Origin of the sequence: Pseudomonas sp. 21LCFQ010 (genome assembly GCF_024129905.1) — a bacterium.
In the GTDB taxonomy this organism is placed as follows: domain Bacteria; phylum Pseudomonadota; class Gammaproteobacteria; order Pseudomonadales; family Pseudomonadaceae; genus Aquipseudomonas.
Genome location: NZ_JAMYDZ010000006.1, coordinates 114,513 through 170,488, shown reverse-complemented (window position 1 = coordinate 170,488; position 55,976 = coordinate 114,513). Strand labels below are relative to the sequence as shown.

General features: G+C 61.5%; 55 protein-coding genes (1 of these 55 only partly in view). 23 read left to right on the top strand and 32 right to left on the bottom strand.

What is annotated here, in order from left to right; translation table 11 throughout:
- The 6 genes from NJC38_RS10025 to NJC38_RS10000 all read right to left on the bottom strand — a co-directional run.
- Window positions 1-717 carry the 5' portion of a hypothetical protein gene (locus NJC38_RS10025; RefSeq protein WP_253113972.1) on the bottom strand. 21 nt of this gene lie to the left of the window's left edge, so only the first 717 of its 738 coding nucleotides appear in the window; its start codon is at window positions 715-717; its stop codon lies off the left edge, out of view.
- A 58-nt stretch (window positions 718-775) separates the two neighbouring features.
- Window positions 776-1,156, bottom strand: coding sequence for a RidA family protein (locus tag NJC38_RS10020; RefSeq protein WP_045485023.1), 381 nt, complete (start codon window positions 1,154-1,156; stop codon window positions 776-778).
- A 22-nt stretch (window positions 1,157-1,178) separates the two neighbouring features.
- On the bottom strand, window positions 1,179-3,284 hold the full coding sequence (gene spoT, locus NJC38_RS10015) for a bifunctional GTP diphosphokinase/guanosine-3',5'-bis pyrophosphate 3'-pyrophosphohydrolase (RefSeq protein ID WP_045485025.1): 2,106 nt from the start codon (window positions 3,282-3,284) through the stop codon (window positions 1,179-1,181).
- A 60-nt stretch (window positions 3,285-3,344) separates the two neighbouring features.
- A complete protein-coding gene (rpoZ, locus tag NJC38_RS10010) occupies window positions 3,345-3,608 on the bottom strand; it encodes a DNA-directed RNA polymerase subunit omega (RefSeq protein ID WP_045485028.1) in 264 nt (87 codons plus the stop codon).
- Between the two features lie 111 nt (window positions 3,609-3,719).
- Complete coding sequence (gmk, locus tag NJC38_RS10005; RefSeq protein ID WP_045485031.1) at window positions 3,720-4,340, bottom strand: guanylate kinase; 621 nt, start codon at window positions 4,338-4,340, stop codon at window positions 3,720-3,722.
- 13 nt (window positions 4,341-4,353) lie between these two features.
- Window positions 4,354-5,217, bottom strand: a complete 864-nt coding sequence (locus tag NJC38_RS10000; RefSeq protein ID WP_045485034.1) for a YicC/YloC family endoribonuclease — start codon at window positions 5,215-5,217, stop codon at window positions 4,354-4,356.
- Window positions 5,218-5,475: 258 nt separating this feature from the next.
- Here NJC38_RS10000 and rph point away from each other — a divergent pair, with 258 nt between their 5' ends.
- Together rph and NJC38_RS09990 are read left to right on the top strand one after the other, a co-directional pair.
- The gene (gene rph, locus NJC38_RS09995; protein WP_045485038.1) at window positions 5,476-6,198 is read left to right on the top strand and encodes a ribonuclease PH; all 723 of its coding nucleotides are present in this window, start codon (window positions 5,476-5,478) and stop codon (window positions 6,196-6,198) included.
- 22 nt (window positions 6,199-6,220) lie between these two features.
- Window positions 6,221-6,589 (top strand): DUF4870 domain-containing protein, encoded by a 369-nt coding sequence (locus NJC38_RS09990; RefSeq protein ID WP_253113969.1) that lies wholly within the window; start codon window positions 6,221-6,223, stop codon window positions 6,587-6,589.
- 121 nt (window positions 6,590-6,710) lie between these two features.
- Here NJC38_RS09990 and NJC38_RS09985 read toward each other — a convergent pair whose 3' ends face one another.
- Complete coding sequence (locus tag NJC38_RS09985) at window positions 6,711-7,490, bottom strand: exodeoxyribonuclease III (protein ID WP_045485044.1); 780 nt, start codon at window positions 7,488-7,490, stop codon at window positions 6,711-6,713.
- A gap of 80 nt (window positions 7,491-7,570) precedes the next feature.
- On the opposite strand from NJC38_RS09985, the gene pyrE reads away from it, so the two are divergent.
- Both pyrE and NJC38_RS09975 read left to right on the top strand, forming a co-directional pair.
- Window positions 7,571-8,212 (top strand): orotate phosphoribosyltransferase, encoded by a 642-nt coding sequence (gene pyrE, locus NJC38_RS09980; protein WP_045485047.1) that lies wholly within the window; start codon window positions 7,571-7,573, stop codon window positions 8,210-8,212.
- Between the two features lie 123 nt (window positions 8,213-8,335).
- Window positions 8,336-8,872, top strand: a complete 537-nt coding sequence (locus tag NJC38_RS09975) for a DUF4124 domain-containing protein (RefSeq protein WP_253114226.1) — start codon at window positions 8,336-8,338, stop codon at window positions 8,870-8,872.
- Between the two features lie 63 nt (window positions 8,873-8,935).
- Here the strand turns inward: NJC38_RS09975 and argB are convergent, their stop codons facing one another.
- The 4 genes from argB to coaBC are packed head-to-tail and all read right to left on the bottom strand — an operon-like array spanning window position 8,936 to window position 14,178.
- Window positions 8,936-9,841 (bottom strand): acetylglutamate kinase, encoded by a 906-nt coding sequence (gene argB / locus NJC38_RS09970; protein WP_045485049.1) that lies wholly within the window; start codon window positions 9,839-9,841, stop codon window positions 8,936-8,938.
- Between the two features lie 27 nt (window positions 9,842-9,868).
- Window positions 9,869-12,454, bottom strand: coding sequence for a phosphomannomutase/phosphoglucomutase (locus tag NJC38_RS29165; RefSeq protein ID WP_366855744.1), 2,586 nt, complete (start codon window positions 12,452-12,454; stop codon window positions 9,869-9,871).
- A 53-nt stretch (window positions 12,455-12,507) separates the two neighbouring features.
- Complete coding sequence (gene dut, locus NJC38_RS09960) at window positions 12,508-12,963, bottom strand: dUTP diphosphatase (protein ID WP_045485054.1); 456 nt, start codon at window positions 12,961-12,963, stop codon at window positions 12,508-12,510.
- A gap of 6 nt (window positions 12,964-12,969) precedes the next feature.
- Window positions 12,970-14,178, bottom strand: coding sequence for a bifunctional phosphopantothenoylcysteine decarboxylase/phosphopantothenate--cysteine ligase CoaBC (gene coaBC, locus NJC38_RS09955; protein ID WP_253113967.1), 1,209 nt, complete (start codon window positions 14,176-14,178; stop codon window positions 12,970-12,972).
- Window positions 14,179-14,427: 249 nt separating this feature from the next.
- On the opposite strand from coaBC, the gene radC reads away from it, so the two are divergent.
- Window positions 14,428-15,102 (top strand): DNA repair protein RadC, encoded by a 675-nt coding sequence (radC, locus tag NJC38_RS09950; protein ID WP_253113954.1) that lies wholly within the window; start codon window positions 14,428-14,430, stop codon window positions 15,100-15,102.
- Here the strand turns inward: radC and NJC38_RS09945 are convergent.
- Window positions 15,076-16,476: an ATP-binding protein gene (locus NJC38_RS09945; protein ID WP_253113952.1), complete on the bottom strand. Its 1,401-nt coding sequence runs from the start codon at window positions 16,474-16,476 to the stop codon at window positions 15,076-15,078. The genes radC and NJC38_RS09945 overlap by 27 nt on opposite strands.
- 205 nt (window positions 16,477-16,681) lie before the next feature.
- On the opposite strand from NJC38_RS09945, the gene NJC38_RS09940 reads away from it, so the two are divergent.
- Together NJC38_RS09940 and NJC38_RS09935 are read left to right on the top strand one after the other, a co-directional pair.
- The gene (locus NJC38_RS09940) at window positions 16,682-17,389 is read left to right on the top strand and encodes a DUF3800 domain-containing protein (protein ID WP_253113948.1); all 708 of its coding nucleotides are present in this window, start codon (window positions 16,682-16,684) and stop codon (window positions 17,387-17,389) included.
- Window positions 17,386-17,871 carry a hypothetical protein gene (locus tag NJC38_RS09935; RefSeq protein WP_253113946.1) on the top strand — a complete coding sequence of 162 codons (486 nt, stop codon included), beginning with the start codon at window positions 17,386-17,388 and terminating at the stop codon, window positions 17,869-17,871. Before NJC38_RS09940 ends, NJC38_RS09935 begins: the two co-directional genes overlap by 4 nt.
- Window positions 17,872-18,050: 179 nt before the next feature.
- Here the strand turns inward: NJC38_RS09935 and NJC38_RS09930 are convergent, their stop codons facing one another.
- Window positions 18,051-18,812, bottom strand: coding sequence for a response regulator (locus NJC38_RS09930; protein ID WP_045485070.1), 762 nt, complete (start codon window positions 18,810-18,812; stop codon window positions 18,051-18,053).
- A gap of 89 nt (window positions 18,813-18,901) precedes the next feature.
- On the opposite strand from NJC38_RS09930, the gene NJC38_RS09925 reads away from it, so the two are divergent.
- Entirely contained in the window at window positions 18,902-21,220 is a 2,319-nt protein-coding gene (locus tag NJC38_RS09925) for a TonB-dependent siderophore receptor (protein ID WP_253113944.1), read from the top strand.
- A 76-nt stretch (window positions 21,221-21,296) separates the two neighbouring features.
- Here the strand turns inward: NJC38_RS09925 and ycaC are convergent, their stop codons facing one another.
- Window positions 21,297-21,923 carry an isochorismate family cysteine hydrolase YcaC gene (ycaC, locus tag NJC38_RS09920; protein WP_045485072.1) on the bottom strand — a complete coding sequence of 209 codons (627 nt, stop codon included), beginning with the start codon at window positions 21,921-21,923 and terminating at the stop codon, window positions 21,297-21,299.
- Window positions 21,924-22,126: 203 nt separating this feature from the next.
- Window positions 22,127-23,713, bottom strand: coding sequence for an ABC transporter substrate-binding protein (locus tag NJC38_RS09915; RefSeq protein WP_253113941.1), 1,587 nt, complete (start codon window positions 23,711-23,713; stop codon window positions 22,127-22,129).
- 352 nt (window positions 23,714-24,065) lie between these two features.
- Here NJC38_RS09915 and rpmB point away from each other — a divergent pair, with 352 nt between their 5' ends.
- Window positions 24,066-24,299, top strand: a complete 234-nt coding sequence (rpmB, locus tag NJC38_RS09910; RefSeq protein WP_045485076.1) for a 50S ribosomal protein L28 — start codon at window positions 24,066-24,068, stop codon at window positions 24,297-24,299.
- Window positions 24,300-24,310: 11 nt separating this feature from the next.
- Complete coding sequence (gene rpmG, locus NJC38_RS09905) at window positions 24,311-24,466, top strand: 50S ribosomal protein L33 (protein WP_003177274.1); 156 nt, start codon at window positions 24,311-24,313, stop codon at window positions 24,464-24,466.
- A gap of 70 nt (window positions 24,467-24,536) precedes the next feature.
- Here rpmG and NJC38_RS09900 read toward each other — a convergent pair whose 3' ends face one another.
- Together NJC38_RS09900 and NJC38_RS09895 are read right to left on the bottom strand one after the other, a co-directional pair.
- Entirely contained in the window at window positions 24,537-24,740 is a 204-nt protein-coding gene (locus tag NJC38_RS09900) for a hypothetical protein (protein WP_045485082.1), read from the bottom strand.
- 129 nt (window positions 24,741-24,869) lie between these two features.
- Window positions 24,870-25,232 (bottom strand): cupin domain-containing protein, encoded by a 363-nt coding sequence (locus tag NJC38_RS09895; RefSeq protein WP_045485084.1) that lies wholly within the window; start codon window positions 25,230-25,232, stop codon window positions 24,870-24,872.
- Between the two features lie 211 nt (window positions 25,233-25,443).
- Between NJC38_RS09895 and NJC38_RS09890 the strand changes: the two genes are divergently transcribed.
- A complete protein-coding gene (locus tag NJC38_RS09890) occupies window positions 25,444-26,937 on the top strand; it encodes an aldehyde dehydrogenase (protein WP_253113939.1) in 1,494 nt (497 codons plus the stop codon).
- Window positions 26,938-27,088: 151 nt separating this feature from the next.
- Window positions 27,089-28,234, top strand: coding sequence for an MFS transporter (locus NJC38_RS09885; protein WP_253113937.1), 1,146 nt, complete (start codon window positions 27,089-27,091; stop codon window positions 28,232-28,234).
- A gap of 143 nt (window positions 28,235-28,377) precedes the next feature.
- Here the strand turns inward: NJC38_RS09885 and NJC38_RS09880 are convergent, their stop codons facing one another.
- Both NJC38_RS09880 and NJC38_RS09875 read right to left on the bottom strand, forming a co-directional pair.
- Complete coding sequence (locus NJC38_RS09880) at window positions 28,378-29,955, bottom strand: phospholipase D family protein (RefSeq protein ID WP_253113934.1); 1,578 nt, start codon at window positions 29,953-29,955, stop codon at window positions 28,378-28,380.
- A 54-nt stretch (window positions 29,956-30,009) separates the two neighbouring features.
- On the bottom strand, window positions 30,010-31,431 hold the full coding sequence (locus NJC38_RS09875) for a PLP-dependent aminotransferase family protein (protein ID WP_253113932.1): 1,422 nt from the start codon (window positions 31,429-31,431) through the stop codon (window positions 30,010-30,012).
- A gap of 174 nt (window positions 31,432-31,605) precedes the next feature.
- On the opposite strand from NJC38_RS09875, the gene NJC38_RS09870 reads away from it, so the two are divergent.
- Window positions 31,606-31,857 (top strand): DUF1127 domain-containing protein, encoded by a 252-nt coding sequence (locus tag NJC38_RS09870; RefSeq protein ID WP_253113930.1) that lies wholly within the window; start codon window positions 31,606-31,608, stop codon window positions 31,855-31,857.
- A 7-nt stretch (window positions 31,858-31,864) separates the two neighbouring features.
- Here NJC38_RS09870 and NJC38_RS09865 read toward each other — a convergent pair whose 3' ends face one another.
- Window positions 31,865-33,148, bottom strand: a complete 1,284-nt coding sequence (locus tag NJC38_RS09865) for an FAD-binding oxidoreductase (protein ID WP_253113928.1) — start codon at window positions 33,146-33,148, stop codon at window positions 31,865-31,867.
- A gap of 101 nt (window positions 33,149-33,249) precedes the next feature.
- Between NJC38_RS09865 and NJC38_RS09860 the strand changes: the two genes are divergently transcribed.
- Window positions 33,250-33,603 carry a YkgJ family cysteine cluster protein gene (locus tag NJC38_RS09860; protein WP_045485095.1) on the top strand — a complete coding sequence of 118 codons (354 nt, stop codon included), beginning with the start codon at window positions 33,250-33,252 and terminating at the stop codon, window positions 33,601-33,603.
- A gap of 117 nt (window positions 33,604-33,720) precedes the next feature.
- Here the strand turns inward: NJC38_RS09860 and NJC38_RS09855 are convergent, their stop codons facing one another.
- Window positions 33,721-34,209, bottom strand: a complete 489-nt coding sequence (locus tag NJC38_RS09855; RefSeq protein ID WP_045485096.1) for an Lrp/AsnC ligand binding domain-containing protein — start codon at window positions 34,207-34,209, stop codon at window positions 33,721-33,723.
- Between the two features lie 156 nt (window positions 34,210-34,365).
- Here NJC38_RS09855 and dadA point away from each other — a divergent pair, with 156 nt between their 5' ends.
- From dadA to NJC38_RS09835, 4 genes are all read left to right on the top strand, one after another.
- Window positions 34,366-35,667: a D-amino acid dehydrogenase gene (gene dadA, locus NJC38_RS09850; protein ID WP_045485097.1), complete on the top strand. Its 1,302-nt coding sequence runs from the start codon at window positions 34,366-34,368 to the stop codon at window positions 35,665-35,667.
- A 48-nt stretch (window positions 35,668-35,715) separates the two neighbouring features.
- Window positions 35,716-36,789 carry an alanine racemase gene (alr, locus tag NJC38_RS09845; protein ID WP_253113926.1) on the top strand — a complete coding sequence of 358 codons (1,074 nt, stop codon included), beginning with the start codon at window positions 35,716-35,718 and terminating at the stop codon, window positions 36,787-36,789.
- A gap of 264 nt (window positions 36,790-37,053) precedes the next feature.
- Window positions 37,054-37,602: a cupin domain-containing protein gene (locus NJC38_RS09840; RefSeq protein ID WP_253113916.1), complete on the top strand. Its 549-nt coding sequence runs from the start codon at window positions 37,054-37,056 to the stop codon at window positions 37,600-37,602.
- 145 nt (window positions 37,603-37,747) lie between these two features.
- Window positions 37,748-38,203, top strand: a complete 456-nt coding sequence (locus NJC38_RS09835) for a c-type cytochrome (protein ID WP_253113914.1) — start codon at window positions 37,748-37,750, stop codon at window positions 38,201-38,203.
- 104 nt (window positions 38,204-38,307) lie between these two features.
- Here NJC38_RS09835 and NJC38_RS09830 read toward each other — a convergent pair whose 3' ends face one another.
- The 5 genes from NJC38_RS09830 to NJC38_RS09810 all read right to left on the bottom strand — a co-directional run bounded on the left by NJC38_RS09830 (window position 38,308) and on the right by NJC38_RS09810 (window position 43,382).
- Window positions 38,308-40,236, bottom strand: coding sequence for an acetyl-CoA hydrolase/transferase C-terminal domain-containing protein (locus NJC38_RS09830; RefSeq protein ID WP_253113912.1), 1,929 nt, complete (start codon window positions 40,234-40,236; stop codon window positions 38,308-38,310).
- 224 nt (window positions 40,237-40,460) lie between these two features.
- A complete protein-coding gene (locus NJC38_RS09825; protein ID WP_253113909.1) occupies window positions 40,461-40,712 on the bottom strand; it encodes a DUF3077 domain-containing protein in 252 nt (83 codons plus the stop codon).
- Between the two features lie 338 nt (window positions 40,713-41,050).
- Entirely contained in the window at window positions 41,051-42,007 is a 957-nt protein-coding gene (locus NJC38_RS09820; protein WP_253113906.1) for a PDR/VanB family oxidoreductase, read from the bottom strand.
- An 18-nt stretch (window positions 42,008-42,025) separates the two neighbouring features.
- Window positions 42,026-43,084 (bottom strand): aromatic ring-hydroxylating dioxygenase subunit alpha, encoded by a 1,059-nt coding sequence (locus NJC38_RS09815; RefSeq protein WP_253113903.1) that lies wholly within the window; start codon window positions 43,082-43,084, stop codon window positions 42,026-42,028.
- Window positions 43,085-43,187: 103 nt separating this feature from the next.
- Complete coding sequence (locus NJC38_RS09810; RefSeq protein ID WP_253113900.1) at window positions 43,188-43,382, bottom strand: hypothetical protein; 195 nt, start codon at window positions 43,380-43,382, stop codon at window positions 43,188-43,190.
- A 120-nt stretch (window positions 43,383-43,502) separates the two neighbouring features.
- Here NJC38_RS09810 and NJC38_RS09805 point away from each other — a divergent pair, with 120 nt between their 5' ends.
- The 5 genes from NJC38_RS09805 to NJC38_RS09785 all read left to right on the top strand — a co-directional run bounded on the left by NJC38_RS09805 (window position 43,503) and on the right by NJC38_RS09785 (window position 50,446).
- Window positions 43,503-44,810 (top strand): CitMHS family transporter, encoded by a 1,308-nt coding sequence (locus NJC38_RS09805; protein ID WP_045485107.1) that lies wholly within the window; start codon window positions 43,503-43,505, stop codon window positions 44,808-44,810.
- A gap of 75 nt (window positions 44,811-44,885) precedes the next feature.
- Entirely contained in the window at window positions 44,886-45,632 is a 747-nt protein-coding gene (locus NJC38_RS09800; RefSeq protein WP_045485109.1) for a TerC family protein, read from the top strand.
- A 248-nt stretch (window positions 45,633-45,880) separates the two neighbouring features.
- On the top strand, window positions 45,881-47,554 hold the full coding sequence (locus tag NJC38_RS09795; protein ID WP_253113897.1) for a Na/Pi cotransporter family protein: 1,674 nt from the start codon (window positions 45,881-45,883) through the stop codon (window positions 47,552-47,554).
- Window positions 47,555-47,757: 203 nt separating this feature from the next.
- Entirely contained in the window at window positions 47,758-49,143 is a 1,386-nt protein-coding gene (locus NJC38_RS09790) for a pitrilysin family protein (RefSeq protein WP_253113894.1), read from the top strand.
- A gap of 61 nt (window positions 49,144-49,204) precedes the next feature.
- On the top strand, window positions 49,205-50,446 hold the full coding sequence (locus NJC38_RS09785) for a DUF5924 family protein (RefSeq protein WP_253113892.1): 1,242 nt from the start codon (window positions 49,205-49,207) through the stop codon (window positions 50,444-50,446).
- A 3-nt stretch (window positions 50,447-50,449) separates the two neighbouring features.
- On the opposite strand, the gene NJC38_RS09780 is transcribed toward NJC38_RS09785, so the two are convergent.
- The 6 genes from NJC38_RS09780 to NJC38_RS09755 form a co-directional block, all read right to left on the bottom strand.
- Window positions 50,450-51,691 carry a spore maturation protein gene (locus NJC38_RS09780; RefSeq protein ID WP_253113890.1) on the bottom strand — a complete coding sequence of 414 codons (1,242 nt, stop codon included), beginning with the start codon at window positions 51,689-51,691 and terminating at the stop codon, window positions 50,450-50,452.
- 178 nt (window positions 51,692-51,869) lie between these two features.
- Window positions 51,870-53,201, bottom strand: a complete 1,332-nt coding sequence (gene gltP / locus NJC38_RS09775; RefSeq protein WP_253113886.1) for a glutamate/aspartate:proton symporter GltP — start codon at window positions 53,199-53,201, stop codon at window positions 51,870-51,872.
- A 645-nt stretch (window positions 53,202-53,846) separates the two neighbouring features.
- On the bottom strand, window positions 53,847-54,311 hold the full coding sequence (locus NJC38_RS09770) for an inhibitor of vertebrate lysozyme family protein (RefSeq protein ID WP_253113883.1): 465 nt from the start codon (window positions 54,309-54,311) through the stop codon (window positions 53,847-53,849).
- Between the two features lies 1 nt (window position 54,312).
- Window positions 54,313-54,477: a DUF1328 domain-containing protein gene (locus tag NJC38_RS09765; RefSeq protein ID WP_025257796.1), complete on the bottom strand. Its 165-nt coding sequence runs from the start codon at window positions 54,475-54,477 to the stop codon at window positions 54,313-54,315.
- Window positions 54,478-54,513: 36 nt separating this feature from the next.
- Entirely contained in the window at window positions 54,514-54,819 is a 306-nt protein-coding gene (locus NJC38_RS09760; protein WP_045485125.1) for a hypothetical protein, read from the bottom strand.
- Window positions 54,820-55,026: 207 nt separating this feature from the next.
- Complete coding sequence (locus NJC38_RS09755) at window positions 55,027-55,872, bottom strand: BON domain-containing protein (protein ID WP_045485128.1); 846 nt, start codon at window positions 55,870-55,872, stop codon at window positions 55,027-55,029.
- Window positions 55,873-55,976: the final 104 nt, after the last annotated feature.

Sequence of the window (55,976 nt, the reverse complement as noted above, 5' to 3'; positions counted from 1 at the left end):
GCGGCGCTGGCCGGGACGCAGCTGAGGCATTTCATCGGCTTCAGCGGTGTTGATGGCCTGGAAAATCTCCAGCTGCCGGCCTTTGCGGGCAAAGATCCACGGTGCACCCTGTTCGGCGCGCTCCAGCCACATGCTGTCGTACTCGCCGCTCATGGCTGCACAGTCACCTGCCAGGCACAGCGCATAGCGATCGTTGCCGCCCAGCCCCTGCACTCGGCCATCGGGCGAGAACTGAACGCTGCTGCCCTGGCCGTCGCCACTGACAATGGTCCATTTGCCGCCCAGATAAGCCGAGTACAGCGCATGCTCAAAGCTGCTGCCCGGTGGCGCATCGGCAGCGAGGCTGACCTTGGGTTTGACGAAGCGCTGCTCAGGACCTGACTCGCTGGCCGCCTGGGTCAGCTGGCTGCCATCAATGCTCAGGTCTTCGAAGAAGTTGCCATAGAACTCGATACGCAGCTTGCCGGCCTTGGACTCGATGATCTTGCCTTCGCCGAGCTCAAAGCCATTGGAAAAAGATGCCTGGCCGGCCTTGGTGTCGACCTGCCATTCCAGATTCGGGCCGCTGGACAACATGGCTTCACGCATGTTGCTGCCTTTGACGGCGGCATCAATGGCATTCTGATTGATCCAGATACCATCGGGGTTGACGTCGGTATGGCTGGCACAGCCACTGACGAGTGCGGCCAACAGCGTAAGGGCAAGCGCACGACGCATAAGGGAATCCTTTCTTTGCACAGGATGACGCAGCGCCTGGACGCTGCGCCGGGGCGGTTTACTCAAGGACCAGAATGGCGTCCATTTCGACCTGCGAGCCGCGTGGCAGTGCGGCAACGCCGATGGCGGCGCGGGCCGGGTAAGGCTGCTCGAAGTACTTGCCCATGATCTCGTTGACCTTGGCGAAGTGGCCCAGGTCAGTGAGAAAGATGTTCAGTTTGACGATGTCTTTGAACGAGCCGCCAGCCGCTTCGGCGACGGACTTCAGGTTTTCGAAGACCTGGGTGATCTGGGCTTCGATGCCGTCGACCAGCTCCATGGTGTTCGGGTCCAGCGGGATCTGCCCGGACATGTAAACGGTGTTGCCCGCCTTGATGGCCTGGGAATAGGTGCCGATGGCGGCAGGTGCCTTGTCGCTGTTGATGACAGTCTTGGACATGAGAACTCCTGTTAAAGGGGTGTCAGGCGCGCATGCGGGTGATGCGGGTTACCCCGGCCAGGGCGCGCAGCTTTTTGATGACGCGGGCCAGGTGTACGCGATCGTGCACGCTGACCACCAGTTGGACCACGCTGATGCGACCATCGCGCTCATCCATGCTGATCTTCTCGATGTTGCCGTCGGCGGCATTGACGCTGCTGGCCAGCAGCGCGATCAGGCCACGCTGGTGCTCAAGCTCGACGCGCAACTCGACGTTGAATTCGCCAGTGACATCCTTGGCCCAGGACAGATGCAGGCATTTTTCCGGGTTATGGCGGATCTCACTGATATTGCGGCAGTTTTCCAGGTGCACGACCATGCCCTTGCCCGCCGACAGGTGGCCGACGATCGGGTCGCCCGGAATCGGCGTGCAGCACTTGGCATAACTGAGCACCAGGCCTTCGGTGCCGCGGATCGCCAGCGGGCCTTCAGGGCTGGGCAGTTGCTCGCCGTCACCCAGCAAGCGGCGTGCGACCACATAGGCCATGCGATTGCCCAGGCCGATGTCTTCGAGCAGATCTTCCAGGACTTCGGCGCGGTACTCGATCAGTGCGGCCTGGACGCGCTCGGCGCTGACTTTGTCCAGGCTGGTCTCGAAGCCGTTGAGTACCTTGTTGAGCAAGCGCTCGCCGAGGCTGATGGACTCGGAACGGCGCTGCAGCTTCAGGGCGTGGCGAATATGGGTACGGGCCTTGCCGGTGACCACAAAATTGAGCCAGGCCGGGTTCGGCCGGGCACCCGGCGCGCTGACGATCTCGACGGTCGAGCCGCTTTGCAGCGGCTCGGAGAGCGGAGCCAGGCGGCGGTTGATGCGGCAGGCGATGCAACTGTTGCCGACGTCAGTGTGCACGGCGTAGGCAAAATCCACCGCCGTGGAGCCTTTTGGCAGCTCCATGATCCGCCCCTTGGGGGTGAACACGTAGACTTCGTCGGGGAACAGGTCGATCTTGACGCTTTCGATGAATTCCAGCGAGTTGCCGGCGCGCTGCTGCATTTCCAGCACGCCCTTGACCCATTGCCGGGCGCGGGCATGGGAGCCCTTGGGCTGCTCGTCATCACTGGACTTGTAAAGCCAGTGCGCGGCGATGCCGTTATTGGCCATTTCTTCCATTTCGCGGGTGCGAATCTGGATTTCGATGGGCACCCCGTGCATACCGAACAGCGTGGTATGCAGCGACTGGTAGCCGTTGGCCTTGGGGATCGCAATGTAATCCTTGAAACGCCCAGGCAGTGGCTTGTAGAGGTTGTGTACGGCGCCCAGTACCCGGTAGCAGGTATCGACCTTGTCGACGATGATGCGAAACGCATACACGTCCATGATTTCGTTGAAGGCCCGGCGCTTGCCGCGCATCTTCTTGTAGATGCCGTACAGGTGTTTCTGGCGGCCGCTGACATCGCCTTCGATGCCGTCCACTGCCAGACAGTGGCTCAACGACTCTTCGATCTTGTTGACCAGTTCCTTGCGGTTGCCACGGGCGCGCTTGACCGCCTGGTGAATGCGCGAGGAGCGCATCGGGTACATGGCCTTGAAGCCCAGGTCTTCGAACTCGATGCGTACACTGTGCATGCCCAGCCGGTTGGCGATGGGGGCATAGATCTCGAGGGTTTCCTTGGCGATTCGCCGGCGTTTTTCGCCGGACAGCACCTCAAGGGTACGCATGTTATGCAGGCGGTCGGCAAGCTTGACCAGGATCACGCGAATATCGCGGGCCATGGCCATGGCCATTTTCTGGAAGTTTTCCGCCTGGGCCTCGGCCTTGGTCTCGAAGTTCATCTGGGTCAGCTTGCTGACCCCGTCGACCAGGTCTGCGACGGTCTCACCGAACTGCGCACTGAGCGCTTCCTTGGCGATGCCGGTGTCTTCGATGACGTCATGCAGCATCGCAGCCATCAGGCTCTGATGGTCCATGTGCATGTCAGCGAGGATATTGGCGACGGCCAAAGGGTGGGTGACGTAGGCTTCGCCGCTGCGACGGCGCTGGCCGTCGTGGGCTTGCTCGGCGTAGAAATACGCGCGACGGACCAGGTTGACCTGATCCTTGCCTAAATAGGCCGAAATGCGTTCGGCGAGGGCGTCTATGCTCGGCAAGGCGCTACCCCCTGCCGATGGCTCTTACCCTGCGCCGTACCACATCGACCCGGCATAGGCTTAAACGGCCTCGCTGGACTCGTCCTCGAAGGCGGCAAACAATGGCTCGTCTTCGACGATTTCAGCTTCGGCGATCACTGCATTGTCGATCAGGCCGGCGGCGATTTCGCGCAGGGCAAGTACGGTAGGCTTGTCGTTTTCCCAAGCCAGCTTGGGCTCTTTGCCGCCAGTGGCGAGCTGACGCGAACGCTTGGTAGCGAGCATGACCAGCTCGAAGCGGTTATCGACGTGTTCCAGGCAGTCTTCAACAGTCACGCGGGCCATGGTATTCCTCGTAGCAAATGCGTATGCGCGGTGCCCGGATGGGCGAGCGGACTCGGTAGTGTACAAGCGGTCGGTGGCAAGCTTCAAGCGGCAAGCCACAAGCGGGCCGATTCAGGCCAGCAATTGGCTGAGCAGCTCCTGGTGCTGACGCGCCTGATGCGCCTGACTCAAACGGTTGGCACGGAAAATGGCTTTCAGATCCTGCAACGCGACGTCAAAATTGTCGTTGATCACCAGGTAGTCATAAGCGGCGTAATGACTCATCTCGCTGACCGCTTCGCGCATCCGCCCTTCGATGATCTCGTCGCTGTCCTGGCCACGGTTGTTCAAGCGCTGGCGCAGCGCTTCGCGGCTGGGCGGCAAAATGAAGATCGAGCGTGCGTCGGGCATCAGGTTGCGCACTTGTTCAGCGCCCTGCCAGTCGATTTCCAGAATCAGGTCGTGACCGGCATCGAGCACTTGCTGCAGGCTGCTCTGCGAGGTGCCATAGAGGTTGCCGAACACTTCAGCCTGCTCCAGGAAATCGCCCTGCTCGATCATGCGCAGAAACTCGGCGCGCTCGACGAAGTGGTAGTTCACCCCGTTGGTTTCGCCCGGGCGCATGGCGCGCGTGGTGTGCGAGACGGAAACGCGAATTTGCGGCTCGTCGGCGATCAGCGCCGTGACCAGGCTGGTCTTGCCTGCCCCGGACGGGGCGGAAACGATATACAGGGTGCCGGTACTATGGGTCATGTGGGGTTCAGCCTTACTCAATATTCTGCACTTGTTCGCGCATCTGCTCGATCAACACCTTGAGGTTGACCGCGGCCTGGGTGCTGCGAGGATCGAACGCCTTGGAGCCCAGCGTGTTGGCCTCGCGGTTGAGCTCCTGCATCAGGAAGTCCAGGCGCCGCCCGGCCTGCCCGCCGGTCTTGAGCACCCGGCGCACTTCCGTGACATGGGTGTTGAGACGGTCGAGCTCTTCGGCAACGTCGCTTTTCTGGGCGAGCAGGACCATTTCCTGCTCCAGGCGCTGCGGGTCCAGCTCGGCCTTCATGTCATTGAAGCGGTCGAGGATCTTCTGCCGCTGCGCAGCCAGCATCTGCGGCACCAGAGCGCGCAGGGTGGTGACTTCCTGGCTGATGGCGTCCAGTCGCTCGCTGAGCAGCGCTGCCAGGCCCGCGCCTTCACGCGCCCGACCGTTTTTCAGCTCCTCGAGCGCTTGGCTGAACAGCGCCAGCGCAGCGCTGTTCAGTGCCTGGGGATCAGCCGCGTCGCCGACCAACACCCCAGGCCAGGCCAGTACTTCCAGCGGGTTGAGCGGGGCCGGTTGCTGGATCAGCGCGGCAACCTGCTCGGCGGCGGCGACCAGTTGCGCCGCACGCTCGCGGTCAACCTGGAGCGGTTTGCCGGCCGTTTCTTCGACAAAGCGCAAGGTGCACTCGACCTTGCCCCGTGACAGCCCTTGACGCAGCGCTTCACGAATCGCACCTTCCAGGTCGCGGAACGCTTCAGGCAAGCGCAGGTGGGGTTCGAGGTAGCGGTGGTTGACCGAGCGCAGCTCCCAGCTCAGGGTGCCTTGGGTTCCGGCCTGTTCGGCGCGGGCAAAGGCGGTCATGCTGTGCACCATGGGGTGTACCTCTATTGAGTCCCACGCGCAGCCCGGTCGCAGGCGGCGTGGAAGTCGTGAAAGTCGACAGGCTGCAAAAGCGCAGGATTGTAACGCAGGCGAGGCTGGCGCCCAAACGGCTGATGCATACAGATGCCGGCCGCTGGTCAGGGTTCCGGTATTTATGGATCGCGACCGGTCAGGCAAAGCAATTCGCGATTGAAGCTCGACAGCCCCTATAATGCTCGGCAGTTTTCCGTCCTGTACAGGTATTGCCAGATGAAACGTCCAAGTGGTCGCGCTGCCGATCAACTGCGCCCGATCCGTATCACCCGCAACTACACCAAACACGCCGAGGGCTCTGTACTGGTCGAGTTCGGGGACACCAAGGTCATCTGCACGGTCAGCGTCGAAAACGGCGTACCGCGTTTCCTCAAAGGCCAGGGCCAGGGCTGGCTGACCGCCGAATACGGCATGCTGCCGCGCGCCACCGGCGAGCGTAACCAGCGCGAAGCCAGTCGTGGCAAGCAGGGCGGCCGGACCCTCGAAATCCAGCGCCTGATCGGCCGTTCGTTGCGCGCGGCACTGGACATGTCCAAGCTGGGCGACATCACCCTGTACGTCGACTGCGACGTGATCCAGGCCGATGGCGGCACCCGAACCGCGTCGATCACCGGTTCCATGGTCGCGCTGATCGACGCCCTCAAAGTGGTCAAGAAACGCGGCGGCCTGAAGGCGGGCGATCCGCTCAAGCAGATGGTCGGCGCCGTGTCGGTCGGTATCTATCAGGGCGAGCCGGTACTTGACCTGGATTACCCCGAAGACTCCGCCGCCGAAACCGACCTTAACGTGGTGATGACCAGTGCCGGCGGCTTCATCGAAGTCCAGGGCACCGCCGAAGGAGCGCCGTTCCAGCCCGAAGAACTCAACGCGATGCTGGAACTGGCACGCAAAGGCATGGCCGAAATATTCGAACTGCAGCGCGCCGCGCTGGCTGACTGAGACACCGACCCGGGGACCTGAAATGACTGACAGCCAACAACCCTCGCTGCACAAGCCAGGCCCGCAAGCGCGGCAGTGGGCGATGCTTTGTCATCTGTCGGCGTTTTTCGGGCTGGTCTTTCCGTTCGGCAACCTGCTGGGGCCGCTGGTGCTCTGGCAGCTCAAGAAAGAGTCCGACCCGTTTATCGACGCTCAGGGCCGTGAAGCGCTGAACTTCCAGATCACCGTCAGCATTGCCGCGACCATCAGCTTCATGCTGGTGTTCGTGGTGATCGGCATACCCCTGTTGATGCTGGTCGGCCTGGGCGCCTTGGTGCTGACCATCATTGGCGGCGTAAAAGCCAATGACGGCCTGAACTACCGCTACCCGTTCACCTGGCGCCCGGTGTAGGAGCAGCTTTAGCTGCGAAGGCTTCGCGGCTAAAGCCGCTCCTACGGCGTAGACCCAAGCCTTCGCCCAATAAAAAGCCGACATCATGTCGGCTTTTTGTCGTCTGGTGGCTGACCCTCAATCAGGTGGTCAGTGTCCAGTCGTAGTCCACGATCAGCGGCGCGTGCTGCGAGAAGCGCGGCTGGCGAGGCAGGCGTGCGCTGCGTACGAAACGGCGCAGGCCCGGTGTCAGAATCTGATAGTCGAAGCGCCAGCCCAGATTGAGCATCTCGGCCTGTTCGCTGTCCGGCCACCAGCTGTACTGATCGCCTTCACGATTGACTTCACGCAGTGCATCCACATAACCCATATTGCCGACGATCTCGTCCATCCAGGCGCGCTCCGGCGCAAGGAAGCCTGGCGACTGCTGACTGTCGCGCCAGTTCTTGATGTCGAGCTTCTGCTGGGCAACATACAGCGAACCGCAGTAAATGTACTCGCGGCGCTTGCGACGCTGCTTGTCCAGATACTTGCCGAAGTCATCCATAAGCTTGAATTTCTGATTCAGGTCTTCATCGCCGTTCATGCCCGAAGGCAACAACAGGGTGGCAATGCTGACTTTGTCGAAATCTGCCTGCAGGTAACGCCCGTAGCGGTCAGCGGTCTCGAAACCCAGACCGCTGATGACCGCCTTTGGCTGCAACCGCGAGTAAAGCGCCACGCCGCCCTGGGCAGGCACCTCGGCTTCGCATGCATACAGGAAGTAACCATCCAGCTGGTAGGCTGGATCATCCAGTTCAAAGGCGGAGGCGCGGGTGTCCTGAAGGCAGATGACGTCGGCATTCTGAGCTTGCAGCCAGCTGAGCAAACCACGCTCGACTGCAGCCTGAATGCCATTTACGTTCACACTGATGATCCGCATAAATGGCCCCAAAAATCACGTGCGTGTATGATACCCGAGGTCTAATCAATTAGCTAAATCCGTGCTTTCAGGGCTTTTTCATGCAAGCGTATCAACGCGATTTCATTCGTTTTGCCATCGATCGCGGCGTGCTGCGCTTCGGTGAGTTCACTCTCAAGTCAGGGCGCACCAGCCCTTACTTCTTCAATGCCGGCCTGTTCAACAGCGGCGCCGCACTGGCGCAACTGGGGCGGTTCTACGCCTCGGCGATCGTTGACAGCGGGATCGACTTCGACGTGCTGTTCGGCCCGGCCTACAAGGGCATTCCGCTGGCGGCCGCTACCGCCGTGTCGCTGGCCGAGCATCACGACCGGGACCTGCCCTGGTGCTTCAACCGCAAGGAAGCCAAGGCCCACGGCGAGGGCGGCAGCCTGGTCGGCGCACCTTTGACCGGCAATGTGCTGATCATTGATGACGTGATTACCGCCGGTACCGCGATTCGTGAGGTCATGCAGATCATCCAGGCCCAGGACGCTACGGCGGCCGGCGTGCTGATCGCGATGAACCGCCAGGAGCGTGGCAACGGCGAGTTGTCGGCGATTCAGGAAGTCGAGCGCGACTTCGGCATTCCGGTCGTGAGCATCGTCTCGCTCAACCAGGTGCTGGAATTTCTCGCCGACGACCCACAACTCAAGCAACACCTGCCTGCAGTTCAAGCGTACAGGGCGCAATACGGCGTCTGAGGGAAACCTATGACCGGCTGGGCAAAGCACCGCAGTGATCGAAACCTGAGCAGCACGTCGCGGCGCGTCGTGCAGGCTACCGGGCTGGTGTTGCTGCTGGGCAGCTTGGGCCAGAGCGCGGCAATGGCTGCCGAGCCCCCTGAGGTGCTGCTCTATCGCTATGTCGACAGCCGTGGCATAACCGTCATGGATCGCCAGGGCGTGCCGCCGGAGTACGCAGGCAAAGGCTATCAGGTACTCAACGCCCAGGGGCGAGTGGTACAGGTAGTCCCGCCGGCCCCCAGTGCCGAGCAGATTCGTCAGGCCGAGGCGGCCAAGGCCCAGGCCGGTGCCGATGCGCAGTTATTGCGCCAGTATCGCAGTGTCGATGATGTCGAGCGCGCCAAGGCTCGCAAGCTGGCAGAGATCGACGCCCTGATCGGCGTGGCCCTAGGCAATACCCAGGGCCTGGCTGCCCAGCAGGCCAGCCTGCAGGGCCAGGCCGCCGATCTGGAACGGGCAGGGCGCCCGGTGCCGCAGAACCTGATTGACCAGATGAACGACCTGCGCGATCAGCACAATGCGCTCAAGGCCGAGATCAGTCGTTATCAGCAGGCGCGTCAGCAGGCAGAGTCAGACTTCGCCCAGTTGCGGGCGCGGGTCTCCAGCCTGCTGCAGTAACGCAGTAAAAAGGCCCCGTCAGTTCGCACTGACGGGGCCTTTTTATTATCGCAATGACCGCAATCAGTGACGCTTGCGGTTGGTGATCAGCGTACCCACGCCGCTGTCGGTGAAGATTTCCAGCAGTACGGCATTGGGCACACGGCCATCGATGATGTGCGAGCTGTGTACGCCGCCCTGCACCGCTTCCAGCGCGCAACGGATCTTCGGCAGCATGCCGCCGTAGATGGTGCCGTCAGCGATCAGGCCATCGACCTGTTCGGTGGTCAGGCCGGTCAGGACTTCACCTTGCTTGTCCATCAGGCCGGCAATGTTGGTCAGCAGCATCAGTTTCTCGGCCTTGAGGGCTTCGGCAACCTTGCCGGCGACCAGATCGGCATTGATGTTGTACGACTCACCGTTCGGGCCGACACCGATCGGCGCGATCACCGGGATGAAGTCGCCCTTGACCAGCATGTTCAGCAGGTCGGTATTGACCCCGACCACTTCGCCAACGTGACCGATGTCGATGATTTCGGCCTTGGTCATTTCCGGCGTCTGGCGGGTAACGGTGAGCTTCTTCGCACGAATCAGCTCGGCGTCCTTGCCGGTCAGGCCGATGGCGCTGCCGCCATGACGGTTGATCAGGTTGACGATGTCTTTGTTGACCTGGCCGCCGAGGACCATTTCCACCACATCCATGGTCTGCGAGTCGGTCACCCGCATGCCGTCGATGAAGTGGCTTTCAATGGACAGGCGCTTGAGCAGGTCACCGATCTGCGGACCGCCGCCGTGAACGACCACCGGGTTGATACCGACCGCTTTCATCAGCACGATATCGCGCGCAAAGCCGGTTTTCAGCTCTTCGCTTTCCATGGCGTTGCCGCCGTACTTGATTACCAGCGTCTTGCCAACGAAACGGCGGATGTATGGCAGTGCTTCGGACAATACCTTGGCGACGTTAGAAGCGGCATCACGTTCGAGGGTCATTCGGGGCTCCAGTCAAAGATCAAACTATCAGAACGGCAAGTCGAGGTCCGGCGCAACTTTCTTGAGCTCGGTATGGAAAACGTTCTGGATGCGCTGCAATTCAGCCTCGGTTTCGGCTTCGAAGCGCAGCACCAGCACCGGCGTGGTGTTGGACGCACGCACCAGACCCCAGCCTTTCGGATAATCGACACGGACACCGTCGATGCTGGTCAGTTTGGCGTCGCCCCACTGGGCCTGTTTCTCCAGAGCCTCAATGATGCTGAACTTGGTGACATCGGTCACCTTAATATTGATCTCTGGGGTGGAAACGTCATCCGGGAAAGAGGCGAACAGCTGTTCGGCGGTTTCGGTTTTCTGGCTGAGGATTTCCAGCAGCCGTGCAGCGCTGTAGATACCGTCATCGAAACCGAACCAACGCTCCTTGAAGAAGATGTGGCCGCTCATCTCGCCCGCCAGCAACGCGCCGCTTTTCTTCATTTGTTTCTTGATCAGCGAGTGGCCGGTTTTCCACATCACCGGACGACCGCCGTGCTCACTGATCAACGGGGTCAGGCGGCGGGTGCACTTGACGTCGAAGATGATGTCGGCGCCCGGATTGCGCTCCAGCACGTCCAGCGCGAACAGCATCAGCAGGCGGTCAGGGAAGACCACATTGCCCTCGTTGGTCACCACCCCCACGCGGTCGCCGTCGCCGTCGAAGGCAAGGCCCAGGTCGGCGCCGGTTTCCTTGACCTTGGCAATCAGGTCCTGAAGGTTTTCCAGCTTGCCCGGATCGGGGTGGTGGTTAGGGAAATTGCCGTCGACTTCCTCGAACAGGGAAATCACTTCACAGCCCAGCGCTTCAATCAGCCGCGGCGCGATGACCCCGGCAGCGCCGTTGCCGCAGTCGACCACCACCTTGAGGCGGCGGGCCAGGGCGATGTCCTGGGTGATCTGCTGGTAGTAGCGCTCGAGGATGTCGACCTTGGTGATGCTGCCTTTTTGCTCGGTCAGGTTGTTGGTTTTGATGCGCTCAAGCAGGGCCTGGATCTGTTCGTTGGCCAGGGTGTCGCCTGCGATGACGATCTTGAAACCGTTGTAGTCCTTGGGGTTGTGGCTGCCGGTGAGCATCACGCCAGTCTTGCCGGCCAGCACGTTGGCGGCGTAGTACAGCGCCGGAGTCGGGACCAGGCCGACATCGCTGACATGACAACCGGCGTCATGCAGCCCCTGAATCAGTTGTTGTGACAGTTCCGGGCCAGACAGACGGCCATCGCGACCCACGCTGACGTTGGGTTCGTTCTCGGCCAGGCTCTGGGCGCCGATGGCCCGACCGATCCAGTAGGCGGTTTCAGCGTGCAGGGTATCGCCGACCACACCGCGAATGTCATAGGCGCGGAAGATCGACTCGGGAAGCTGGGGTGCCACGGATGCTGGGCTGTTCATAAAGAGGGTGTGCTCCGATCTCGGGAGATCCTGGTTGTCGTCGAGAATGTCGATATCAAGGATATCGGTGTTCTGGAACAGCGGATCGCTCCAGGCGGTGCCAGGCTTGGCGGCCGGGGGCGATACTGCAACGCTGCCTTCAGAGGTGTCGGGTTTTGCGCCGCTTCTGTCGCCAGTAGCCGCGTGAGGCGCGGTGTACAGCGAAAGACGGGCAAGGGCCTGAGCCAGTCCTTGCAGGGCAGGGAGGCTCAAACCGAAGGGTTTGACGGTTTTTCCGCGAGAGAGTTCTTGCACCAATTGATCCAGTTGCCGGGTGTCGTCGACGATCAGCCTTTGCAGGCGGCGCTCGTTTAGGTACAGCCCCAGCACGCTGCCCGCCAGGGCGACCAGCAAAGCCAGGCCGAGCAATAGCCAGGGGATCGGGTTGTGCAAGGCCGGACCCGGGGTGAATTCAAGCCGCCAGCCCGGATAGCCGGTCTCGAAAACCTGCGGCTTGCCGGCACCGGCCAGCCCGCGCTGCAGGAAAACCTGCTCCGGACCGTTGCCGAACTGCTGGCTTAACACCACTTGCCCGGCGTCTTCGGGAATGCCTGGAATGGCGTTGAGCAGACGCTTGGGGTCGAAGGCCAGCAACAAGGTGCCGCTGGCCGGCTGGCTCGGGTCGCTGCGCAGCGCTGCCACGCTGTAAATGACCCAGCGCTCGCCGATCTTGCGTGCCTCCGGCACCGGTGCCTGACCCTGAATCGCCTTGTTGAGCAGGTCCAGGGTCGAGTAGCTGACCGGCAAGCTGCTCTGGGTGTCGATGTCGGCCAGGCCTTTGGCATCGATCCGTGCGCCGATCAGGCCGTCCCAGTAACGCAGCCGCTCCTGCACAACGCTGCGGGCCTGCTCATCATGACTCTGCAGGGCCTGCAACAGGGCGGGATTGTTGGCGGCCGCCTGGGTGTCGGCACCGATCTGGCGCAAGGCCAGATTGATCGCCAGCGCCTGGCTGTTACCCCAGGCCTGGATCTGCTGGTCATGCTGTTGCGGGCTGCTGGCCAGGCCGACGGTGATCAGTACCAGCGCCGCCGCCAGGCCGGCAAACGCCGGAATCAGACCGGGCAGCAAGGCGTGCAAGGCAGATGCAGAAGGCTTTTGCCCTTCGGCAGACGAATGCTGGTTGATGCTGCGCTGACTGCCTTCCACCCGACTGCTCTCCGATTATTCGTCCTGAATCCGGGGTTGCCTGTGCAAATCTGTCAATGACTGCCTGAGTGACCGAAGCCGCCGGCACCGCGCTGGGTCTGCTGGAACTCCTCGACCAGCTCGAAACGGGCCTGCACCACCGGCACCAGCACCAACTGCGCGATGCGCTCGCCAACCGCGATGGTGAACGGAGTCTGGCCGCGGTTCCAGCACGAGACCATCAGTTCGCCCTGATAGTCCGAGTCGATCAGGCCGACCAGGTTGCCCAGCACGATGCCGTGCTTATGGCCCAGCCCCGAACGCGGCAGAATCAGCGCGGCCAGGCCCGGGTCCTCGACGTAGATCGACAGGCCAGTGGGAATCAGCAGGGTCTGGCCGGGCTCCAGCACGGTGTCCTGCTGCAGCATGGCGCGCAGGTCAAGGCCGGCCGAGCCGCTGGTGGCGTAGGCCGGAAGAGGGAAGTCGCTGCCAATGCGGGGGTCGAGGATCTTGGCTTGTAGAGCGTGCATTCGTAGTTAAACCTGATTCATGCGTTCGGCGATAAAAGAGATCAGCTGGCGGGCAATCTTGCCTTTGCTGGTCTGGGCAAAGAGCGTTGCATGCAACGCCCGGTCGATCACGCTGCAGGCGTTTTCTTCACTATTGAAGCCGATGCTGGGGTTGGCGACATCGTTGGCGACAATCAGATCGAGATTCTTGTCCTTGAGCTTGCGTGCAGCATAGTCGAGCAAATGCTCGGTCTCGGCGGCAAAACCGACACTGAACGGACGATCCGGGCGGGTCGCGATGGTCGCCAGGATGTCGGGGTTACGGACCATCTGCAGCAACAGGCCGTCGCCGGTGCTGGGGTCTTTCTTGAGTTTGTGCGGGGCGACCACTTCCGGGCGGTAGTCGGCCACGGCGGCCGAGGCAATGAACAGATCGCACGGAATCGCTGCTTCGCAGGCGGCCAGCATGTCGCGGGCGCTGACCACGTCAATGCGCGTGACCCGGTCCGGCGTCGGCAGGCTGACGGGACCTGTGATCAGTGTCACCCGCGCGCCGGCTTCCACGGCCGCTTCGGCCAGGGCAAAGCCCATCTTGCCGGAGCTGTGGTTGGTGATGTAACGCACCGGGTCGATATTTTCCTGAGTGGGCCCGGCAGTGATCACCACGTGCTGGCCGGTCAGGCTCAGGCGCTGGAAGCACTCGGCGGCGCACATCGCCAGCTCGCCGGGCTCGAGCATCCGGCCAAACCCCACGTCGCCGCAGGCCTGGCTGCCCGATGCCGGGCCGAACACTTTCCAGCCGCGCTCTTCGAGCTGCCGTGTGTTGGCCTGCACCGAGCTGTCGCGCCACATGGCCTGGTTCATCGCCGGCGCAATCGCCACGGTGGCGTCGGTGGCCAGCACAATAGTGGTCAACAGGTCATTGGCGATGCCCTGGGCCAGGCGGGCGATCAGGTCAGCGGTTGCCGGGGCGATGAGAATCAGGTCCGCCCAGCGGGCCAGCTCGATATGCCCCATCGCGGCTTCTGCCGCCGGGTCGAGCAGCTCCAGATGGACGGGGTGTCCCGAGAGCGCCTGCATGGTCAGAGGGGTGATGAACTCCGCCCCGCCCTTGGTCATGACGACCCGCACTTCGGCCCCCTGGTCGCGCAAGCGGCGGACCAGTTCGGCGCTTTTGTAGGCCGCGATGCCGCCGCCGACGCCCAGAACGATGCGTTTTCGATACAGCCGCTGCATAGGCCTGCCTTGTCTTGATCAATGTTGCGCAATCGCAGCAGCCCCGGTGCCGGGTAGCCGCAGAAAAATCCGGGCTAAGATAGCACAGCGTCCGCAGTGGAGCAGCGGCGCCCACAGCTCTGTAGGAAAAGTCAGCGCGTGAGGCTCTGGCCCGGCAAAAGCTGGCGAGCCGTTGCGATCTGCGGTACTAGCTGGTGGGACGTGCGCGGCCCTTTGTTTGCGCCGCGCCTGAACACAAGGAGGTGGTGCATGAGTATCCGAGACTGGCCTGCTGCGGAGCGTCCGCGCGAGCGCCTGCTTGGCATGGGCGCGCAGAGCCTTTCCGATGCAGAACTGCTGGCCATTTTTCTGCGTACCGGTGTATCGGGCAAAAGTGCTGTCGATCTGGCCCGGCATCTGTTGAATGAATTCGGCAGCCTGCGCGCGTTGCTGGAGGCCGACCTCGATGCATTCAGTTCACACCTGGGGCTTGGCCCGGCGAAGTTCTCCCAGCTCCAGGCGGTGCTGGAAATGGCCCGTCGGCACCTGGCTGAAAGCGTGCGCCATGCGTCGGCGCTGGAAAACCCGCAGCAGGTTCGCACCTATCTGAAATCACAGCTGCGCCATGAGCCTCACGAAGTGTTCGCCTGCCTGTTTCTCGACAGCAAGCATCGGGTACTGGCGTTCGAGGTGCTGTTCCATGGAACGATCAATGCGGCCTATGTTCACCCGCGCCAAGTGGTCAAACGCGCCCTGGCACACAATTCGGCCAGCCTGATCCTGTGCCATAACCACCCCTCCGGAGTCAGCGATCCGAGCCGGGCCGACATCGAGCTGACCAAGCGCCTTATGGAGTCACTGGCGCTGGTGGATGTGGTGGTGCTCGACCATGTGATCGTCGGCGAGGGCGAGCCGTTGTCACTGGTTGAGCGCGGCCTCATGTAGCGGCAGGAGCACACTGACCGACAGCCCGCCAGCCTGGCGGTTACGCAGCATCAGACGGCCGCCATGCAGCATGGCGATGCGTTTGGCGATGCTCAGGCCCAGACCGTAGCCGCCGGAACGCTGGTTGCGAGAGGCTTCACCGCGTACGAACGGGTCGGTGATGGTTGGCAGTTGTTGCTCGGCAATGCCGGGGCCGCGGTCGAGGATCTCGATGTGCAGGTGCTGGTCGTCCGATTGCACGTTGAGACTGACCTGCCGGGCGTAGCGCAAGGCATTGCTCAGCAGGTTTTGCAGGCAGCGTTGCAGCAACAGCTCATTGACCTGCACCACGCCGCCACGTCCGCTGACAGGCAAGGGTTCCTCAGCGCTGCACAGCTCATCGCACAAGCGAGCGAGCAGCTCGTCGATATCGACAGGCTGCACGGTGTGCTTATCGGCGCTCTGCAAATAATCGAGCACCTGGGCGATCATGCGCTCCATTTCGACAATATTGTGCCGCAGCCGCTCGCGAGGACGCTCTTCGCTGACCCGCTCGATCAGCAGACGCATGCGGGTCAGCGGGGTACGCAAATCGTGGGATACGGCCGCCAGGAAATAGGCCTGGTCATCGAGCATGGCTTTGAGGCGCTGCTGCATGCTGTTGAAGGCCAAAGCGGCCTGGCGAACCTCTTGCGAACCTTCGATGGTCAAGGGTGGCTGTTCGAGATTGTCGCCCAGCGCCATGGCAGCCTCGCCCAGACGCTTGAGCGGGCGCAGGCACAGACGCACCGCCACCAGACAGATCACCAGCACGGCCAGAATGCGCAGGGCATACACCCGCAACAGATAATCGGCAATCAGCACCCATGCCGACTCGCCGCTCCAGCCCTGCATTTCCTGCGCCTCGACGTGCAGCCAGCGCTGGTCCGGCAGTTGGAGCGCAAAGCGCAAGTGCGCCTGGGCGGTGCGCAGGCCGAACAGGCTATGCCAGACGATCGGCTGACCCTGCGTATCGGTCAGGGTCGCGCTGAGCAGGCGCAGCGGGTAATCGCGTCCGGTTTCAATGCGCAACGCCTGACCGAGCAGTAATTCAATGCGCCGCTGGGCGCGGCTGGGTTCACCGCCGGGCACACGGGGCGGTGCATCTGACAGGCAGCGCAACTGGTAATGGGTGCGAACCTGAAGCTGTTCGGGCGCACGGCAGTCAATCTGCTCGATGATCGCCGCAGTGTCACGCGCCATAAGCCGTACGGGCGCTTCCAGAACCTGCGCAAAACGCACATCGAACCAGATACTGCTCGATGCCAGCTGAATGCCCAGCACCCCAAAAACCATGATCACCAGCAACTGGGCGAACAGGGTTTTGGGCCATAGCCTTTGCAGAAAGCGCCGCATCTCAGGACGCGGGACCGGTGATGCTCAACAGATAGCCTTCATTGCGGATGACAGAAAGTCTGCACCTTGCCGTTCGGACGGCTCTGAGTCAATAAACACTGGAGCAGGCGAGCCAGGAAAACGATGACTGAAGCCTGATCGCTCTGGCCCATGGCTATGAGCAAACAGAGTACATTCGGCAACCCTAACGGCCAGCAGTACAGCAATGAACGAAACCTTCAATATCTATTGTGACGAATCCTGCCACCTGGAGAATGACGGTCAGCGCGCCATGGTGCTGGGCGCTGTCTGGTGTCCAGAGGCAAAACGCCTGGAGATCGCCCGGCGTCTACGTGAAATCAAATCAAGACATAAACTGCCCCGCGATTTCGAAATCAAGTGGACCAAGGTGGGCTCCGCCAAACTGCAGTTCTACCTGGACTGTATCGACTATTTTTTTGACGATGACGATCTGCACTTTCGTGCGTTGGTTGTTGCCGACAAGGCTTGTCTCAACCACCGGCAGTACCGGCAAAGCCATGACGACTGGTACTACAAGATTTACTTCTCGATGCTCAAGACCATCTTCGACCCAGACGCTGGATACCATGTCTACATCGATATCAAAGACACATTAGGGCATGAGAAGGTCACCAGACTCCACGAGGCGCTGGCCCACAACGCCTATGACTTTTCTCGCAAGGTAATCCGCCGTGTACAGCGCATTCACTCTCATGAGGCAGAACAATTGCAGTTGGCCGACTTGCTCATTGGCGCGCTGTCCTACCTGCATCGCGGACTGTGTGGCAGCGAAGCCAAGCAGCGACTGATTGCGCGAATTCGCGAGCGTAGCCGCTATAACCTGGAGCAGAACACGTTGCTGCGTGAGTCCAAGTTCAACCTGTTCTTCTGGAGCGGGAGCCAAGACTTATGAGCCTGCCGGGATGGCTGCCTGAACTGGAAGAACTGAAAACTTATGGTGGCGATTTTTCTCGTTATCTGGATGCGATCTACGAGATATTTTGTGCCGACTTTGTGGTTTCGAAACCCGTATTCGCTGGTAAGCGTCTTGGCTTGAAGCGTCATCCGGTTATTCAGGGCAAGGAGGCTACGTTTTGGCACATGATTTCAGAGGGGCACGACGAAGCGGAGCGCCTGCCTGATTTGCGGCGTTGCGAGCGTATTCGCTGGCCCAGACCAATAATAGAAAATGCTGCCGATACAAGGCTAAAGATCTGGCGTGAACCGAAAGGCTCAACTACTCGTGTATTGATATGGTTTGCCGAAGCCCAATACTTGGTGGTGCTGGAAGAGCGCAAGGACTACACCCTGCCTTGGACGGCCTATCCAGTCGAACGAGAGCATCAGCAGAAGAAACTGGAGCAGCGTTGGGAGCGCTACAGTCAAGAGAGTTAGGCTGGCCGCGCCCTCCACAGGAGGACGGGGCCGTTACTCCTTCTACACTGACACCCTAAGGCTGGTAGATGAGCTGGTGCCAACGGTAGGCCTTACCTGTCTGGATTTCAAGCTACACGCTGTTTTTTTCTGACGATATGCCTGCTTTTCGTCACAGTCATTGCAAAAAACGCCGCATCTCAGGACGCGGGACCGGTGATGCTCAACAGATAGCCTTCATTGCGAATGGTGACAATCTGCACGCTGGCACGCTCATCGCTTTTGAATGACTGACGCAGCCGGCTGATGCACATGTCCACCGAGCGGTCGTCGGGCTGATAGGCGCGGCCGAAGGCGCTGCGGGTGAGCTGCTCACGGGTCAGCACTTCTTCATGGGCATTGAGCAACTCGCTGAGCACCCGGTAATCGGAGCGTGGCAACGGCAACTGGCGCTGGTCCGGCAGGGTCAGTTCGCGGCGGGCGTGGTCGAGCCGGTAGCCGGCAAAGTGCTGAGTCTTGTCCGGGCGGGCAGGGGACTCGGGGGCCAGGCGCGTCGCGCGCCGCAGCACGGCCTTGATTCGCGCCAGCAACTCGCGGGGCTCGAACGGCTTGGCCAGGTAGTCGTCGGCACCGACCTCCAGGCCGATCACCCGGTCCAGCGCTGCGCCCCGGGCCGATAGCATGATCACGCCCATGCTCGAATCGCGTGGCAACTGGCGGCACAGGCTCAGGCCGTCCTCGCCGGGCAGCATCAGGTCCAGGATCAACAGGTCTACGGTTTGCTCGCGCAGGCACTGCCACATCTGCTGGCCGTCGGCGGCCGCCAACACACGATAACCGGCCTCGCTGAGGTAGTCGCAGAGCAGCTCGCGGATCTCGTCATCATCATCGACCACCAGCAAGGTTTCGCCTGATTGTGGTGGCAATCCGGGTGGCGAGGTGTCGCGCTCATTACATTCCATTACAAGCCCATACATACGCGCGGTACAGCGAAGTGAGGTGGTTGATAAAAATCGTATCAAAACCTAACTGCAAACACGAAGCGATTACAATGACTCACTTGGGCAGCACCTCTTCTACCACCCTCCATCCTCCTGCCAACCCTACCGACATTTTCACCCTCAAGCGCTCTAACGTGCTGATCGGCCTGGGCCTGAGCGCACTGATTGCCAGTCACAGTGTCAACGCGGCCGACGCTGTCGAACTCAACGCCATTGATGTCCGCGACAGCGCCTACACCGAACAGGATGCCACCGGCCAGGCCGGTTACACGGTTAAAAGCACCAGCAGTTCCACCGGCCTTAAGCTGACCCCACGGCAGACCCCGCAGTCGGTGACCACCATCACTCAGGAGCAGATGACCGACCGCAATATCACCAATATGGAGCAGGCACTGGACGCCGCGCCGGGGGTAAGCATGAGCAAGCTGGAGGTCGGCGGGCGTACCGAATACCGCGCCCGTGGCTACGCCATCAGCAACTGGAAGGTCGATGGCCTGCAGTATCCGGGGGGGTCGGATTTCAGCGGCGCCGGTTCGTCGCTGAACATGGACATGTACGAGCGCATGGACGTGGTCCGCGGCGCCAACGGCCTGCTGGGCGGCACCGGAGATCCGTCAGCCACCGTCAACCTGATCCGCAAGCGTCCGACCCGCGAGTTCGGCGGCAGCGCCTACGTGACCTACGGCAGTTGGGACAAGGCCCGCCTGGGCGCCGACCTGAACCTGCCGCTGTCGGAAGATGGTCGTCTGCGTTCGCGCTTTGTGGTTTCCCAGCAGGAGGCCAACTCGTTCCGCGACGAGCAGTCCGACCGTTCGCGGGCAGCGCTGGCCAATGTCGAGTTCGATCTGGATGACGCCACCACCCTTGGCGCCGGCTTTCAGTATGAGTATTACAAGATTGTCGGCGGCGGCTGGGGTGCCAATATCCCGATCTGGTACGGTGACGGCAGCAAGACCGACCTGCCGCGCAGCACCAACGTGGTGCCGAGCTGGAGCTTTGGCGAGTACACCACCCGTACCGCGTTCGGCTCGCTGACCCATCGCTTCGACAATGACTGGACCCTGAACGTCAATCTGGCGCAGACCACCACCGACGCCCTTAACCACCGCGGCCTGGCCAAGGTCAACTCGTCGTCGGGCGGCAATTATGTCGGTTACTTCAACCGCGATGGCAGCGGTGCGGTACTCAATGGCCTGCACAGCTCGACTGACACCACTCAACAGTCCGGCCAGATTGATCTGAGCGGCCCGTTCCAGCTGTTCGGCCGTACCCATCAGGCGATGTTCGGCTACAACGACAGCCGCACCGTGGCCTGGTCGCCGCAATACAGCTGCACCATGTCCAGCGCCCTGCGCACCAGTGCGCCAGCGCTGGGCTGCCAGTTCCGTGGCAACAACGGTTTTGCGCTCAGCGATTGGCGCAACGGTGTGAATGACGATTACTACATCGATGCCCGCCAGACCGGCCTGCACAGCAAGACCACCACGCGCCTGCAGGGTATGTATGCGGCAACCCGGATCAGCATCACCGACCCGCTGTCGGTGATTGCCGGGGCGCGCACCAGCAACTACGACGCAGTGACCATCGCCACCTCCGGGGCACGCAGCAGCCAGAGCGAGAACGGCATCGTCACCCCATACCTGGGCGCGGTGTACGACCTCAACGACAACTACTCGCTGTATGCCAGCTATACCGACATTTTCACCCCGCAGACTCAGGAAGACGCCGGCGGCAGCAAGATCGAGCCGATTCGTGGCAAGAGCTACGAAACCGGGATCAAGGGTGAGTGGTTCGACGGTCGCCTGAATGCCCAGGCTGCATATTTCCGCACCCAGCAGGACAACAAGGCCGTTACCGATGGCGCCAGCCTGACCCCGACCGGCGCGCAGGCCTACAAGGCCGGCTCCGGGGTGGAAACCGACGGTATCGATCTGGAAGTGGCCGGGGCGATCACGCCGAACTGGAACGTCTACGGCGGCTACACCTGGCTGCACTTTCGGCGCCTCGATTCCGACGGCCGCAGTGACCCTTCGCACCTGTTCAAACTGTCGACCACCTACCACCTGTCTGGCGCGCTGGATCGTCTGACCGTGGGTACCGGTGTGACTGCACAGACCAACATCCGCGCACTGTCGACCCCGGCCGGCCAGCCCACCAACGGCGTGAGCCGCAGCGCCAGCGACGTCAACTGGTCCGGTTATGCGATCTGGAATGCCATGGCCCGCTATGACATCACGGACGACACCGCACTGACCCTGAACGCCAACAACCTGTTCGACAAGCACTACTTCACCCGCTATGGCTTCTATGCCGGGGCGATCTACGGTGATCCTCGCAGCCTGTCGCTGACCTTGCGGACCCAGTTCTGACCGCTCTCGCGCGTCAGACAAACAAAGCGGCGCCCATCTGAATGGGCGCCGCTTTTTGTTGGATGGTTGTTCGGACTCAGCGCGCACTCAGCGCCGAGTAGCTGTTCATCAGGTTGCGGTAGTTGGGAATACGCTGGCTCAGCAGGTTGCCCAAGCCTTCGATATCGTTGCGCCAGTCGCGGTGCAGCTCACACGCCACCGAGAACCAGTTCATCAGTTGGGCGCCAGCCTGGCTCATGCGGTTCCACGCGGCCTGTTGCACGGTTTCATTGAAGGTGCCGGAAGCATCGGTCACCACGAACACTTCAAAACCTTCTTCCAGGGCCGACAGCACCGGGAAGGTCACGCACACGTCGGTGACGACACCGGCGATGATCAGTTGCTTGCGGCCGGTGGCCTTGATCGCCTTGACGAAGTCTTCGTTGTCCCAGGCGTTTATCTGGCCAGGGCGGGCGATGTACGGCGCATCCGGGAACTGCTCTTTGAGCTCCGGCACCAGCGGGCCGTTGGGGCCTTGCTCGAAGCTGGTGGTGAGGATGGTTGGCAGCTCGAAGAATTTGGCCAGGTCACCCAGCGCCAGCACGTTGTTCTTGAACTCGTTGGGCGAGAAGTCCTGCACCAGCGAAATGAGGCCGGTCTGGTGGTCGATCAGCAGTACAGCGGCGTCGTCTTTGTTCAGGCGGTTGTAGGTGAAGTTGGCCATGGGGTAGATCCTTTATCTGAGAAGTTGTGGGGTAAGTGGCGTTGCGTTCAACTTGGACACAGATTAAGGATTTACCTGGATGGGATAAATCGGCTGAAAAGCGTTTGACTGTCACCCTGGAGGAGACAATGGCAGGATTGTGCCTTTGATGGGCCGGGCGGGGCAGCGCTTGCCGGTGCAGGCAAGCGCTGTGGGGTGGCCGGTTACTTCACTTGTACCTTGTAGAAGTCCTGACGACCAAACGGGTTGACCTGATAGCCGCTGACCTCCCTACGGGTCAGTACGGCGGCGGTAGGGTGCGCCAAGGGCAACCACAAGGCTTGCTGCTGGATCTGCGCCTGCGCCTGCTCATAGAGCTTGCTGCGCGCAGCCTGGTCGCTGGTGGCCTTGCCATCGCTGATCAGCTTGTCGAGGGTCTTGTCGCAGTAGCGGGCGAAGTTGGTGCCCGACTGCACCGCAGCGCAAGAGAATTGCGGGGTCAGGAAGTTGTCCGGGTCGCCATTATCGCCCGCCCAGCCCATGAACAGCAGGTCATGCTCACCGGCCTTGGCGCGGCGGATCAGCTCGCCCCATTCAATGATCTTGATCTCGGCATCAATACCGATCTGCTTCAGGTCTGCCTGCAGCAGTTGGGCGCCCAGCGACGGGTTAGGGTTGAGCAGGCTGCCCGATGGCCGGGTCCAGATCGTGGTTTTGGTGCCTTCTTTCACGCCGGCCTTGGCCACCAGTGCCTTGGCTTTGGCGATATCGTGGGCGTAGCCGGGCAGATCCTTGGCATAGCTCCAGGTATTGGGTGGGTAAGGGCCGGCGGCGCTCTCGGCGGTGCCTTCAAACACCGCCTTGAGGTAGTTGGCCTTGTCGAAGGCCAGATTCACGGCCTGGCGTACCTCGGCTTTGTCAAAAGGCGGATGCTGGCTGTTGATCGCCACGAAGGCCGTCATGAAGGCTTCAGTTTTCTCGACCTTGAGGTTCTTGTCTTCGTTGGCTGCCTGGATATCCAGCGGCTTGGGCGACAGGGCGATCTGGCACTCGTTGCGCCGTACCTTCTGCAGGCGCACATTGGCGTCGGTAGTGATCGCATAGACCAAGGTGTCGATGGCCGGCTTGCCGGCGAAGTAGTCCGGGTTGCCGGCATAGCGCACCACGGCATCTTTCTGGAAGCGTTTGAACACGAACGGGCCGGTACCGACCGGCTGGGTGTTGAGCTTCTCCGGAGTACCGGCCTTGAGCAGTTGCGCGGTGTATTCAGCCGAGTAGATCGAAGCGAAGCCCATGCTCAAGGTGGCCAGGAAGGTGGCGTCGGCGCGGTTCAGCACAAAGCGTACGGTATGCGGGTCGGGCGCTTCGATCTTCTTGATCAGTGCAGGCAACTGCATCGATTGGGCATGCGGAAAGCCACTTTGGGCGATCTTGTGCCATGGGTTCTGCGCATCGAGCATCCGGTTGAAACTGAACAGCACGTCATCGGCATTGAGCTCCCGGCTCGGCTTGAAGTATTCGGTGCTGTGAAACTTGACCCCGTTGCGCAGTTTGAAGTCATAAGTCAGGCCATCGGCCGAGACGCTCCAGCTTTCAGCCAGGCTCGGGACCAGCCTGGCGCTTTGGGCGTCGAAATCCACCAGGCGGTTCATCAGCACATCAGCCGAGGCATTGGTGGTGGTCAACGAGTTGTATTGCACGACATCGAAGCCCTCGGGGCTGGCTTCGGTGCAAACGACGAGGTTGGCGGCCTGGGCCATGGCCGGCATCAACAGCGGGGCGAACAACAACGGGAGTGCAGCTAGGCGCATGCTTGGATTCCTTATCAGATTGGGCCCCATCTGCCGGTGCAGTCTGGTGAGGCCTTTACCCTAGACGATGTACCTGCACAGAACAATCGCGGCGCGGCGACGAATGGTCAGCCGCTGTTGCCCTAGCCAGGGCGCGACGAAGCCTGGGTAAATCCACGGCGAACTGCTTTGCTTGTTGTTGCTCTTGTGGGTTTCTGGTATAAAGCAGCGCTCTTTTCTAGGGCCCGGTTTCTTGCTCATCTGCTGTAGCCGGTAAGACCCTTGAAGAAACGCGGCGCCCAGGCGCCAAATGACTGAGAGATAAGCGGCCAACCCATGCCGGGTTGGGCATGTGGTTTTAGAGGGCTGAGGCATGTCGAGAGTCTGTCAAGTTACCGGTAAGGGTCCGGTAACCGGGAATAACATTTCCCACGCAAACAACAAAACCCGTCGTCGTTTCCTGCCAAACCTGCAGCATCACCGCTTCTGGGTTGAAAGCGAGAAGCGTTTTGTCCGTCTGCGCGTTTCCGCCAAGGGCATGCGTATCATCGACAAGCGTGGCATTGAGGCCGTTCTGGCTGATCTGCGCCGCGATGGCAAGGTTTAAGGAGACTGATCATGCGTGAATTGATTCGTTTGATTTCGAGCGCCGGTACTGGTCACTTTTACACTACCGACAAAAACAAGCGTACTACTCCCGACAAGATCGAGATCAAGAAGTACGATCCTGTTGTGCGCAAGCACGTGATCTACAAGGAAGGCAAGATCAAGTAATTGATCCGGCTTCCAAGAAAAAGGCCCGTATCGCGAGATACGGGCCTTTTTCGTTTTCGTGACCGGGGTATCAGCCGAAGCTGAAGCCGCTGACCCGGTGCGCATGATCGATGACGATGGTGATGCGGCCCAGGTCGAATTCGCGGGTGGTGATGTCGTTCGGCCCGTGCACGCGGCCGCGGTCGGTCAGTTCGCTGACATAGGCGCACAGCGCTGGCACATAGCGCGTGCCGATGAGGTAGTGCAGTTCACGGGGGATTTCTTCGTTGGTCATCTCATCGTCCTTTGCGAGATTGGCTGGGTGCACCACCAGCCGGCCTGCCGAGGGAGAGGGGGCATATCGGCCGGCTGGCGATGCAGGTGACAGCATCGTTCGCAGAGGGTCGGGCGTGGCGTTACATAATTATATTTTCGCCTCGAAGATCACATAAATCTTGCGGCAGCTTTCCAGCACCTCCCAGGTGCCCTTGAAGCCCGCCGGAATCACGAAGCGATCACCGGCGCGCAAAGTCTTGCCCTGCCCTTGCTCATCGCGCAGCACAGACACGCCGTGGACGATCTCGCAGTATTCATGCTCGGTGTAGCTCACCGCCCATTGGCCCGGCTCGCCTTCCCAGACCCCGGCGCTGAACTGGCTGCACGGGCTGTCGTAATGGTTGTAGACCGTCTGTTGCGGGTCGCCCTTGAGGATCTTTGGCGGCGCGGGGCGGTAGCGCTCAGGCTGGGTGCCAGCTTCGCTGAAGTCGACGATGCTTTGAATGTCCATGCAAGTCCCCTGTGATGAAAGATGATACCGGTTTGAGCCAGTACAGCCTGAGCGGTTCTGGCTGTCGAGAGTCGTTCAATAAATTCAACATAACTCACAGCCAGAGCGCAGTTTGTCAAATATATTGGTTTTGTCTGATGGCTGGTTTAGGGTGATGGGTATTTTCGGCTATCCCTAGCTGACCATCATCGACCATGAAGAGGACATGCGTATGACCACCCTGACTCTTGCTGACTGGCAACAACGTGCCCGCGACCTGAAGATCGAAGGCCGGGCCTTTATCCAGGGCCAGTACACCGATGCCGCTGGCGGCGCCACGTTCAACTGTATCAGCCCGGTCGATGGACGGCTGCTGGCCAAGGTTGCCAGTTGTGACGAGGCTGACGCCCAAAAGGCCGTCGACAGCGCGCGCAAGGTGTTTGAAGCCGGCACCTGGTCGCGCATGGCACCGGCCAAGCGCAAGGCCACCATGATCCGTTTCGCCGGCCTGCTGCGCCAGAATGTCGAAGAGCTGGCACTGCTCGAAACCCTCGACATGGGCAAGCCGATCACCGACTCATTGAAAATCGACGTACCCGGCGCTGCCCAGGCACTGAGCTGGAGCGGCGAGGCGATCGACAAACTGTATGACGAGGTTGCGGCCACCCCGCATGACCAGCTGGGCCTGGTGACCCGCGAAGCGGTGGGCGTGGTGGCGGCCATCGTACCGTGGAATTTCCCGTTGATGATGGCCTGCTGGAAACTGGGGCCTGCGCTGTCCACCGGTAACTCGGTGGTACTCAAACCATCGGAAAAATCGCCGCTGACGGCCATTCGCATCGCGCAACTGGCGGTCGAGGCCGGTATCCCGGCGGGCGTGCTCAACGTCCTGCCAGGCTATGGGCACACCGTGGGCAAGGCATTGGCGCTGCACATGGACGTCGACACCGTGGTGTTTACCGGCTCGACCAAGATTGCCAAGCAGTTGATGGTCTATGCCGGCGAGTCGAACATGAAGCGGGTCTGGCTGGAAGCCGGCGGCAAGAGCCCGAACATCGTGTTTGCCGACGCGCCGAACCTGCAGGCCGCTGCCGAAGCCGCCGCCAGCGCCATCGCCTTCAACCAGGGCGAGGTCTGCACGGCCGGTTCACGCTTGCTGGTCGAGCGTTCGATCAAGGACCAGTTCCTGCCGCTGGTGATAGAAGCGCTCAAAGGCTGGAAACCGGGCAACCCGCTGGACCCGGCCACCACGATCGGCGCGCTGGTCGATACCCAGCAGCTGAACACCGTGCTGTCCTACATCGAGGCAGGGCATGCCGATGGCGCCAAACTGGTCACCGGCGGCAAACGTATTCTGGAAGAAACCGGCGGCACTTACGTGGAGCCGACCATCTTCGACGGCGTGAACAACGCCATGAAGATCGCCCAGGAAGAAATCTTCGGTCCGGTGCTGTCGGTGCTGACCTTCGACAGCGCCGAGGAGGCAATCGGCATTGCCAACGACACCCAGTACGGCCTGGCTGCTGCGGTGTGGACCGCCGACCTGTCCAAGGCCCACCTGACCGCCAAGGCGTTGCGCGCCGGTAGCGTGTGGGTCAACCAGTACGACGGCGGCGACATGACCGCACCGTTCGGTGGCTTCAAGCAATCGGGTAACGGCCGCGACAAGTCGCTGCATGCGTTCGACAAGTACACCGAGCTGAAATCGACCTGGATCAAGCTGTAAATACAGTGCCTGTTGCTGGCGTCCAGCACGCACAGGGCATTGCAGGAGCTGCTTTAGCTGCGAAGTCCTTGTGGTCTTCGCGGATAAATCCGCTCCTGCGGGCCCGTATCATGTGATCATTCGCGCCGCTGAATGATCTGGAGTCTTTGCAATGCCTTGGGGTACCTATTTCGCCGTACTGGCCTCAGTGCTGAGTGTCGGTCTGGCGGTGGGCGTCAGCATGCCGCTGGTGTCGCTGCGCCTGGAGAGCTGGGGCTATGGCAGCTTCGCCATTGGCGTCATGGCCGCGATGCCGGCCATCGGCGTGCTGGTGGGTGCGGGACTGGCCAGCCGCCTGGCCGCCCGCCTGGGCACGCCACAGTTGATGCGGGCGTGCCTGTGGGCCGGGGCCTTGTCGGTCGGCCTGCTGGCGCTGTTGCCGTATTACCCGGTGTGGCTGCTGCTGCGCCTGATGATCGGCATGATCCTGACCATTGTCTTCGTACTGGGCGAGAGCTGGATCAACCAGTTGGTGATCGAGCGCTTGCGTGGGCGGCTGGTGGCCCTGTATGGCTGTACCTACGCGCTCAGCCAGCTAAGCGGACCGTTACTGCTTGGCTGGATCGGCACCGAGGCCGACTACGGCTTCTGGATCGGCGTGGTGTTGCTGCTTGGCTCGCCGCTGCTGTTGCTGGGCCGCGGCGGCGCCCCCAGTACCGAGGCATGCCATGTCGGCTTCAAGGACCTGATCGGCTTCTGCCGCAAACTGCCGGCGATTGCCTGGGCGGTGTCGCTGTTCGCCGCCTTCGAGGCAATGATCCTGACCCTGCTGCCGGTGTACTGCCTGCGTCAGGGCTTCACGGCCGAAGTGGCGCTGATGATGGTCAGCGTCGTGGTCGTGGGCGATGCCTTGCTGCAACTGCCGATCGGCATGCTCGCCGACCGCCTGTCCCGCCGCGGCCTGTTCACCGGCTGCGCGTTGATGTTGCTGGTGTCGAGCCTGCTGGTGCCGGTATTTATCCATACGGTGTTTATCTGGCCGCTGTGGGTGTTGTTCGGGGCCAGCGCCGGCGGGTTGTTCACCCTGTCGCTGATTCTGATCGGCGAGCGCTTTCGCGACGATGCACTGGTGCGCGCCAATGCCCACGTGGCACAGCTGTGGGGCATTGGCTGCCTGCTCGGGCCGCTGGCGGCCGGTGCTGGCAGCCAGTGGGTCAGCGGGCACTCATTGCCGTGGCTGATGGCCGCTGGCGCGTTCGGGCTGGTGGTGTTGCTGCTGCGTCAGGGCGCGTTTGGTGCAGCGCCAGCGAAAGCTTGAAACCGCGCCGCTATTGCACGGCAAACACGTAACCCATAGGACCAATGCCGATCAGTTAAGGCGGATTACACAAATTTCTCGCCTTGGGCTGAACCTGTGGGAGGGAGTTCTACTCGCGACAGGGCAAGTAAAACCGGTCGCTCCTACAGCATCCGCTCCAGGCCGATGGCCTTGCTCATCCAGGCATTGAAGCGCCGCCACCAGTCGCCCGGTTCCTTGTCCAGAGTGTGGATCTGGCCGTTGTCTTCGGTTACCCACACCAGTTCGTCGTTTTGCAGCCTGACCTGGTAGCTGCGCTGCGGCGACATCCCTTCCAGGGTCAGCTCACGCAGTTGTTCGGCCAGCGGCGGGCTGTCGACCAGGATGCCGATTTCGGTGTTCCACAACACCGAGCGCGGGTCGAAGTTGAATGAGCCGACGAACAGCTTCTGCCGGTCGAAAATCATCGCTTTGCTGTGCAGGCTGGAGTCTGAGCCGCTGGTCAGCAGCGACGGCCTGGCGAACAGCCGTGACTGGCTGTAGGTCGACGGGTCGCCGGGCTGGCGACGCATTTCAAACAACTTCACCCCGTGCTGCAGCAAAGCCTTGCGATACGGCGCGTAGCCGCCGTGTACGGCGGGCACATCGGTCGCTTGCAGCGAGTTGGTCAACAGGCTGACCGCCACGCCGGCGTCCGAGCGCCCGGTGAGGTAGACCAGCCCGGCCTGGCCGGGAACGAAATAGGCCGAGATCAGCATCAACTCCTGTTTGACGTTGCGCAACTCAGGCGCGAGCTGGGTGGTGAGCAGCAGGTGCGGGTCGGGTTCGCCCTGGGCCAGGACTTTGGTCGGTGCGTCCCACAACACCTGGTTGTGCGCCCAGGTCAGTTGCTTGAGCCAGGTGGGCAGCATGGGTTGTTGCCGGTAGCTCATCAGCCGCTCATAGAGCGCCTTGTGCTGCTGGTGCGCCTGCTCCAGAGAACTGGCCAGACGGCGCCGGGCCTTGCTCAGGTCATGGTGGCCGGGCAGGAAGTACATGAAATGGTTGATCGGCTTGCTCAGGGTGCTGTTCCAGTACTGGTCGAAGCTGTGCCCGAGCTGCTGCGCCACCGGTCCTGCGGCCAGCAGGTCGATGTCGGTGAAGTTCAGGTTCGGCTCGGCGTCGAAGTACTCGTCACCCAGATTGCGCCCGCCAACGATGCCCACGCTGTTGTCGGCCAGCCACAGTTTGTTGTGCATGCGCCGGTGCTGACGCGACAGGTTCATAAGCCGGCCGACGCTGCGGGTCACGCCGGTTTCGCGGCCCAGCGCTTGCGGGTTGAACAGGCGGATCTGGATGTGCGGGTGGGCGGCCAGGGTGGCGATGGCCTGGTCCTGACCGTCGCTGGTGGTGTCGTCGAGCAGGATGCGAATGCGCACGCCGCGGTCGGCGGCCTGCAGCAGTTCCTCGACCAGCGCACGGGTGCTCAGGCCGTCGTGGACGATGTAGTACTGCAGGTCCAGGCTGGTGCGGGCCATGCGAATCAGCTCGGCACGGGCGCTGAACGCCTCTGTGCTGTTGGACAGCAGCCGAAAGCCCGAACGCCCTTCGTGGGGCTGGGCCAGGGCCTGAATGCGGCGGCCGAAGCTCGACTGTTCAGCAGGCAACGCCTGGCTGGGTTCGTCGTGCACGGTGCGCTGCGCGCAGCCGCCCAGGCCCAGCGCCGCTGCCAGCAAAAAAGGCACAAACCATGATTTGTTCAAGATGCGCTGCCCGCAGGATCGATTTGGCGATATGACCGCACCACGCCGCTAAAATTAGCAGGCCTGCGCCAGTAATTGCTTGATCACCTCACCCACCGTGCGCACCGCCGCCTCAATACGCGGCGTCGGGCGCACGGCGAAGTTCAGGCGCAGGCAATTGCGGTACTTGCCGGAGGCAGAAAAGATACTGCCCACGGCGATCTGGACCTTGTGCTCCAGCAGGGCGCGGTTCAAGCGCACCGTATCGAAGTCCTCGGCCAGTTCGACCCACAGCATGAAACCGCCCTGTGGACGGCTGGCACGGGTGCCTTCGGGGAAGTAGCGCAGCACCCAGTCGAGCATCTGGTCGCGGTTGCGCTGATACTGGCTGCGCATGCGCCGCAGGTGCGGTTCAAAGTGCCCGCCCTGCAGGAATTCGCTGATCGCCAGTTGCGGCTGCGGCGCGGTGGAGCCAGTGCCGATGTACTTCATGTGCAGCACCCGCTCCAGATAACGCCCCGGCGCGACCCAGCCAATCCGCAGGCCGGGCGCCAGGGTTTTGGAGAATGAGCTGCACAGCAGCACGCGGCCGTCTTCGTCGAATGACTTGATGGTGCGCGGGCGTGGATAGCTGAAGGCCAGGTCGCCGTACACGTCATCCTCGATGATCGGCACGTCGAAGCGCTGGGCCAGGCGCAGCAACGCGCGCTTGCGCTCCTCGGGCATCACGTAGCCCAGCGGGTTATTGCAACTGGGCGTTAACTGGATGGCCTTGATCGGCCATTGCTCCAGGGCCAGCTCCAGGGCTTCGAGGCTGATGCCGGTCAATGGATCAGTGGGGATCTCCAGCGCCTTCATGCCCAGCCCCTTGAGGGTCTGCATGACACCGAAAAAGCTCGGCGAGTCCACCGCGACGATATCACCGGGCGCGCACAACGCACGGATGCAGGCGCTCAGCGCTTCATGGCAGCCACTGGTGATCAGCAGGTCACTGGCATTCAACTGGCAGCCGGAGTCGAGCAACAGCCGGGCAATCTGCTCGCGCAGCGCCTGCACACCGAGGATGTTGTCGTAGTACAGACCGGGCATGTCCTGATGGCGGCTGAGCTGGCCCATGGCGCGCAGCAACGGCTTGAGGGTCGGGCTGTTGACGTCCGGCATGCCACGCCCCAGCTGGGTCAAGCCCTCGGCGGGCGACACCCGGATCATGTCCAGCACCTGCTCCCACTGGGAGATATCCACAGGCCGCTGCACCGGCCGCCCCACCACCGGCAGCGCCGGAGCCTTGCGGCTGATGGGCACGAAATAGCCAGACTTGGGCTTCGGCGTCGCCAGACCGCTGTCTTCCAGCACCCGATAAGCCTGCTGCACGGTGCTCAGGCTCACCCCGTGCTCGATGCTCAAGGCGCGCACCGAAGGCAGTCGGTCGCCGGGGCGATAGAAGCCGTTTTCGATGCGCGTCCCCAACAACTCGGCAAGGTTGACGTACAGGGTCATGGCGTACTCCCGGCAGAACGAAAGGCGATAGCAATACAGATAGGCCGAAAATAAACCATTCAGTGACTAATACAAGGACTCTGTATGGAAAATATAAGCTTTTTTTGAATCTGTATCGTCCTGCGAATTGCGCTCATCATTCGCTTACGGCAATCCACCAGGGAGCGAGCGAAGATGAACAGCTTCACAGATGTGCAATCGGCTTTACCAGGCAGCCAGCGGCAAACGCAGCCGCAGGTCAATAGCGGCTCGCGCACTGTCACCCATACAGAGGCAAGTGCGGCGGTCAGCCGCTGGGCACTGTATCGTCATCGCCGGACCTCACGCCGCGCGCTGCTGGAACTCACCGATGACGAACTGCGCGACATCGGTCTGGACTATTCCCAGGCGCGTATCGAAGCCGGCAAACCGTTCTGGCGCGCCTGACTGCCCGTCAGACCAACTCTTTGAGCCGATGCCAGAGCATGCCCAGCGCCAGCAGCGGCGAACGCAAGTGTTTGCCGCCAGGGAAGGTGATATGCGGCACTTTGGCGAACAGTTCAAAGCCCGCACTGTGCTGGCCGGCGATGGCTTCGGCCAATAGCCGGCCGGCCAGGTGCGTGGCGTTGAGGCCGTGACCGGAATAGGCCTGGGCATAAAACACATTGGGCTGCTGTTTGAGGCGGCCGATCTGCGGCAGGCGGTTGGCGCCGATGCCGATCATCCCGCCCCATTGATAATCAATGCGGACATCGGCCAGTTGCGGGAACACCTTGAGCATCTTGGGGCGCATGTAGCCCGCGATGTCCTGCGGGTCACGGCCGGAGTAATGACAGGCGCCGCCGAACAGCAGGCGGCGGTCGGCGGACAGCCGGTAATAGTCCAGCGCCACCCGCTGGTCACACACCGCCATGTCTTGCGGCAGCAACTGACGAGCCTGTTCTTCGCTCAGCGGTTCGGTGGCGATGATGTAGCTGCCGGCAGGTAACACCTTGCCGCCCAGCTCCGGGTTCAGGTCATTGAGGTAGGCGTTGCAGCCCAGCACCAGAAACTGTGCCTGCACCTGACCCTGAGCGGTATGGACCTTGACCTGCGGGCCGTAGTCGATACGCGTGACCTGTGACTGCTCGAACAGCTGCACGCCCAGAGACTGCGCCACAGCGGCTTCACCCAGCGCCAGATTGAGCGGGTGCAGGTGCCCCGAGCCCATGTCGATCAAACCACCCACGTACTGATCAGAACCCACCACGCTGCGCATCTGCCCCGGTTGCAGCAGTTGCAGTTCATGGCGGTAACCCAGGCTGCGCAACTCTTCGAGGTCCTCGGCAAAGCCTTGCAGGTCGGCGGGCTTGTTGGCCAGGTCGCAATAGCCCCATTTCAGATCGCACTGGATGTTGTGCCGCTCGATACGCTGACGGACGATTTCCACAGCTTCAAAGCCCAGCAGCTTGAGCTGGTGCACACCTTCGTTGCCGATCACCGACGTGAACTGCTCAAGACCATGGCCGACACCGCGAATCAACTGCCCGCCATTGCGCCCGCTGGCGCCCCAGCCGATTTTTCGTGCTTCCAGCAACGCCACACTCAAGCCCCGTTCGGCCAGCTCGATGGCGGTATTGAGCCCCGAAAACCCACCACCGACCACGCATACATCGACCTTCAGTTCACCTTGCAGCCGTGGGTAGTCCGGCTGTGGATGGCTGCTGGCGTTGTAGTAAGAGTTGGCGTGCTGGGTCATGGGGCTTCCTGATGAATTCGCAGACAGCGACGAGGATAAGACGGTGTCCAGTGCCTGCCAACTGCGGCACAATCGCCGCGTTATGTCAGAGAACAGAGTTGATGAGCTGTAACCGCGAAAAAATCCGTACCCTACGGCGCCAGATTCCTTCCTTCGACTGTATACCCGGTTGTCATGACTGTTGTGGGCCGGTAACCACCTCGCCGGAAGAAATGTCCCGCCTGCCGCGCAAAAGCGCTGCCGAGCAACAGGCTGCGCTCGATGAGCTGAACTGCGTGCACCTGGGGCCCGATGGCTGCACCGTGTACGACGAGCGTCCGCTGATCTGCCGGCTGTTCGGCACCACACCGCGCCTGCCATGCCCCAATGGTCAACGCCCGGTGGAAATGATCCACCCACAGACCGAAAAACAGATTCATGCCTGGATGGCGGCCAACCGTCAGGTGCTGGTCTGAGCCCGAATTACCCCGTAGGAGCCGCTAAAGCGGCGAAGCTATAGCGGCTGCCTTCGCCGCTAAAGCAGCTCCTACGGGCTGCCTTCCCGGCTAAAGCCGGTCCTACGGGGTATGGGGTCAATCCGCAATCGGCAGGCTGAGGCTTTCTTTGACTTCTTCCATCACGATATAGCTCTTGGACTCGCGCACATGCGGGAGTTTGAGCAGGATGTCGCCCAGCAGCTTGCGGTACGAGGCCATCTCCGAGATGCGCGCCTTGACCAGGTAGTCGAAGTCCCCTGACACCAGGTGACACTCCAGCACATGGGGCAGCTTGAGGATCGCGCGGCGGAACTCATCGAAGGTGTCGCCGGACTTGTAGTCCAGGCTGATCTCGACGAACACCAGCAGGCTGGCCTTGAGGGTCTGCGGGTTGAGGCGAGCGTTGTAGCCCATGATGATGCCTTCGCGCTCCAGACGCCGGACCCGTTCGGTGCAGGGCGTGGTAGACAACCCGACCCGTTCGCCCAGCTCCGTGAAAGAGATGCGCCCATCAGCCTGCAGGATGCGCAGGATATTGCGATCGATCTTGTCCAGCTCACGCTTCGACTGGTGCTGGGTGCGCATGGGTAATCTCCCTCTGTCTAAGCGCCGTTTACCGAGAAAACGCCTCGAATATAGCTTTTTATACAGTGAAAAGCACTGCCTGAACCTTCTTATACTGCGCACATCTCTTACTCATTCTGCACAACGTCAGCGGCTATCCGCGATGAGGTAATCAACATGCGCGTTCTGGTTCTCGGCAGTGGTGTGATTGGTACGACCAGTGCCTACTATCTGGCCCGCGAAGGCTTTCAGGTGACCGTGGTCGACCGTCAGCCGGCAGTGGCCATGGAAACCAGCTTCGCCAATGCAGGCCAGGTCTCGCCCGGTTACGCCTCGCCGTGGGCAGCGCCCGGTGTGCCGCTCAAGGCCATCAAGTGGCTGCTGGAGCGCCACGCGCCATTGGCAATCAAGGCCACCGCGCAAATCGACCAGTACCTGTGGATGGCGCAGATGCTGCGCAATTGCACCGCCAGCCGCTATGCGGTGAACAAAGAGCGCATGGTGCGCCTGTCCGAATACAGCCGTGACTGCCTCGATGAACTGCGTGCCGAAACCGGTATTGCCTATGAGGCACGGCAATTGGGCACCACCCAGTTGTTCCGCACCCAGGCGCAACTGGACAACGCGGCCAAGGACATCGCCGTCCTGGAACAGTCCGGTGTGCCGTACGAGCTGCTTGACCGTGACGGTATCGCCCGGGTCGAGCCAGCGCTGGCCGGGGTGGTCGGCAAACTCAGCGGCGCGCTGCGGCTGCCCAATGATCAGACCGGCGACTGCCAGCTATTCACCACCCGCCTGGCCGAAATGGCCGTAAACCTGGGGGTGGAATTCCGCTACGGCCAGAACATCGAGCGCATCGACTTTGCCGGCGACCGTATCAATGGTGTGTGGATCGACGGCAAGCTGGAAACCGCTGACCGTTACGTGCTGGCGCTGGGCAGCTACTCGCCGCAGTTGCTCAAGCCGCTGGGCATCAAGGCACCGGTGTATCCGCTCAAGGGCTACTCGCTGACCGTGCCGATTACCCGTGGCGAGATGGCGCCGACCTCGACGATTCTCGACGAGACCTACAAGGTTGCGATCACCCGGTTCGACAACCGTATCCGCGTTGGCGGCATGGCAGAAATTGCCGGTTTTGACCTGTCGCTCAACCCGCGCCGACGCGAAACACTGGAGATGATCGTCGGTGATCTCTATCCTCTGGGCGGCGATCTGAGCCAGGCCAGTTTCTGGACCGGCCTGCGCCCGACCACCCCGGATGGTACGCCGATTGTCGGTGCTACCCGGTATGGCAACCTGTTCCTCAATACCGGCCACGGAACGCTGGGCTGGACCATGGCCTGCGGTTCCGGTCGCCTGCTGGCGGATCTGATCGCCCGCAAGACGCCACAGATCAGCGCCGCAGGTCTGGATATTTCCCGCTACGGCAAGGCCGCCGAGGCCGCCAGGCATGGACACCCGACCCCGGCCCATCAGTAATTTGCTGCAAACCGGTTTTCTCGATTCACCCCACAAGAAAGATGAGCCATGCGTCCAGCCCGTGCCCTGATTGACCTCAACGCCCTGCGCCACAACTACCGGCTGGCCCGCCAGCACTCTGGTGCCAGAGCGCTCGCCGTAATCAAGGCCGATGCCTACGGGCACGGTGCAGTGCGCGTCGCCCAGGCGCTGCAGAGCGAGGCCGATGGCTTCGCCGTGGCCTGCATCGAAGAGGCTCTGGAACTGCGGGCGGCCGGTATCAGCGGACCGATTCTGTTGCTCGAAGGTTTTTTTGAAGCGCAGGAACTGGACCTGATCGTCGAGCATGACTTCTGGTGTGTGGTGCATTCGCAGTGGCAGATCGAGGCTATCGAGCGCACGGCGCTGGGCAAACCGCTGACCCTGTGGCTCAAGCTCGACAGCGGCATGCACCGGGTCGGCTTGTTCCCGGCCGATTACCAGGCCGCCTATCAGCGCCTGCTGGCCAGCGGCAAGGTGGCCGACATTGTCTTGATGAGCCACTTCGCCCGCGCCGATGAGCTGGGCTGCTCACGCAGCGAAGAACAACTGGCGGTGTTCGAGGCCGCTCGTCAGGGACTCAAGGCCCTGACCAGCCTGAACAACTCGCCGGCACTGCTCGGCTGGCCGCAGATCAACAGCGACTGGGTACGGCCGGGGATCATGCTTTACGGCGCCACACCGTTCGAGCAGGCACATCCGCTGGCCGATCAGTTGCAGGCGGTGATGACCCTGGAGTCGAAAGTCATCAGCGTCCGCGAGCTGCCGGCCGGTGAGCCAGTGGGCTATGGCGCATCCTGGATCACTGATCGGCCGAGCCGGATTGGCGTGGTGGCGATGGGGTATGCCGATGGTTACCCGCGCCATGCCCCGACCGGCACGCCGGTCCTCATCGACGGCCAGGCCGCACGCCTGGTGGGCCGGGTCTCGATGGACATGCTGTGCGTCGAGCTCACCGACCTGCCCGCAGCCGGGCTCGGCAGCCACGTCGAGTTCTGGGGGCCAAACCTGTCGGCCAGCACCGTGGCGGCGCATGCCGGGACCATCCCGTACCAGTTGTTCTGCAACCTCAAGCGCGTCCCGCGTCAGTACAGCGAAAGCTGAACCCAGGCGGCAAAACCGCCTGCTTGTTGTAAATATCAAACGCTGTTGCCATCATGCCCCGGTCTCGACTTTAACCTCAGGCTTTGTACGAGCTTGTCTGCGTGTCGATCATGCTGCGATTGAAGACGATCCGAAGAGATCGTGCAGTAACGGAGCAATTGCCCGGTGTGGGTGATGCCCTGGTGGCGGCGGGGTAGCCTGGTCCCTGTCCATCCCCCGCGACGCGCATTCGTACCGAGCCTCCGAACCTGGAGGACTGCCGAATTGGACGTCGGTGAGCGACTGCAATACATCCGTAAGCTCAAGGGCTTGTCCCAACGTGAACTGGCCAAACGGGCGGGTGTGACCAATAGCACCATTTCCATGATCGAGAAGAACAGCGTCAGCCCCTCGATCAGTTCGCTGCGCAAGGTGCTCGGCGGCATTCCGATGTCCATGGTCGAGTTCTTTTCCGAAGAGCTGGCCCCGGAGAACACCAGCAAAGTGGTGTACAAGCCCGGCGAGCTGCTGGATATCTCCGACGGCGCGGTGACCATGAAACTGGTGGGCAAGTCGCATCAGGGCCGGGCCATCGCCTTCCTGACCGAAACCTATCCGCCCGGCGCCGACACTGGCGAAGAAATGCTGGTTCACGAAGGCGAAGAGACCGGCATCCTCATCGAGGGCCGCCTTGAGCTGATCGTCGGCAACGACACCTACCTGCTGGAAGTCGGCGACAGCTATTACTTCGAGAGCACCCGCGCGCACCGTTTCCGCAATCCCTTCGATGTACCGGCGCGACTAATCAGCGCAGCCACCCCTGCCAATTTTTGATAACACCTCTGCGAGCCCCGTTTATCGCGGGCTTGCCGGTTTATTGATCCACAGCAATGGCAATACCCCTTCGCGATGTAGGGGCGTTTCGGGCGAACAGGCGCCTCGTTATACTTTTCGCCTGCTCGCACAGCCGTTAACCGTAATGGCGAGCCTGACCTGCCACCATGAGGGTGAACGCGTGAACCTGACAACAATCGGCCTGGTACTGGCCACTGTGCTGAGCCTGGCGCCCATCGGCCTGCAGGCGGCATCCAACGAAGAGATCGCCAAACGGCTTGAGCCAGTCGGCAAGGTTTGCGTGCAGGGCCAGCAATGTGTGGGTGTGAGCGTGGCCGCTGCGGCGAGCGGCAGTGCGGGCAAGTCGGCAGACGACGTCATCGCCAAACACTGCACCGCCTGCCACACCATCGGTCTGCTGGATGCGCCGAAAATTGGCGACACCACCGCCTGGAAAAAACGCGCCGACGAGCAGGGCGGCCTTGATGGTTTGCTGGCCAAGGCCATCAGCGGGGTCAACAGCATGCCCGCCAAAGGCACCTGTGCCGATTGCACCGACGACGAGCTCAAAGCCGCGATCCAGAAGATGTCCGGGTTGTAGGCGATCGCCCGCCGCCTCGGCGCCGCGCTGTCGCGCAGCAAACACGAAGCCCCGTAGGACCGGCTTTAGCCAGGAAAGCTTCGCAGTTGAAGCTGCTCACAAGGTCAAGTGCGTTCCAGGGTGTTATGCAACCCCGCCAGCAGCAGCCGCTGATACAGCTCTTCACGCAACCCGTCGGGCTGGTCCAGGCCCATGCGTTGCAGATGCACAGCAAATGCCTCTGGCTCGGGTGCATCCAGCGCAGCCTTGCCCAGTTGCAGGATTTCGCTCAGTTTGAATTTGCTCTTGAGCCAGTTCAGGGCGCGCAGCAGGTCGCGCTCTTCAGGCTCGAAGTCGCTGCCCAGCGGGTATTCGGCAAACAACTGCGGATAACTGCCCGCCAGGGCCTTGAGCCGCTCGGGTGTGTTGTCGGTGAAGCGCGGGTCCAGGGCAAAGCCTTCAGGCAGTTTGCCGGCCCGCTGGGCCTGTTCGATCAGGCCGGGCTGGAAGCGTGAATCGCAGATATTGAGCAACCGCTCGATCACCGTGGCATCAGTTTGACCGCGCAGGTCAGCGATGCCGTATTCCGTGACCACGATATCGCGCAGGTGGCGGGGAATGGTCGCATGCCCATACGACCAGACAAGGTTGGAACTGACCTCGCCACCGGACTCGCGCCAACTGCGCAAGATCAGAATCGAACGGGCATCTTCCAGCGCGTGGGCCTGAGCGACAAAGTTGTATTGCCCGCCCACACCGCTGAGCACCCGGCCATCTTCCAGTTGGTCCGAGACTGCCGCGCCCATCAGGGTCATGCAGAACGCGCTGTTGATGAATCGTGCATCACGGCGTTGCAGGCGCTTGAGTTCTTCGTTGCCATACAGCTCGTTGATGAAGCTGATTGCGCTCATGTTGAACTGCGCACGGCGTTCGGCCGACAGTTCGTTCAGGCGCGCATAGAAGCTGCGCGGCCCGAGAAAGAACCCGCCATGCAGCACCACGCCGTCGGTTGTATGGCTGTCATCGAGCATGCCCATGTCGGCCAGCCGCTGTTGCTCAAGGTCGGCGTAGACCTTGCGCCGCACGATGCCGGCGTCGGCCAGGGCCAGCAGACCGTTGACGAACATCTCGCTGCAACCGTAAAGCCCCTTGGCGAAAGGCTCGGTGCCGCCTTCGCGGTCGATCAGGGTTTGCCAGTTACTCATGTTCAAGTCGGCCAGCAGGTGTCGGTAACCGGCGTTATCCGCCTGACGGGCGAGCAGGGCGGCGGTCAGCGCATCGCCCATCGAACCGATACCGATCTGCAAGGTGCCGCCGTCACGCACCAGGGTGCTGGCGTGCAGGCCGATGAAGTGATCCTGAAAACCCACCGGCATGTTCGGCGTGGAGAACAACGTGGTGGTTTCCGGCTCTTCGAGCAGCAGGTCGAAGGCGGCCAGGTCCAGTTCCGAGTCGCCGGGCATGTAGGGCAGGTCGGCATGCACCTGACCCAGCACCAGGATGGTTTCACCCGCAGTACGGCGTTTGGCGATCATCGGCAGCAGATCGAGGGTCACATCGGGGTTGCAACTCAGGCTCAGGCAGCCAGGCCGTTGCGGGTCCTGGGCCACCAGCTGCGCAATCAGGTTCAGGCCCTTGGCATTGATATCCCGCGCCGCATGGCTGTAGTTGCTGCTGACGTAATCCTGCTGCGCCGTCTGGCTGTCGAGCAGGCTGCCGGGCTGCATGAAAAACTGCTCGACACGGATATTGGCCGGCAGCCGGTCACGGCGCAGGTCGGCCAGATAGTCCAGCTCCGGGTAATCACCGAACACCCGCTCCAGAAAGGGTTCGAGAAAGCGCGCCTGCAAGCCTTCGCCCGGCGTGGGCCGGCCCAGGCTCAGGGCGGTATAGATCGTCAGTTGCCGCTCGGGCAGGTCACGGATGCGCGCATACAGCGCATTGACGAAGCGATTGGGTTTGCCCAGGCCCAGCGGCATGCCCAGATGAATGTGCGCAGGCAAGGTGGCCAGCACATGGTCGATCGCGCTTTCGATGGAGCAGGACTGCGGCATCCGGGCTCTCCTGACAGAACGGGGGATGCAGCTTGGACTTCGCAGATCGGGTAATTGCTGCATGACCTGCGCCGAACCCCGTCTGTGGGAGCTAGCTTGCTAGCGAAGACGGCAGCACATCACAACAGATGTAGTGTTTTTACTGGCCTCTTCGCGAGCAAGCTCGCTCCCACCGGGGACATAAAGCACTTAACTGAACAGTACCGGGATATAGCCTGAACCTGTCAGGCCGGCAGTTGCTCCTCGGCCTGCACCGGCCATTGATCGAGCACCTGGTCCAGAGTCAGATGCGCCTGGGTAATCAGGTGCATCGAGGCCATGGCCAGATGGCGCGCCGGGCCTTGCAGGGCATCGGCGGTCTCGAAGGCGGTGGCGGTGGCGCAACGCAACAGCTCGACCGCATGGGCCACGCGGCATTCGAGGTGGGTCAGGGTTGAGGGGGTATCAGGTGGATCGGGGACGATTTTATTACTCATTACATCTTCCTGCGGCTAGGGCCACCGGATGCTCGCTGCTAAACGAACAAGAGGTGGCGGCTTCAACGCGGGTTAGCAGACCGGAGGAAGATGCAAAACCGGCGCACCCGAAGGTGCCCCACGCGAAGCCGCCATAGACGGTTCCAGCATGAGCAACTTCCTGAGATGGGCTGCTAAACCCGATCACTGATGTTCAGTGACGGACGCAGCCTAGTCGCGGGATTTTGCACGCGCAAGGGCTCGGGATTTTCTCGGAAATTTCCTTCAATAGAAAGAGAGGCGTCTTGCAATTACAGGTCGCCAACCGGCCGAAAATGCGCCCCGGCGCCCGCCCGCTGTTACAAATCCAGCACCAGCATCGCAGTCTTGGCACGCGAGCAGCAGGGCGTGAACTGGTTGTTCAGCGCCTGTTCTTCTTCGGTGAGGTACAGGTCGCGATGCTCCGGCACACCGTCGAGCACGCCGGTCAGGCAGGTGCCGCACACGCCTTGTTCGCACGACACCGCAATCTCCACACCATGATGCTCCAGCACCTGGACCACCGTCTGGTCCGCCGGGACCTCGAACTCCTGACCGCTGCTGGCGATCCTGACGCAAAAGCTGCCGTCGGCACTGGTGTCCACCGGTGCGGCGGCGAAGTATTCGCGGTGCAGGTTGGCCTCCTGCCAGCCCTGCTGGCGGGCGCTGTCGAGTACGTGCTGCATGAACCCACCCGGCCCGCACACGTACAGATGCACATCGGGCTGCGGCCCGGCCAGCACACTCAGGGCATCGAGCGCGGTAGCCGGCTCTTGATCGCTATGTAGAAACACCCGGTCAGCGAAACTTGAAGCGTGCAGGCGCTCGACAAACGCGGCGCGATCACGGGCGCGCACGCAGTAGTGCAGTTCAAAGTCGGCCCCGCTGCTCGCCAGTTGTTCGGCCATGCACAGAATCGGCGTGATACCGATGCCACCGGCAAACAGCAGGCTGCGCCGGGCATGTTCGGCCAGCGGGAACAGGTTGCGCGGCTCGCTGATGCGCAGCGCCATGCCGGCGCGCAGCAACTGGTGCATGGCCCTTGAGCCGCCTCGCGAGGCCGGGTCATCGAGCACACCAATAAGGTAGCGATGCTGCTCGGCGGGGTGGTTGCACAGCGAGTACTGGCGCAGCAGCCCGGATTCGCCGGGCACCTGCACCTCGATGTGCGCCCCGGCGCTGAAGGCCGGCAAGGGGCTGCGGTCGGCACGGGCCAGCTCGAAGCTGCAGATGCCCAGCGCTTCGTCGCGGCGGGAAATCACCATAACGTCGATCATGTGATTGGCTCCTGCAGCTTATTGGGCAGTGGCGATCAAGGCCGGGGCCGCGCTTTGTTCCTGGGCGATAATGCGCTCCAGAATCTTGCGCGACTGCACACCTCCGGCGTCGATATTGAGCTTGAGCAGGTTGCGCGCCGGGTACTTGAGCAGGTTCTGTTGCTGGCGTTCGAGCATTTCCAGGTCTTCGCTGAAAATCTTGCCCTGGCCTTCGCGGATCGTGTCGGTCAGCGCCTGGTCCTGCGGATTGAAGTTGCGTGCCATGCCCCAGAAGTACCAGATCGAGGTATCGCTCTCGGGGGTGATGAAGTCCACCACAATGCTCGACGCCTTGAACTGCGCGTCGGCGTGGTAACCGCCGTTGCCGGCATGGGCCACACCCACCTCGATCAAGACATGGCTGGGCGGGGTGAAGCGGCAGATCTGCCAGCGGTCCACCGGCACATCGTCGGCCAGGTTGTTACCGCGCAGGGCCATGCGCCAGAACGGCGGGGCCATGATGTTTTCCATGTGCCGGGCGGTGATCACTTCGTCACCCTGCACCTGAGTGACCGGCGCGGCTTCGTCGATTTCTTTCTGGCCAATGCTGGAGGCGTGCACGTAGGTTTCGTGGGTCAGGTCCATCAGGTTGTCGATCATCAGCCGGTAATCGCAGCCGATATGAAACAACCCGCCGCCATAAGCCCACTGGTCACTGACCGCCCATTCCAGGTGAGGAATCAGCCCTGCATCGGCCTGCGTCTGATCACCGGGCCAGACCCAGATAAACCCGTAGCGCTCCACAGCCGCGAAAGTCTTGTTGCAAGGAAAGCCGCGCACCCGCTGGCCTGGCATCGCAGCCGTCTTGCCATCGGCGCCCATCACCAGGCCGTGATAGCCACAGACCAACTGGCCGTTCTCCACGTAACCCAGCGACAGCGGGGCACCGCGATGCGGACAAAAATCCTCGACCGCCACCACTTGGTTGTCCAGGCCGCGATAAAACACCATCTTCTCGCCACAGATCTGCCGACCCAGCGGCTTGTCGGCGATTTCGTCAGGGGTGCAAGCAACATACCAGGCGTTCATGGGGTACATGGTCAGGCTCTCCGGTCCGGATTTGTTTTTATTAGTGGATCCATTGGAATCCTTAGCCAGCTTCTAGTCAAGAATATATATCCGATAATCGCCAAAATTATTGTCAATGGATCCACAGAACCAATTGACGCGCAAAATCGACAAACGCCGCAGCGCAGCGCAACGCTGAAAGGAAGTTGAAAGCTGGCTGAAAGCTTGGGGGATTAGGATCGCCTCCAGCACCGGCAAAAGACCGGTAAGCCAGGCCGACCGCACAGCCGTCGTCCGGACATTCAACAAGAATAACGGTGATTAACATGCTTGCTCCTACCTCCCTGTACACCTCCCTTGCGCCCCGACTCCAGACCACTGCTCGCTGAGCAGAACTGACTTTCATCTTTTCCGGTTTCCCTGACCGAAATACGTCTGGAGTATTGCCATGCTGACTTTCCTTGGCTTTGCCATGGTCATCGCCTTCATGTACCTGATCATGAGCAAGCGCATGACCGCGCTGATTGCCCTGATCATCGTCCCGATCATCTTTGCCCTGTTCGGTGGCTTCGGCCCGCAGATCGGCCCGATGATGCTCGCTGGTATCACCAAGCTGGCGCCCACCGGCGTCATGCTGATGTTCGCCATTCTCTACTTCGCCCTGATGATCGACTCGGGGCTGTTCGACCCGGCGGTGCGCAAGATCCTGAAAATGGTCAAGGGCGACCCGATGCGCATTTCCGTCGGCACCGCGGTACTGGCGCTGGTGGTTTCGCTGGACGGTGATGGCGCCACTACCTACATGATCTGCGTGGCCGCCATGCTGCCGCTGTACAGCCGTGTCGGCATGAGCCCACGGATCATGGCCGGCCTGATCATCCTCGCCGGCGGGATCATGAACATGACCCCATGGGGCGGCCCGACGGCTCGCGCAGCCAGTGCCCTGCATGTCGATGCCTCGGACATCTTCGTCCCGATGATCCCGGCCATGGCTGCCGGCGTGGTCTGCCTGCTGGCCATCTCTTACTTGTATGGCAAGCGCGAGCGGGCTCGTCTGGGCGTGCTGCAATTGCAGGGCGATGAAATCGATCACAGCGAAATCAGCGTGTCGCAATTCCCTGATGCCCGCCGTCCAAAACTGATCTGGTTCAACGGTGCCCTGACGTTCTGCCTGATGGTCACCCTGATCATGGGTCTGCTGCCGCTGCCAGTGCTGTTCATGGTGGCTTTCAGCATCGCGATGATCATCAACTACCCGAACCTGCAGGACCAGAAGGACCGCGTTTCGGCCCACGCCGGTAGCGTGTTGTCGGTAGTCGGCCTGATCTTCGCCGCCGGTATTTTCACCGGCATCCTGACCGGCACCGGCATGGTCGACGCCATGTCCAAGAGCCTGCTGGCGGTGATCCCTGAGGCCATGGGCCCTTACCTGGCGGTCATCACCGCGCTGGTGAGCATGCCGTTCACCTTCTTCATGTCCAATGACGCGTTCTACTACGGCGTCATGCCTGTGCTGGCCGAAGCCGCCTCGCACTACGGCATCAGCGCGGTAGAAATGGCCCGTGCTTCGATCGTTGGCCAGCCGGTGCACCTGCTCAGCCCACTGGTGCCTTCGACCTACCTGCTGGTTGCCCTGGCCGGTATCGATTTCGGTGACCACCAGCGCTTCACCCTCAAGTGGGCGATCCTGGTCTGCATGTGTATTCTGGTTGCCGCTGTCATGCTGGGTCTGTTCCCGCTGGTCAGCAGCGTCTGATTCAACCGCGTTTCAACCCCGAATCGCCGTCAGCTGTAGCTGGCGGCGATTTTTTATCGCCTGAGGAAACAACTGATGGAATGGCTACTCAACCCTGAAATATGGGTTGCTTTCTTGACCCTGACCGCCCTGGAAATCGTTCTGGGGATCGACAACATCATCATGATCTCGATCCTGGTCAGCCGCATGCCCAAAGCCATGCAAAAGCGCACCCGGCTGTTCGGCCTGGGCCTGGCCATGGTCACTCGCATCATGCTGCTGCTGTCGATCACCTGGATCATGCGCCTGACCACCGACCTGTTCAGCGTCTTCGGCCAGGGCATTTCCGGTCGTGACCTGATCCTGTTCTTCGGCGGCCTGTTCCTGCTGTGGAAAAGCTCCCAGGAAATCTTCCAGGGCATGGAAGGTGAAGAAGAGGCCGGCGACGAGCCCAAGGGCGCTGGCGGCATGTTCCTGGCAACCATCGTGCAGATCGCGATCATCGACATCGTGTTCTCGCTGGACTCGGTCATCACTGCGGTGGGCATGGTGTCCAACGTGCCGGTGATGGTCGCGGCGATCATCGTGGCGGTGCTGGTGATGATGCTCTGCTCCGGCGCCATCAGCGACTTCATCGACAAACATCCATCACTGAAGATGCTCGCCCTGTCGTTCCTGATGGTGGTCGGTACGGTGCTGATCGCCGAAGCCTTCGACATTCATGTGCCCAAAGGCTACGTGTACTTCGCCATGGCGTTCTCGCTGGCGGTTGAAGCGATCAACATCAAGATGCGCACCAGCCAGGCACGCAAGAAGGCCGAAGCGGCGCCAGCCGAAGCCTGAGGCTCGGCTAACCCGGCAGGAGCGGCTTCAGCCGCGAATTAGCCGCGAAGACCTTTCGCGGCTGAAGCCTTCGCTGCTAAAGCAGCTCCTACCGGGCGCAGGCCAGGGCGGGTCGCCCATTCATTACAGAATTGTTTCAATGCGTTGAGGCCTGTGCGATGCTGGCAGCACCGCACAAAGCGGTCTAAAGCTTTAGTAAAAACATTCCGCGTCGCTCGCTATTCACACCACCACAGGGGGCCTTGCATATGCTGACCCTGCTCGATCTATTGTCTGCCGTGGCCTTGCTGATCTGGGGCACGCACATTGTGCGTACCGGCATCCTGCGCGTATACGGCAGTCAGTTGCGCCGCGTGCTGGGCCATAACGTTGCACGTCGGCCGCTGGCCTTTCTCGCCGGCATCCTGGTCACCGCGCTGGTGCAGAGCAGCAACGCCACAGCCATGCTGGTGACATCCTTTGTCGGCCAGGGGCTGATGCGTCTGGCGCCGGCGCTGGCGATCATGCTGGGCGCCGATGTCGGCACCGCGCTGATGTCGCGGGTGCTGACCTTCGACCTGTCGTGGCTGTCGCCACTGCTGATCTTCCTCGGGGTGATCTTTTTTCTGTCGCGCAAGCAGACCCGCGCCGGCCAGTTGGGCAGGGTAGCCATCGGTCTGGGGCTGATCATCCTGGCGCTGCAACTGATCGTCAGCGCCGCCGCGCCGATCACCCAGGCCAGCGGGGTCAAGGTGCTGTTCGCCTCGCTGACCGGCGACTTCCTGCTCGATGCCCTGGTCGGTGCGCTGTTCGCGCTGATTTCCTATTCCAGCCTGGCGGCGGTGCTGCTGACTGCAACGCTGGCCGGTTCCGACATCATCAGCCTGCACGTGGCCATCGGTCTGGTGGTGGGGGCCAATATCGGCAGCGGTCTGCTGGCGTTCATGAGCACCAGCATGCAGAACGTACCCGGTCGCCAGGTGGCGCTGGGCAGCCTGCTATTCAAACTGCTGGGCCTGGTGCTGATCATCCCGGTGCTTGACCCGCTGGTGAACTGGCTCGACGAGCTGAGGCTCAAGCCACAGGAACTGGTGATCGGCTTTCATCTGGTCTACAACATCGCACGCTGCCTTTTGATGCTGCCCTTTGTCAGCCCCATGGCGCGCCTGTGCGCCAGCTTGCTGCAAGTGCCTGCCGAAACCGCAGGGCCGATCAAACCCAGGCATCTGGATCTGACCGCGCTGGCGACTCCCAGCCTGGCGCTGGCCAATGCGGTGCGTGAAACCCTGCGCATGGGCGACCTGCTGGAGAACATGCTGGGCGCCATGCAGGCCGTACTGCACGGCACCCAGACCGCTGTCACTCAGCAAGTGCGCAGCCTTAATGAGGATGTCGAGACCCTGTACAGCGGCATCAAGCTGTACCTGGCGCAGATGCCCCGAGAAGACCTGGGCGAACAGGACAATCGACGCTGGGCCGAAATCATTGAGCTGACCATTAACCTGGAGCTGGCCAGTGGCGTGATCGAGCGCATGCTGCGCAAAATCCAGCAGCAGAAAACCGCGCAGCAACGATCGTTTTCGGACGTCGGTCTGGAAGAGCTCACCGACCTGCACACCCAGTTGCAGGCCAATCTGCGTCTGGGCCTGTCGGTGTTTCTCAGCGGCGACCCGCATAGCGCCCGCCAGCTATTGAAGGAAAAACGCCAGTTCCGCGCTCTGGAACGGCGGCTGGCCCACGCCCATGTCAACCGTTTGCAACGCAAGGTGGTGCAAAGTATCGAGACCAGCTCGCTGCACCTGGAACTGATGGCTGACATGAAGCGCCTCAACTCGCTGTTCTGCAGTAGCGCCTACGCGGTACTGGAAACCGCCGACACGGGTGCACTGTCCAGCGACGGACCGGACGAGACGCCAGGCCAGGTAGGCGAACAATCGGTGTGAACCGAGCGGCGGCAGCGAAGTCTGTTTAGCAGGCCGTTGAAAAACGTAGGCGAGGCAGCCAGTGCAAGGCAAAAACAGGCGAAAAAGCGGAGTTTACGGGTTGTAAATGAGCATTTTGAGCCTGTTTTTAACGCAGCAATGGCAACGCAGGTAGTTTTTCAACAGCATGTCAATTCAACTGGCCCGCAAGGAAAAGCTGTCTCATGCGCTGCCTGCTGCTGATCTGGCTGTTGCTCTGTTCTCTTCCCAGCCTGGCCCTGGACCGCCTGCAAGCCCAGGGTTATCTGTTGCCCAACGGTTTGCAGGTGCTGCTCAAGCCCGGCTACGACAAGGGCCATGTGGCGATCCGGCTGATTGTCGGGGTGGGCTTTGATGACTTTGCCTGTGAGCACAAAGAACTGCCGCACCTGCTCGAACACTTGATGTTCAGCGGCATCGATGACAGCGGCGAAGGCGGTCTGGAGTCGCGCATGCAGGCGCTCGGTGGCGAGTGGAACGCCTTTACCAGCAACGCCGACACCACCTTTGTGATCGAGGCACCGGCGCGTAACCAGCGCAAGGTACTCGACCTGCTCATGCAGGTGCTGACCCACACCGAGCTGACCCAGAGCCGCCTGGACACGGTCAGGCGCATCGTTGCCCATGAAGACGGCGGCCACGCCTCGCGCCTGCAACGGCTGCTCGACCGGCGTGACGCGGGCAGCAACGCCAGCAGCCAGGTGGCGAGCGAACTGGGCCTGAAGTGCGCCGACAGTCCGGACGTCGAGGCAGTCAGCCTGGAGCAGCTCGAAGATGCCCTGGCGACCTGGTACGCACCCAACAACATGACCCTGATCATGGTCGGTGACCTGGACAAGCTGCTGCCCGGCTACCTGGAACGGGTCTATGGCCGCCTGGCCGCCACCGAACCTGCCGAACACCCGACCCTGGACAGCGCGAAACAAGTGGCTGAACAACGCCGGGTACTGACCCGCGGGGTACTGGGCGAAAGTGCCCGGCTGCACCTGATCTTTCCCGAGCCCTTGCTGGATGAACAACACGATGAAACCTGGGAGCTGGTCCGGTCTTATCTGGAGTGGTCGCTGTACTCAGAACTGCGCCTGCAACAGGGGTTGTCCTACGGCCCTTCGGTCAGCCGCGAGGTGTTCAGCGACACCGGGCTGATGAGCCTGGACGCCGATGTCGAACGCAGCGACCTGTTGCAAGCCGAACAGACCCTGCATGCACTGCTTGAACGCTTGCAGCGTGACGGCCTGCAAGCTGCAACCTTCGAGCGCCTCAAACAAGCCGCCGTGGCCCGGCAGGCCTGGGCCGTGCAAGGCAACAGCGCGCTGGCCGACTATTACTGGGGCGCGCTCAACGATTACGAGAATGGCCGCTTTGCCGACCCGGCCAAGCGCATTCAGGCGGTCACCCTGGAGGGCGCCAACCGGGCCTTGCGTCAGTTACTCGAACAACCGGGCTACATCCGCATCGAGAAACCGCTGTTCAGTTACGACGATCTGTATTGGCTGGTCCTGGCTGCCGGAGTGCTGATGATCCTGCTGCTGGTCGGCGGGCTGCGTTATCGCCGTCAGCAACGGCTGTAGCGCTGCGCACTGCATTGCTATGCTTGGCGACTTTTTTCCACCCCTGCTGAAGTGAAACCCAATGCCCCACTGGAATGTCCTCGTCACCCGCATCCTCGACCTGATGCGCCGCTATCCGGGCATCATTGCGGCGGGCGGATTCATCTCCGGGATCGTCAGCTTCATCATGGTCGACCGTCAGGCCGGGCTGGCCAGCTGGATCGCCGTGGTGATGATGCTCAGCTGGCTGTGGCTGATGGTCGAGAACAGCGTGGTGGGGTTGTTGCACCGAAAGTTCGGCAAGGAAATTCCGCAAGGGTTGCTGCGTTACGGCACCCAGCTGATCCATCAGGAAAGCCTGTTCTTCGTCCTGCCGTTCTTTTTCATCACCACCACCTGGAACAGCGGCCAGGCGTTGTTCACGGCGCTGCTCGGTGCGGCCGGGCTGATCTCCATCGTCGACCCGCTGTACTACCGCTGGCTGGCACCGCGCCGCTGGCTGTTCCTGGCCTTGCATACCCTGACCCTGTTCGCCGCGATGCTCACCGCGCTGCCGATCATTCTCAACCTGACCACCACCGAGAGCTACAAACTGGCGCTCGGCACCGCGATTGTGCTGTCGATTCCCAGCCTGGCATCGAGCTTTCCGATCCGCACCTGGCGCAGTGGGGTGATGCTGGTGACCGTGATCCTGGCCGTGGGCAGCGCTGGCTGGCTGCTGCGCTCCTGGGTGCCACCGGCCACGCTGTGGCTGACCGAAGTGGCGGTGAGCACCGAGTTCGACAACAAAAGTCGCACACCGGGTGAAAGCATCCGCCAGATCAGCGCCGCTCAACTGCGCCGTGACGGCCTGTATGCCTACACCGCAATCAATGCCCCACGCGGCCTGCAAGAGCGCATTTACCATGTGTGGCGGCGCAACGGTGAAGAAGTGGACCGCATTGCCCTGAATATCAACGGCGGGCGCAAGGAGGGCTATCGCGCCTGGACCCACAAGCGCAATTTCCCGCAGGAGGTGGCGGGCCGCTGGCAGGTTCGGGTGCTGACCGAAGACGGGCAGATGATCGGCGTGCTGCGTTTTGAAGTGACCGACGCCGATCAACCGACCGTGACCCAGCCAAAAGGCCGGATCATCCAGCTCAAACCCGGTGGCGATGACGACGCGGCGCCTGCGGCATCCGAGCCCGGTGTTGCGGCGCCAGAACCGCAAACGGAGCCAGAGCCAGAACCGGAGCCAGCAGCAGAGCAACCGCCCGCCGCGACGCCTGAATCACAGCCGGCCCCGGAGCCGTCATCAGAGTCTGGACCTGCTGCGACGCCTTGATACTTAGCTGGCGGTGGCGCCAAAGAACCAGTAGCAAACCATGATCGCTGCCACCACGCCCGAGAACTCGGCCAGCAGCGCACAACCCACGGCATGCCGGGCGCGCTGGATGCCGACCGCGCCGAAGTACACCGCCAGCACATAGAAGGTGGTTTCGGTGCTGCCCTGAATGGTCGCTGCCGCCAGCGCAGCAAAGCTGTCGACGCCCTGGTTCTGCATGGTCTCGATCAACAGCGCCCGCGCCGCGCTGCCGGAGAACGGCTTGACCAGCGCAGTGGGCAGCGAGTCGACAAAACGGGTATCCCAGCCCAGCCACTCGACCACGTGGCGAATGCCTTCCAGGCCGAAGTCCAGGGCGCCGGAGGCGCGCAATACGCCCACCGCACAGAGCATCGCCACCAGATACGGCAGCAGGTTTTTGGCCACATCGAAACCTTCCTTGGCCCCTTCGACGAAGGCTTCATACACCTTGACCTTGCGCAGCGCGCCGATCACCAGAAACAACATGATCAGGCCGAACAGCGTGAGGTTGCCGAGAATCGATGACAGCCCGGCCAGCGCCGCAGCCGACAGCGTGCCGAGAAAGGCCATGAAACCACCGAGCAGCAATGCACCGGGAATCAGGTAAGCCAGCACCACCGGGTCCCACAGACGCAGGCGCTGCATGAACGCCACCGACAGCAGCCCGACAATGGTCGAGACACTGGTCGCCAGCAGGATTGGCAGAAACACCAGGGTCGGGTCAGGTGCGCCTTGCTGGGCGCGGTACATGAAGATGGTCACCGGCAACAGGGTCAGTGACGAGGCGTTGAGCACCAGAAACAGGATCTGCGCGTTGCTGGCGGTGGTCTGGCTGGGGTTGAGTTCCTGCAGTGCCTTCATGGCCTTGAGGCCGATCGGGGTCGCGGCGTTATCCAGCCCCAGACCGTTGGCGGCGAAGTTGAGGGTAATCAGGCCCAGCGCCGGATGGCCCGGTGGCACCTCCGGCATCAGCCGGGTGAACAGCGGGCTGAGCACCTTGCCCAGCCAGTCGACGATCCCGGCCTTCTCGGCAATGCGCAGAAAGCCCAGCCACAGGGTGAGGGTGCCGAACAGCAGAACCATGACCTCCACCGACAGCTTGGCCATGGCAAAGATGCTCTCGACCATGCTGGCAAAGATCCCGGCATTGCCGCCGATCAACCATTGCGCCAGCGCGGCGACCATCGCCACGACGAAAAAACCAAGCCACAGGCCATTGAGCATCGGATACATCCCCCTTCAGACGACGGGGATGATAACGGGGGAGGTGTGCCGGAGGGAAATTGACGGGACGATTGCGATCCCCGTAGGAGCGGCCGGGCGGCGATCCGCTTTAGCCGCGAAGACCGCGAAGACCGGAAATACCGGGAAGACCGCAAAGGCTTCCCGGCTAAAGCCGGTCCTACTCAGCCGCAGGCTTGCCGACCGGTACGGGTTCTTTGCTGCGCCAGTGTGGCAGCGACTCCCAGTAGGCCTTGCCTTTGGCATCGTCGTACATGCCTTCCCAACGGGCGATGACCAGTACCGCCAGGGCGTTGCCGATCACGTTCAGGGCGGTACGTGCCATGTCCATGATGCGGTCGACACCGGCGATGAATGCCAGACCTTCCAGCGGAATACCGACACTGCCCAGGGTCGCCAACAGGACCACGAACGACACGCCCGGCACACCGGCGATACCTTTGGAGGTGACCATCAGGGTCAGGACCAGCATCAGCTGTTGGCCGAGCGACAGGTCAATACCGTACAGCTGGGCAATAAAGATCGCCGCGATGCTCTGGTACAGGGTCGAACCGTCGAGGTTGAACGAGTAACCGGTCGGGACCACGAAGCTGCAGATGGCTTTCGGCGCACCGTAGGCTTCCATCTTGCTGATTACCCGCGGCAGGGCGGTCTCGGAGCTGGCGGTGGAGTAGGCCAGGATCAGCTCATCCTTGAAGATGCGGATGATCTTCATGATCGAGAAGCCGAACATGCGGGCGATCAGGCCCAGCACCACGAAAGCAAAGAAGGCGATGGCGACGTAAACCAGGATCACCAGCTTGGCCAGCGGCAGCAGCGAGGCGAAACCGAAATTGGCCACGGTGACCGCGATCAGGGCAAACACACCGATCGGCGCGTAGGCCATGATCATGTGGGTGACCTTGAACATGGTTTCCGAGACGCCCTGGAACATCTTCACCAGCGGCTCGCGCACTTCGTTTTGCAGGCTGGCCAGGCCCATGCCGAACATCACCGAGAAGAAGATGATCGGCAGCATGTCGCCACGGGCAATGGAGGCGAAGATGTTGGACGGAATCAGGTTGAGGATGGTGGCAATGAACGCATGGTCATGCTGCACCTCGGCGGCGGTGGTCTTGTACTTGGAGATGTCCACCGTGCCGAGCGAGCTCATGTCGATGCCGGCTCCAGGCTGGAACAGGTTGGCCAGCACCAGGCCCACAACGATGGCGACCGTGGTCACGATCTCGAAGTAGATAATGGTCTTCAGGCCAATGCTGCCGAGCTTCTTGGCATCGCCCACACCGGCAATCCCGACGATCAGCGAGGCCACGACGATGGGCACCACGATCATCTTGATCAGGCGAATGAAGATGTCACCTGCCGGTTGCAGGACGTTGCTGATCCACCAGGCCTTCTCGGCACTGAAGTGGTTGAGCAGCGCGCCGATGGCGATACCCAGAACCAGACCGATCAGAATCTGCCATGCCAGACTCAGTTTTGCCTTCTTCATGTCATTACCTTTGTGCGAAGTGGCTTGGATCAGCTTGGGAACCGCGTGCCCGCCCTGCCTCATCCGCGGCAGACCGAAGTCGTGGAAGAAAGCCCCGCACTGTCCACAGAAAGTCACCGCGAAAGAGCATCCGGGCTCAAAGCAAGCGAAAAAAAAGGCGCAACTATTCAGACGGGGCAAAGGCACGTCTAATGCCATAACCGCCTAAGTCATGCAGAATCGGCATATGGTAACGGCAGAAATGCCCTGTTAAATGCTGTTAATGACGCTGGGAAAATGGCCTGGAGGTTGCTGGGCCGGTGCTTTCAGCCTGGCAATAGGAAAAAATGTCGCATGACACAACCTGAAAAGATTTGAGGACATTTTCTGCAGCAGTTTACGGATGTACGGCGGAACTCTTCAGGTTTGACGCAAGCACAAATAAAAAGCGCCATGCGGGTTTCGACGTCTGCGTATCGTCGAAAACGGCATGGCGGCTTCACCTGACCCGGCCCTCAGCGGAGGTACTCCCTGTACCCCTAGGTCGCACCGATCCGATCAATCAGTGCATCCCGGCCCCCTGGTCATGCACGTACTTCCTCCAGGAAGCCGTGCAGCGTTGATAATGAAACGGTTTGACCGTAAGCGGCTTTACCACCCATTCAGTCAGTACCAGTTCGGATCCTTGAGCAGTTGTTCCTCAAGCAGCGTCTTCATTCCCTTATCGGGATTACCCAGATAGCGTTGGGTGGCGTGGCTTTTTGGCGACTTGTCGCTCGGCAAGCCAGCCGGCACCGTAACCAGCAGGGCGTAGATGTCTTTGCCGTCCAGGCTGCCAGCCACGATCAGACGCTGGCTGCGGCAGCTCTCGGCAGTCTCGCACAGCACCCCCACCCGATAGGGATCACCGTCCTGGGTGGTGGCGGTCATTGGCTCGGCAACGCCTGACAGGTTCATGACCCACTCAGGCAAGCGTTCCTCTTTTTGCACGGCCTGGGTCCAGGCCTGGCGGTAATCGGAGGAACTGCTCAGCAATTCGTTAACACGCACCTGACCATCGTTGGCGGCCAGGGTGGCGGCGCTACCGCCCATTAACAGGGCGGCGGCCAGCAGATGAGTCAGGTTACGCATGTCAGCCTCTACCGCGACGGCCGAAGAAGAACGACACCACGAACATGACCAGGAACACGATGAACAGAATCTTCGCGATACCGGTTGCCGTACCCGCAATACCACCGAAGCCCAGTACGGCTGCAACGATAGCGATGATCAAGAATGTAATAGCCCAGCTCAACATAGTGATACTCCTTACTACTGTGGGAATCCGATCAGGTCAGAAGACCCAACGCGACTGTTGAGGCAGGCGCGCCAGACTGTCCTGAGAAACAACACGATCGACCTGCACCGGAGCGCGCGCCCAACCCTGGCTGTCCACGGTCGAGACCGATGTACGTGCCTGGCTCAGCGAGAGGCTTTGGGAAATCAGCGACTGACGCAGCGCAGCCGCTTCACGATTTTGCTCATGCAGTTGCCACTGTTGGGTGGCAAGCAACACCAGCAGGAGCACCAGGCTGGCGAAAAGACCTTGCTGTACCCGCAGGGGCGAAATACGCAATTGGGCAAGACGCTGGCTGTTCATGTGCTCAATCCCTCTACCGTTCTTGTCGACCGGATGTTCCGGCCTTTGTCGATAGGGATATTGCAGACCGCATGCCAGCTTTAAATCAAAAATAAATGCTTATAAATCAATAACTTAAAAACATACAAAATTCTCTGTGGCGCGCAAGCTGCACGATCGACGCTGTGGCATCGTGCGTTCTGCACGAATGCCACATACGTGTTGTGGTCAGCCAGTACTGCGCGCCATGACTTTCAAGGCGTCGGCATTGACGCCCTTCACCCCACGGATATTGCGAGCGATCTCAACCGCCAGCTCCTTTTCCGCAAAGTTGGCCACCATGCCATTGAGTGTCACCACGCCCTCCCTGGTATCGACCTTGATACCCAGGCCGTCGATGTTGCGGCTGTAGATAAGGCTGGACTTGACCTTGCTGGTAACCCAGGCGTCACTCATCTGCTCGGTGGTACTGAGCGCCTGTGGCTGGGTCTTGGCGGCAATCGAGTCAGCGGCACTGATGCTGATCAGGTTATTTACACTGGCCACGCCATCGGTATTGGTCGCCAGATTGCCGGCCAGCTCTTTGGCTTCAGGGCTTTGCGCCCGGCCCTTGAGCGTGACCACCCCCTGATCACTGGTCACGTCGATTTCCAGCCCTTGGGTGACGTTGCTCCACAACAGCTTGGATTTGATCGTGGCCACCAGTGTGGCGTCTTCGAAACGCTGGGCCAGGCCATTGCGGGCATCCGCCTCGGTAGCCACCGCCGGGTCGATCTGCAACTGGTTATCGACCTTGTCGATGCCTTCGACATCCAGTGCGATCCGTTCGGCCAGCTCCCGCTCGACTTCATTCTCGACCTTGCCAGACAACCGGGCGGTGCCTTTTTCGACCGCCACCTTGATATCGAACGCACTCAAGTGCCGGTTCAAGGCAAAAGCGGTCCAGATCGAGCCCTCCTGGCGCGCCTCGATCAACGGGCCGGTTTCGCCCTGGGCAGCGCTGGCCAGCAGTGGATGGGCACCCAGCACGGCGAGTGTCGCGGTGGCCAGGACGATGTTCTTCAGCGGATGCATGACGTTCTCCTTTGCAGGTCTGTCAGGCCGCCTGGCTCGGGTTAATGCTGCTACCAGGCGGTTTTCACGACAGCAGGACAGCCAAATCCGCCAGTTAGCCAAGG

Coding starts and splice junctions, on each gene's coding strand:
- NJC38_RS10020 (WP_045485023.1), bottom strand. CDS start 1,156: ATGTCCAAGACTGTCATCAACAGCGACAAGGCACCTGCCGCCATCGGC.
- rpoZ (WP_045485028.1), bottom strand. CDS start 3,608: ATGGCCCGCGTGACTGTTGAAGACTGCCTGGAACACGTCGATAACCGC.
- gmk (WP_045485031.1), bottom strand. CDS start 4,340: ATGACCCATAGTACCGGCACCCTGTATATCGTTTCCGCCCCGTCCGGG.
- NJC38_RS10000 (WP_045485034.1), bottom strand. CDS start 5,217: ATGGTGCACAGCATGACCGCCTTTGCCCGCGCCGAACAGGCCGGAACC.
- rph (WP_045485038.1), top strand. CDS start 5,476: ATGAAACGTCCAAGTGGTCGCGCTGCCGATCAACTGCGCCCGATCCGT.
- NJC38_RS09990 (WP_253113969.1), top strand. CDS start 6,221: ATGACTGACAGCCAACAACCCTCGCTGCACAAGCCAGGCCCGCAAGCG.
- NJC38_RS09985 (WP_045485044.1), bottom strand. CDS start 7,490: ATGCGGATCATCAGTGTGAACGTAAATGGCATTCAGGCTGCAGTCGAG.
- pyrE (WP_045485047.1), top strand. CDS start 7,571: ATGCAAGCGTATCAACGCGATTTCATTCGTTTTGCCATCGATCGCGGC.
- NJC38_RS09975 (WP_253114226.1), top strand. CDS start 8,336: ATGGCTGCCGAGCCCCCTGAGGTGCTGCTCTATCGCTATGTCGACAGC.
- argB (WP_045485049.1), bottom strand. CDS start 9,841: ATGACCCTCGAACGTGATGCCGCTTCTAACGTCGCCAAGGTATTGTCC.
- dut (WP_045485054.1), bottom strand. CDS start 12,963: ATGCACGCTCTACAAGCCAAGATCCTCGACCCCCGCATTGGCAGCGAC.
- coaBC (WP_253113967.1), bottom strand. CDS start 14,178: ATGCAGCGGCTGTATCGAAAACGCATCGTTCTGGGCGTCGGCGGCGGC.
- radC (WP_253113954.1), top strand. CDS start 14,428: ATGAGTATCCGAGACTGGCCTGCTGCGGAGCGTCCGCGCGAGCGCCTG.
- NJC38_RS09945 (WP_253113952.1), bottom strand. CDS start 16,476: ATGCGGCGCTTTCTGCAAAGGCTATGGCCCAAAACCCTGTTCGCCCAG.
- NJC38_RS09940 (WP_253113948.1), top strand. CDS start 16,682: ATGAACGAAACCTTCAATATCTATTGTGACGAATCCTGCCACCTGGAG.
- NJC38_RS09935 (WP_253113946.1), top strand. CDS start 17,386: ATGAGCCTGCCGGGATGGCTGCCTGAACTGGAAGAACTGAAAACTTAT.
- NJC38_RS09930 (WP_045485070.1), bottom strand. CDS start 18,812: ATGGAATGTAATGAGCGCGACACCTCGCCACCCGGATTGCCACCACAA.
- NJC38_RS09925 (WP_253113944.1), top strand. CDS start 18,902: ATGACTCACTTGGGCAGCACCTCTTCTACCACCCTCCATCCTCCTGCC.
- ycaC (WP_045485072.1), bottom strand. CDS start 21,923: ATGGCCAACTTCACCTACAACCGCCTGAACAAAGACGACGCCGCTGTA.
- NJC38_RS09915 (WP_253113941.1), bottom strand. CDS start 23,713: ATGCGCCTAGCTGCACTCCCGTTGTTGTTCGCCCCGCTGTTGATGCCG.
- rpmB (WP_045485076.1), top strand. CDS start 24,066: ATGTCGAGAGTCTGTCAAGTTACCGGTAAGGGTCCGGTAACCGGGAAT.
- rpmG (WP_003177274.1), top strand. CDS start 24,311: ATGCGTGAATTGATTCGTTTGATTTCGAGCGCCGGTACTGGTCACTTT.
- NJC38_RS09900 (WP_045485082.1), bottom strand. CDS start 24,740: ATGACCAACGAAGAAATCCCCCGTGAACTGCACTACCTCATCGGCACG.
- NJC38_RS09895 (WP_045485084.1), bottom strand. CDS start 25,232: ATGGACATTCAAAGCATCGTCGACTTCAGCGAAGCTGGCACCCAGCCT.
- NJC38_RS09890 (WP_253113939.1), top strand. CDS start 25,444: ATGACCACCCTGACTCTTGCTGACTGGCAACAACGTGCCCGCGACCTG.
- NJC38_RS09885 (WP_253113937.1), top strand. CDS start 27,089: ATGCCTTGGGGTACCTATTTCGCCGTACTGGCCTCAGTGCTGAGTGTC.
- NJC38_RS09875 (WP_253113932.1), bottom strand. CDS start 31,431: ATGACCCTGTACGTCAACCTTGCCGAGTTGTTGGGGACGCGCATCGAA.
- NJC38_RS09870 (WP_253113930.1), top strand. CDS start 31,606: ATGAACAGCTTCACAGATGTGCAATCGGCTTTACCAGGCAGCCAGCGG.
- NJC38_RS09865 (WP_253113928.1), bottom strand. CDS start 33,148: ATGACCCAGCACGCCAACTCTTACTACAACGCCAGCAGCCATCCACAG.
- NJC38_RS09860 (WP_045485095.1), top strand. CDS start 33,250: ATGAGCTGTAACCGCGAAAAAATCCGTACCCTACGGCGCCAGATTCCT.
- NJC38_RS09855 (WP_045485096.1), bottom strand. CDS start 34,209: ATGCGCACCCAGCACCAGTCGAAGCGTGAGCTGGACAAGATCGATCGC.
- dadA (WP_045485097.1), top strand. CDS start 34,366: ATGCGCGTTCTGGTTCTCGGCAGTGGTGTGATTGGTACGACCAGTGCC.
- alr (WP_253113926.1), top strand. CDS start 35,716: ATGCGTCCAGCCCGTGCCCTGATTGACCTCAACGCCCTGCGCCACAAC.
- NJC38_RS09835 (WP_253113914.1), top strand. CDS start 37,748: ATGGCGAGCCTGACCTGCCACCATGAGGGTGAACGCGTGAACCTGACA.
- NJC38_RS09830 (WP_253113912.1), bottom strand. CDS start 40,236: ATGCCGCAGTCCTGCTCCATCGAAAGCGCGATCGACCATGTGCTGGCC.
- NJC38_RS09825 (WP_253113909.1), bottom strand. CDS start 40,712: ATGAGTAATAAAATCGTCCCCGATCCACCTGATACCCCCTCAACCCTG.
- NJC38_RS09820 (WP_253113906.1), bottom strand. CDS start 42,007: ATGATCGACGTTATGGTGATTTCCCGCCGCGACGAAGCGCTGGGCATC.
- NJC38_RS09815 (WP_253113903.1), bottom strand. CDS start 43,084: ATGTACCCCATGAACGCCTGGTATGTTGCTTGCACCCCTGACGAAATC.
- NJC38_RS09810 (WP_253113900.1), bottom strand. CDS start 43,382: ATGTTAATCACCGTTATTCTTGTTGAATGTCCGGACGACGGCTGTGCG.
- NJC38_RS09805 (WP_045485107.1), top strand. CDS start 43,503: ATGCTGACTTTCCTTGGCTTTGCCATGGTCATCGCCTTCATGTACCTG.
- NJC38_RS09800 (WP_045485109.1), top strand. CDS start 44,886: ATGGAATGGCTACTCAACCCTGAAATATGGGTTGCTTTCTTGACCCTG.
- NJC38_RS09795 (WP_253113897.1), top strand. CDS start 45,881: ATGCTGACCCTGCTCGATCTATTGTCTGCCGTGGCCTTGCTGATCTGG.
- NJC38_RS09790 (WP_253113894.1), top strand. CDS start 47,758: ATGCGCTGCCTGCTGCTGATCTGGCTGTTGCTCTGTTCTCTTCCCAGC.
- NJC38_RS09785 (WP_253113892.1), top strand. CDS start 49,205: ATGCCCCACTGGAATGTCCTCGTCACCCGCATCCTCGACCTGATGCGC.
- NJC38_RS09780 (WP_253113890.1), bottom strand. CDS start 51,691: ATGCTCAATGGCCTGTGGCTTGGTTTTTTCGTCGTGGCGATGGTCGCC.
- gltP (WP_253113886.1), bottom strand. CDS start 53,201: ATGAAGAAGGCAAAACTGAGTCTGGCATGGCAGATTCTGATCGGTCTG.
- NJC38_RS09770 (WP_253113883.1), bottom strand. CDS start 54,311: ATGCGTAACCTGACTCATCTGCTGGCCGCCGCCCTGTTAATGGGCGGT.
- NJC38_RS09765 (WP_025257796.1), bottom strand. CDS start 54,477: ATGTTGAGCTGGGCTATTACATTCTTGATCATCGCTATCGTTGCAGCC.
- NJC38_RS09760 (WP_045485125.1), bottom strand. CDS start 54,819: ATGAACAGCCAGCGTCTTGCCCAATTGCGTATTTCGCCCCTGCGGGTA.
- NJC38_RS09755 (WP_045485128.1), bottom strand. CDS start 55,872: ATGCATCCGCTGAAGAACATCGTCCTGGCCACCGCGACACTCGCCGTG.